50 protein-coding genes and 1 tRNA gene (2 of these 51 running past the window's edge) are annotated in these 56,998 nt (G+C 71.9%); 21 read left to right on the top strand and 30 right to left on the bottom strand.

Going from position 1 to position 56,998, the window contains the following annotated elements; genetic code table 11:
- The 3 genes from tilS to dacB all read right to left on the bottom strand — a co-directional run.
- Positions 1–99 carry the start of a tRNA lysidine(34) synthetase TilS gene (tilS, locus tag ACFYU0_RS14345; protein WP_351667307.1) on the bottom strand. The gene continues 948 nt to the left of window position 1, outside the view, so the window shows 99 of its 1,047 coding nt (coding positions 1–99); it begins with the start codon at positions 97–99; the stop codon falls past the left edge of the window.
- A 193-nt stretch (positions 100–292) separates the two neighbouring features.
- On the bottom strand, positions 293–1,426 hold the full coding sequence (locus ACFYU0_RS14340; protein WP_351667309.1) for a zinc-dependent metalloprotease: 1,134 nt from the start codon (positions 1,424–1,426) through the stop codon (positions 293–295).
- Positions 1,427–1,517: 91 nt separating this feature from the next.
- Entirely contained in the window at positions 1,518–3,119 is a 1,602-nt protein-coding gene (gene dacB, locus ACFYU0_RS14335; protein ID WP_351667311.1) for a D-alanyl-D-alanine carboxypeptidase/D-alanyl-D-alanine-endopeptidase, read from the bottom strand.
- Positions 3,120–3,198: 79 nt separating this feature from the next.
- Between dacB and ACFYU0_RS14330 the strand changes: the two genes are divergently transcribed.
- The gene (locus ACFYU0_RS14330) at positions 3,199–3,690 is read left to right on the top strand and encodes an inorganic diphosphatase (protein ID WP_010044289.1); all 492 of its coding nucleotides are present in this window, start codon (positions 3,199–3,201) and stop codon (positions 3,688–3,690) included.
- Positions 3,691–3,804: 114 nt separating this feature from the next.
- Positions 3,805–5,475, top strand: a complete 1,671-nt coding sequence (locus tag ACFYU0_RS14325; RefSeq protein ID WP_389300806.1) for a threonine/serine exporter ThrE family protein — start codon at positions 3,805–3,807, stop codon at positions 5,473–5,475.
- 5 nt (positions 5,476–5,480) lie between these two features.
- Here ACFYU0_RS14325 and ACFYU0_RS14320 read toward each other — a convergent pair whose 3' ends face one another.
- The gene (locus tag ACFYU0_RS14320; RefSeq protein WP_389300804.1) at positions 5,481–6,542 is read right to left on the bottom strand and encodes a VTT domain-containing protein; all 1,062 of its coding nucleotides are present in this window, start codon (positions 6,540–6,542) and stop codon (positions 5,481–5,483) included.
- A gap of 140 nt (positions 6,543–6,682) precedes the next feature.
- On the opposite strand from ACFYU0_RS14320, the gene ACFYU0_RS14315 reads away from it, so the two are divergent.
- A complete protein-coding gene (locus tag ACFYU0_RS14315) occupies positions 6,683–7,048 on the top strand; it encodes a YbjQ family protein (protein WP_073901121.1) in 366 nt (121 codons plus the stop codon).
- An 18-nt stretch (positions 7,049–7,066) separates the two neighbouring features.
- Here the strand turns inward: ACFYU0_RS14315 and ACFYU0_RS14310 are convergent, their stop codons facing one another.
- The gene (locus ACFYU0_RS14310) at positions 7,067–7,828 is read right to left on the bottom strand and encodes a MerR family transcriptional regulator (RefSeq protein ID WP_351667317.1); all 762 of its coding nucleotides are present in this window, start codon (positions 7,826–7,828) and stop codon (positions 7,067–7,069) included.
- 113 nt (positions 7,829–7,941) lie between these two features.
- Here ACFYU0_RS14310 and ACFYU0_RS14305 point away from each other — a divergent pair, with 113 nt between their 5' ends.
- Positions 7,942–9,228: an ion channel protein gene (locus ACFYU0_RS14305; RefSeq protein WP_389300801.1), complete on the top strand. Its 1,287-nt coding sequence runs from the start codon at positions 7,942–7,944 to the stop codon at positions 9,226–9,228.
- 27 nt (positions 9,229–9,255) lie between these two features.
- Complete coding sequence (locus ACFYU0_RS14300) at positions 9,256–10,659, top strand: glutamate decarboxylase (protein ID WP_389300798.1); 1,404 nt, start codon at positions 9,256–9,258, stop codon at positions 10,657–10,659.
- A gap of 25 nt (positions 10,660–10,684) precedes the next feature.
- Here ACFYU0_RS14300 and ACFYU0_RS14295 read toward each other — a convergent pair whose 3' ends face one another.
- The 4 genes from ACFYU0_RS14295 to ACFYU0_RS14280 form a co-directional block, all read right to left on the bottom strand.
- Positions 10,685–11,326 carry a PadR family transcriptional regulator gene (locus ACFYU0_RS14295; RefSeq protein WP_351667323.1) on the bottom strand — a complete coding sequence of 214 codons (642 nt, stop codon included), beginning with the start codon at positions 11,324–11,326 and terminating at the stop codon, positions 10,685–10,687.
- A gap of 23 nt (positions 11,327–11,349) precedes the next feature.
- Positions 11,350–11,889 carry a DinB family protein gene (locus ACFYU0_RS14290; protein WP_351667324.1) on the bottom strand — a complete coding sequence of 180 codons (540 nt, stop codon included), beginning with the start codon at positions 11,887–11,889 and terminating at the stop codon, positions 11,350–11,352.
- Between the two features lie 111 nt (positions 11,890–12,000).
- Positions 12,001–13,461 (bottom strand): aldehyde dehydrogenase family protein, encoded by a 1,461-nt coding sequence (locus ACFYU0_RS14285; RefSeq protein ID WP_351667325.1) that lies wholly within the window; start codon positions 13,459–13,461, stop codon positions 12,001–12,003.
- 70 nt (positions 13,462–13,531) lie between these two features.
- Positions 13,532–14,356 carry a helix-turn-helix transcriptional regulator gene (locus ACFYU0_RS14280; protein ID WP_351667491.1) on the bottom strand — a complete coding sequence of 275 codons (825 nt, stop codon included), beginning with the start codon at positions 14,354–14,356 and terminating at the stop codon, positions 13,532–13,534.
- A 333-nt stretch (positions 14,357–14,689) separates the two neighbouring features.
- Here ACFYU0_RS14280 and ACFYU0_RS14275 point away from each other — a divergent pair, with 333 nt between their 5' ends.
- On the top strand, positions 14,690–15,235 hold the full coding sequence (locus tag ACFYU0_RS14275; RefSeq protein WP_351667326.1) for an ATP-binding protein: 546 nt from the start codon (positions 14,690–14,692) through the stop codon (positions 15,233–15,235).
- A 79-nt stretch (positions 15,236–15,314) separates the two neighbouring features.
- Here ACFYU0_RS14275 and ACFYU0_RS14270 read toward each other — a convergent pair whose 3' ends face one another.
- From ACFYU0_RS14270 to ACFYU0_RS14255, 4 genes are all read right to left on the bottom strand, one after another.
- On the bottom strand, positions 15,315–15,533 hold the full coding sequence (locus ACFYU0_RS14270) for a DUF397 domain-containing protein (protein ID WP_351667492.1): 219 nt from the start codon (positions 15,531–15,533) through the stop codon (positions 15,315–15,317).
- A 200-nt stretch (positions 15,534–15,733) separates the two neighbouring features.
- On the bottom strand, positions 15,734–16,207 hold the full coding sequence (locus ACFYU0_RS14265) for an SRPBCC domain-containing protein (RefSeq protein WP_351667327.1): 474 nt from the start codon (positions 16,205–16,207) through the stop codon (positions 15,734–15,736).
- Positions 16,204–16,551 carry an ArsR/SmtB family transcription factor gene (locus ACFYU0_RS14260; protein WP_389300795.1) on the bottom strand — a complete coding sequence of 116 codons (348 nt, stop codon included), beginning with the start codon at positions 16,549–16,551 and terminating at the stop codon, positions 16,204–16,206. The genes ACFYU0_RS14265 and ACFYU0_RS14260 overlap by 4 nt, the downstream gene beginning before the upstream one ends.
- Positions 16,552–16,591: 40 nt before the next feature.
- Complete coding sequence (locus tag ACFYU0_RS14255; RefSeq protein WP_389300792.1) at positions 16,592–16,966, bottom strand: VOC family protein; 375 nt, start codon at positions 16,964–16,966, stop codon at positions 16,592–16,594.
- Between the two features lie 216 nt (positions 16,967–17,182).
- On the opposite strand from ACFYU0_RS14255, the gene ACFYU0_RS14250 reads away from it, so the two are divergent.
- Positions 17,183–17,665, top strand: coding sequence for a hypothetical protein (locus tag ACFYU0_RS14250; protein WP_389300790.1), 483 nt, complete (start codon positions 17,183–17,185; stop codon positions 17,663–17,665).
- Between the two features lie 81 nt (positions 17,666–17,746).
- The gene (locus ACFYU0_RS14245; RefSeq protein WP_389300788.1) at positions 17,747–18,262 is read left to right on the top strand and encodes a DUF4232 domain-containing protein; all 516 of its coding nucleotides are present in this window, start codon (positions 17,747–17,749) and stop codon (positions 18,260–18,262) included.
- Between the two features lie 35 nt (positions 18,263–18,297).
- Here the strand turns inward: ACFYU0_RS14245 and ACFYU0_RS14240 are convergent, their stop codons facing one another.
- Positions 18,298–19,404, bottom strand: coding sequence for a DUF2786 domain-containing protein (locus ACFYU0_RS14240; protein WP_389300786.1), 1,107 nt, complete (start codon positions 19,402–19,404; stop codon positions 18,298–18,300).
- Between the two features lie 133 nt (positions 19,405–19,537).
- On the opposite strand from ACFYU0_RS14240, the gene ACFYU0_RS14235 reads away from it, so the two are divergent.
- Together ACFYU0_RS14235 and ACFYU0_RS14230 are read left to right on the top strand one after the other, a co-directional pair.
- Complete coding sequence (locus ACFYU0_RS14235) at positions 19,538–20,296, top strand: Clp protease N-terminal domain-containing protein (protein WP_351667333.1); 759 nt, start codon at positions 19,538–19,540, stop codon at positions 20,294–20,296.
- Positions 20,297–20,494: 198 nt separating this feature from the next.
- A complete protein-coding gene (locus tag ACFYU0_RS14230) occupies positions 20,495–22,192 on the top strand; it encodes a bifunctional 3'-5' exonuclease/DNA polymerase (RefSeq protein ID WP_389300784.1) in 1,698 nt (565 codons plus the stop codon).
- A 7-nt stretch (positions 22,193–22,199) separates the two neighbouring features.
- On the opposite strand, the gene ACFYU0_RS14225 is transcribed toward ACFYU0_RS14230, so the two are convergent.
- Positions 22,200–25,508: a BTAD domain-containing putative transcriptional regulator gene (locus ACFYU0_RS14225; protein WP_389300781.1), complete on the bottom strand. Its 3,309-nt coding sequence runs from the start codon at positions 25,506–25,508 to the stop codon at positions 22,200–22,202.
- Positions 25,509–26,245: 737 nt separating this feature from the next.
- Between ACFYU0_RS14225 and ACFYU0_RS14220 the strand changes: the two genes are divergently transcribed.
- The 10 genes from ACFYU0_RS14220 to ACFYU0_RS14175 all read left to right on the top strand — a co-directional run bounded on the left by ACFYU0_RS14220 (position 26,246) and on the right by ACFYU0_RS14175 (position 35,675).
- Positions 26,246–26,536, top strand: coding sequence for a hypothetical protein (locus ACFYU0_RS14220; protein WP_351667336.1), 291 nt, complete (start codon positions 26,246–26,248; stop codon positions 26,534–26,536).
- 125 nt (positions 26,537–26,661) lie between these two features.
- Positions 26,662–28,080 carry a B12-binding domain-containing radical SAM protein gene (locus ACFYU0_RS14215; RefSeq protein WP_389300778.1) on the top strand — a complete coding sequence of 473 codons (1,419 nt, stop codon included), beginning with the start codon at positions 26,662–26,664 and terminating at the stop codon, positions 28,078–28,080.
- A gap of 41 nt (positions 28,081–28,121) precedes the next feature.
- Positions 28,122–28,922 carry a hypothetical protein gene (locus ACFYU0_RS14210; RefSeq protein WP_351667338.1) on the top strand — a complete coding sequence of 267 codons (801 nt, stop codon included), beginning with the start codon at positions 28,122–28,124 and terminating at the stop codon, positions 28,920–28,922.
- Positions 28,919–30,187, top strand: a complete 1,269-nt coding sequence (locus ACFYU0_RS14205; RefSeq protein WP_389300775.1) for a hypothetical protein — start codon at positions 28,919–28,921, stop codon at positions 30,185–30,187. The genes ACFYU0_RS14210 and ACFYU0_RS14205 overlap by 4 nt, the downstream gene beginning before the upstream one ends.
- Positions 30,171–31,199: a radical SAM protein gene (locus ACFYU0_RS14200; RefSeq protein WP_351667340.1), complete on the top strand. Its 1,029-nt coding sequence runs from the start codon at positions 30,171–30,173 to the stop codon at positions 31,197–31,199. Before ACFYU0_RS14205 ends, ACFYU0_RS14200 begins: the two co-directional genes overlap by 17 nt.
- Positions 31,200–31,210: 11 nt before the next feature.
- Positions 31,211–32,473 carry an MFS transporter gene (locus tag ACFYU0_RS14195; RefSeq protein WP_389300770.1) on the top strand — a complete coding sequence of 421 codons (1,263 nt, stop codon included), beginning with the start codon at positions 31,211–31,213 and terminating at the stop codon, positions 32,471–32,473.
- A complete protein-coding gene (locus tag ACFYU0_RS14190; RefSeq protein ID WP_389300767.1) occupies positions 32,473–33,789 on the top strand; it encodes a class I adenylate-forming enzyme family protein in 1,317 nt (438 codons plus the stop codon). The genes ACFYU0_RS14195 and ACFYU0_RS14190 overlap by 1 nt, the downstream gene beginning before the upstream one ends.
- The gene (locus ACFYU0_RS14185; protein ID WP_389300764.1) at positions 33,786–34,106 is read left to right on the top strand and encodes a phosphopantetheine-binding protein; all 321 of its coding nucleotides are present in this window, start codon (positions 33,786–33,788) and stop codon (positions 34,104–34,106) included. The genes ACFYU0_RS14190 and ACFYU0_RS14185 overlap by 4 nt, the downstream gene beginning before the upstream one ends.
- Positions 34,107–34,123: 17 nt before the next feature.
- Positions 34,124–34,840 (top strand): 2OG-Fe(II) oxygenase, encoded by a 717-nt coding sequence (locus tag ACFYU0_RS14180; protein ID WP_351667347.1) that lies wholly within the window; start codon positions 34,124–34,126, stop codon positions 34,838–34,840.
- A gap of 55 nt (positions 34,841–34,895) precedes the next feature.
- Positions 34,896–35,675, top strand: coding sequence for an aspartyl/asparaginyl beta-hydroxylase domain-containing protein (locus tag ACFYU0_RS14175; RefSeq protein ID WP_389300760.1), 780 nt, complete (start codon positions 34,896–34,898; stop codon positions 35,673–35,675).
- Between the two features lie 67 nt (positions 35,676–35,742).
- Here ACFYU0_RS14175 and ACFYU0_RS14170 read toward each other — a convergent pair.
- The 11 genes from ACFYU0_RS14170 to bldG all read right to left on the bottom strand — a co-directional run bounded on the left by ACFYU0_RS14170 (position 35,743) and on the right by bldG (position 52,435).
- Positions 35,743–35,816, bottom strand: a tRNA-Thr gene (locus ACFYU0_RS14170).
- A 108-nt stretch (positions 35,817–35,924) separates the two neighbouring features.
- Positions 35,925–37,556 carry an alpha/beta hydrolase gene (locus ACFYU0_RS14165; protein WP_389300758.1) on the bottom strand — a complete coding sequence of 544 codons (1,632 nt, stop codon included), beginning with the start codon at positions 37,554–37,556 and terminating at the stop codon, positions 35,925–35,927.
- A gap of 95 nt (positions 37,557–37,651) precedes the next feature.
- Entirely contained in the window at positions 37,652–38,857 is a 1,206-nt protein-coding gene (locus tag ACFYU0_RS14160) for a DNA polymerase III subunit delta' (RefSeq protein ID WP_389300756.1), read from the bottom strand.
- A 176-nt stretch (positions 38,858–39,033) separates the two neighbouring features.
- Positions 39,034–42,342, bottom strand: a complete 3,309-nt coding sequence (gene tmk / locus ACFYU0_RS14155) for a dTMP kinase (RefSeq protein WP_389300753.1) — start codon at positions 42,340–42,342, stop codon at positions 39,034–39,036.
- Between the two features lie 175 nt (positions 42,343–42,517).
- Entirely contained in the window at positions 42,518–45,376 is a 2,859-nt protein-coding gene (gene topA / locus ACFYU0_RS14150; RefSeq protein ID WP_351667357.1) for a type I DNA topoisomerase, read from the bottom strand.
- Between the two features lie 258 nt (positions 45,377–45,634).
- Complete coding sequence (locus ACFYU0_RS14145) at positions 45,635–45,832, bottom strand: hypothetical protein (protein ID WP_389300750.1); 198 nt, start codon at positions 45,830–45,832, stop codon at positions 45,635–45,637.
- Positions 45,833–46,142: 310 nt separating this feature from the next.
- Complete coding sequence (locus ACFYU0_RS14140) at positions 46,143–47,663, bottom strand: methyltransferase (protein ID WP_389300747.1); 1,521 nt, start codon at positions 47,661–47,663, stop codon at positions 46,143–46,145.
- A gap of 293 nt (positions 47,664–47,956) precedes the next feature.
- Positions 47,957–48,562 (bottom strand): small secreted protein, encoded by a 606-nt coding sequence (locus tag ACFYU0_RS14135; protein ID WP_351667363.1) that lies wholly within the window; start codon positions 48,560–48,562, stop codon positions 47,957–47,959.
- A 215-nt stretch (positions 48,563–48,777) separates the two neighbouring features.
- Positions 48,778–51,183, bottom strand: coding sequence for a sodium-translocating pyrophosphatase (locus ACFYU0_RS14130; RefSeq protein ID WP_351667365.1), 2,406 nt, complete (start codon positions 51,181–51,183; stop codon positions 48,778–48,780).
- A 318-nt stretch (positions 51,184–51,501) separates the two neighbouring features.
- The gene (locus ACFYU0_RS14125; protein WP_351667367.1) at positions 51,502–51,939 is read right to left on the bottom strand and encodes an ATP-binding protein; all 438 of its coding nucleotides are present in this window, start codon (positions 51,937–51,939) and stop codon (positions 51,502–51,504) included.
- Between the two features lie 154 nt (positions 51,940–52,093).
- Entirely contained in the window at positions 52,094–52,435 is a 342-nt protein-coding gene (gene bldG, locus ACFYU0_RS14120) for an anti-sigma factor antagonist BldG (protein ID WP_010986038.1), read from the bottom strand.
- An 81-nt stretch (positions 52,436–52,516) separates the two neighbouring features.
- Between bldG and ACFYU0_RS14115 the strand changes: the two genes are divergently transcribed.
- Positions 52,517–55,000, top strand: a complete 2,484-nt coding sequence (locus ACFYU0_RS14115; RefSeq protein ID WP_389300743.1) for a DEAD/DEAH box helicase — start codon at positions 52,517–52,519, stop codon at positions 54,998–55,000.
- 145 nt (positions 55,001–55,145) lie between these two features.
- On the opposite strand, the gene ACFYU0_RS14110 is transcribed toward ACFYU0_RS14115, so the two are convergent.
- The 4 genes from ACFYU0_RS14110 to ACFYU0_RS14095 all read right to left on the bottom strand — a co-directional run.
- Complete coding sequence (locus ACFYU0_RS14110) at positions 55,146–55,556, bottom strand: Rv3654c family TadE-like protein (protein ID WP_389300740.1); 411 nt, start codon at positions 55,554–55,556, stop codon at positions 55,146–55,148.
- Positions 55,553–56,050 (bottom strand): TadE family type IV pilus minor pilin, encoded by a 498-nt coding sequence (locus tag ACFYU0_RS14105; RefSeq protein ID WP_389300739.1) that lies wholly within the window; start codon positions 56,048–56,050, stop codon positions 55,553–55,555. Before ACFYU0_RS14105 ends, ACFYU0_RS14110 begins: the two co-directional genes overlap by 4 nt.
- A 22-nt stretch (positions 56,051–56,072) precedes the next feature.
- Positions 56,073–56,210: a DUF4244 domain-containing protein gene (locus ACFYU0_RS14100; protein WP_358933122.1), complete on the bottom strand. Its 138-nt coding sequence runs from the start codon at positions 56,208–56,210 to the stop codon at positions 56,073–56,075.
- A gap of 204 nt (positions 56,211–56,414) precedes the next feature.
- A protein-coding gene (locus ACFYU0_RS14095; protein WP_389300735.1) for a type II secretion system F family protein crosses the window boundary here: on the bottom strand, positions 56,415–56,998 show its 3' portion. The gene runs 202 nt beyond the window's last position; 584 of the gene's 786 nt are visible here — the last part of the coding sequence; its start codon lies beyond the right edge, outside the window; it ends in the stop codon at positions 56,415–56,417.

Genomic DNA, 56,998 nt, shown 5'->3' with positions numbered 1-56,998 from the left:
CCGGACCTGCCCGGTGCTGCTTGTGTGGTCGGTCAGGATGTCGTGGAGGACGCGGCGGACCGCCAGGCGTATCGCCGCGACCGATGGATGGGGACCCATGTCCGGTTCCCTTCATGAAGTTTTCGGGGGGTGAGCCCGAGGGTCGGTCACTCAGAGTGTGTCGATGGTGACAGAAGCGGGCCGTTCCCCGAGCATTGCACGCCTACCCATGGCTCACGGTCCCTCGGACGGGTGATTGGAGGGGCGTTCGCCTGCCGTCGGCCGGATTCGTCTCACGGCGTCGCGGCGTGGTTCACGACTCGGCCTTGCGGTGCACCCGTGCGACCCAGTCCGCCGGTTTGGCGATCTCCGCCTTGGTGGGCAGGGTGTTGGGCGAGGTCCAGACGCGGTTGAAGCCGTCCATGCCGACCTGGTCGACGACGGCGCGCACGAAGCGCTCGCCGTCGCGGTACTGCCTGAGCTTGGCGTCCAGGCCGAGCAGCTTGCGCAGGGCGAGGTCGAGCCGGGAGGCGCCCTTGGCGCGGCGCTGCTGGAACTTCTCGCGGATCTCGGCGACGCTCGGCACGACCTGGGGGCCCACCCCGTCCATCACGAAGTCGGCGTGCCCTTCGAGCAGGGACATGACGGCGGTGAGGCGGCCGAGGATCTCGCGCTGGGCCGGGGTCTGCACCAGTTCCACGAAGGAGCGCCCGCCGTCGTCCTCCTCGCCCTCGGGACGTCCGCCGGCGAGGGACTGGGCGGCCTCCCGGACGCGTTCCAGGACGGTCATCGGGTCGACGTCGGTCTCCGCCAAGAACGACTGGATCTCGCCCTCGAGATGGTCGCGGAGCCAGTGCACGGCGGTGAACTGGGTGCGGTGCGTCTCCTCGTGCAGGCACACCCAGAGCCGGAAGTCGTGGGGGTGGACGTCGAGTTCGCGTTCCACGTGGACGATGTTGGGCGCGACGAGGAGCAGCCGGCCGCCGCCGTTCTCCCCTGCGGGCAGGTCGCGGGAGGCGGGGGCGAAGGTCTCGTACTGGCCGAGGACGCGGGAGGCCAGGAAGGACAGCAGCATGCCGAGTTCGACGCCGGTGACCTTGCCGCCGACGGCGCCGAGGACGGCGCTGCCCGGGTTGCCGCCGCGCCGTTCCTGCATCTTGCCGAGGAGCGGCTTGAGGAGTTCCCGGAAGCCGGCGACGTTGGCCCGGACCCAGCCGGGGCGGTCGACGACGAGGACGGGGGTGTCGTGGGTCTCCTCGGTGGCCAGCCGGGTGAAGCCCCGGACGTGCTCCTCCGAGGCCTTGGCGTGCCGGCGCAGTTCCGCGACGACGTCCCTCGCCTCGTCGCGGCTGACTTCGGGGCCCGGTCGTACGAGCCGTGTCGCGGTCGCCACCGCGAGGTTCCAGTCGACCATCCCGGGAGATGCGGTGCCACCGAAGCTCGTCATGCGTCAACGGTACGTGAGCGGTCCCATTTCGGGCAGGCCGTGCGAGGCGTTCCGGGTCGCCCGCGGCAGGGGCCGCCCGGGCCGGTGGTGGCTATCCGCAGCCGCAGCCCGCGAGGGCGGTGGCCGTCCGGTCCAGGGCCGACTGGGCCTCCTGGGCGCTGGTGGTGCCGGAGGCCATGAAGGCGAAGGCGAGCAGGTGGCCGTCGCGGTCGACGGCCGTGCCGGCCAGGGTGTTGACGCCGGTGAGGGTGCCGGTCTTCGCCCGCACGACGCCGGCCGCGCCGTCGGTGTAGCGGTCGGTGAGGGTGCCGGTGAAGCCGGCGACGGGGAGGCCGGTGAGGACGGGCCGCAGGCCCGGGCGGGCGGGGTCGCCGGCCTTGACCAGGAGGGCGGTGAGGAGGTTCGCCGTCAGCCGGTCCTCGCGGTCGAGGCCGCTGCCGTCGTGGAAGGAGGCGCCGGCCAGCGGCAGGCCGAGCTTGCGCAGCTGGAGGGCGATGGCCTTGGCGCCGCCGGAGAAGCTGCCCGCCTGGCCGCTCGCGAGGGCGGTCTGGCGGGCCAGGGTCTCGGCGATGTCGTTGTCGCTGTTGGTGAGCATGCGCTCGACGAGGGTGGCGAGCGTGGGCGAGGAGACGGTGGCGAGGGTCTCGGCGCGGCCGGTGGCCTTGGAGGGGCCGGGGGGCGTGGTCTCGACGCCGGCATCGTGCAGGAAGCCCGCGAACTTGCGGGCGGCGTCCGCGGCCGGGTCGGCGACGCGGGCCGCGGGCCCGCTGGTGGAGGCGTCGGTGCGGCCCTCGTCGACGGTCAGGGCGCTCACCGGGGCGAGGTTGTCGTTGACGCCGATCGGGTGCAGGGCGGGGCCGGAGAAGAGCGTGGTGTCGTAGGAGAGCGTGATCTTGTGGATGCCGCGCTTGGCGAGGGTGGCGGCGGTGTCGGCGGCGAGGGTGCGCAGGCTCGCCCAGTCGCCGGCGTCGCGGTGCGCGGTGAGGGTGGGGTCGCCGCCGCCGGCCAGGACCAGTTCCCCGGTGTCGGGTTCGAGGGCGGCGCGGGTGGTGAAGCGGTGGTCGGAGCCGAGGGCGGACAGCGCGGCGACCGCGGTGGCGATCTTCGTGGTGGAGGCGGGGGTGAGGGCCTGGTCGGCCCCGGCGGCGTAGAGCCGCGTGCCGGTGGTGACGTCGACGACGGCCGCGCCGCGGCCGGAGCCGAGCGCCGGGGCGTCCAGCAGGGGCCCGAGGACGTCCGTGAGGGCCTGCCGGCCGGGCGGGGCCTTCTTGGTGCTGACGGTGCCGGTGGTGCCGCCCAGGCCCGCGAGGACGGCCGCGGCGCTCGGCGCGGCCTGGGGGGTCTGGGCGTTCGTGCCGGATCCGCCGTGATCTGCGCCACCTGATCGCTCCAGGGCGACCGCCCGGTCCCGCTCGGCCGTACGCTGACCGTTGGCGTCCCAGGGACCGGCGGCGGTCACCACCGCGGCGGCCAGTGCCAGCCCGGCGGTGGCGGCGCCCGCGGTGTACTGCCAGGTCCTGTCGGCCCGCCGGCGGGGGAGGTGCGCGAGTTTCGGGCGCACGGCCTTCGTCAGCCGCGCGATCCGCGGTTTCGCGGCCGTCGCGGCACGCGCCAGGCGCGGTCGTACGGCGTCCGCGATCCGCCGCACATGCGGTCCCGCGGCACGCCAAGGCCTCTGCTCTGGCACGACCACCAGCCCCTTTCGCGATCACACACCTGCGTGAGGGACACTTAATCACCAGAACTATGTGTTGATCATGGAGGAGCCACCGGTGGAGTTCGACGTCACGATCGAGATCCCGAAGGGTTCGCGCAACAAGTACGAGGTGGACCACGAGACCGGTCGGATCCGCCTGGACCGTCGTCTCTTCACCTCGACCGCCTACCCGACCGACTACGGCTTCGTCGAGAACACCCTCGGCGAGGACGGCGACCCGCTGGACGCGCTGGTCATTCTTGACGAGCCGACCTTCCCGGGCTGCCTGATCAAGTGCCGCGCCATCGGCATGTTCCGGATGACGGACGAGGCCGGCGGCGACGACAAGCTGCTGTGCGTCCCGGCCACCGACCCGCGTGTGGAGCACCTGCGCGACATCCACCACGTGTCGGAGTTCGACCGCCTGGAGATCCAGCACTTCTTCGAGGTCTACAAGGACCTGGAGCCCGGCAAGTCGGTCGAGGGCGCCAACTGGGTGGGCCGCACGGACGCCGAGATCGAGATCGAGCGGTCGTACAAGCGCTTCAAGGAGCAGGGCGGCCACTGACCGGCCGGTTTGCCCGACACGGGCCGCGGCACCCTGGTGGGGTGGCGCGGCCCGTCTGCGTGTGCGTGCGCATACTGGGGCCTGCGGAAGGTGTCGTTCAGGAAGCGGTGCGAGGTGACGGAGGCGGAGGACCGCAAGCCCCGGTCGGACGAGGCGCGGACCACGTACGACCCGGAGATCACGTCCGAGTTCGCCCTTCCCGAGGGACTGGCGGTCCCCAGGGGCGCGGGCGAGTCGGAGACCACGTCCGAGTTCGCGGTGCCCGAGGGGCTGCAGGCGCCGCAGCCGCCGAGCGCCGAGCCGGAGGGCTCGGCGTTCAGCCTGCCGCGCACCTACAGCGCCAAGGACGCGCTGGCGGCATTCACCCCGGCGACGGGGGTGCCCGCGGTCAGCCTGATCAAGGACGCGCCCTGGCAGGACCGGATGCGCACGATGCTGCGCATGCCGGTGACCGAGCGGCCGGCGCCCGAGCCCGTGCAGCGGACCGAGGACGAGGGCCCGGCGGTTCCGCGCGTGCTCGACCTGACCCTGCGTATCGGTGAGCTGCTGCTGGCCGGCGGCGAGGGCGCCGAGGACGTGGAGGCCGCGATGTTCGCGGTGTGCCGGTCCTACGGCCTGGACCGGTGCGAGCCGACCGTCACCTTCACGCTGCTGTCGATCTCCTACCAGCCCTCGCTGGTGGACGACCCGGTGACGGCCTCGCGCACGGTACGGCGGCGCGGCACCGACTACACCCGGCTGGCGGCCGTGTTCCACCTGGTGGACGACCTGACCGACCCGGAGACCCATGTCTCCCTCGAGGAGGCCTACCGCAGGCTGGCGGAGATCCGCCGCAACCGGCACCCGTACCCCGGCTGGGCGCTGACCCTGGCCAGCGGGCTGCTGGCCGGTGCGGCCTCGGTGCTGGTCGGCGGTGATGTGATCGTGTTCGTCGCCGCCGCGCTCGGCGCGATGCTCGGCGACCGGCTGGCCTGGTTGTGCGCGGGACGCGGGCTGCCGGAGTTCTACCAGTTCACGGTGGCGGCGATGCCGCCGGCCGCGATGGGGGTGGCGTTCTCGCTGACGCACATCGGCGTCAACGCGTCCGCGGTGGTCACCGGTGGGCTGTTCGCGCTGCTGCCCGGGCGGGCGCTGGTGGCGGGGGTGCAGGACGGTCTGACGGGCTTCTACATCACCGCGTCCGCGCGGCTGCTGGAGGTCATGTACTTCTTCGTCGGCATCGTCGTCGGGGTGCTGGTCGTCCTGTACTTCGGGGTGAAGGTGGGCGGCAAGCTGGATCCCGACGCGGCGCTGGGCGGCATCACCGAGCGGCCGCTGGTCCAGATCGCCGCCTCCATGGTGCTGTCGCTGACGTTCGCCGTGCTGCTGCAGCAGGAGCGGTCCACCGTGCTGGCGGTCACGCTCAACGGGGGCGTGGCCTGGTCGGTGTACGGCGCGATGCACTCACCGAACGCGGGCGGGATCTCACCGGTGGCCTCGACGGCGGTGGCGGCCGGGCTGGTGGGGCTGTTCGGGCAGTTGCTGTCCCGGTTCCGGTTCGCGTCGGCGCTGCCGTACACGACCGCGGCCATCGGGCCGCTGCTGCCGGGTTCGGCCACCTACTTCGGGCTGCTGAACATTGCGCAGAACGAGGTCGACAAGGGGCTGGTGTCGCTGGCCAAGGCGGCGTCCCTGGCCATGGCGATCGCCATCGGGGTCAACCTGGGGTCGGAGATCTCCCGGCTGACCCTGCGGGTCGGCTCCGCCGGCAAGCGGCGGGCGGCGAAGCGGACCCGCGGTTTCTGACGGTCTCAGCGGGAGCGGTGGTCGCCCTGGCCGCCGTAGGGGTACTGGTTCGGGTCGTACTGGTTCGGGTCGTACCCGTTCGGGTCGTGTCCGTTCTGGCCGTACCCGTTCTGGCCGTACTGGTTCTGGTCGTATCCGCCGCGGTGGTACCCGTCCTGGTCGTACCGGGGTCCGTTCTGGCCGTGCCCCTGACCCTGCGGGTGCTGGTCGTACCGCGGCTGCTGGTGCTGCCCCTGGCCGTGGTGACGGTCGCCGTCGTAGCCGCCCTGGTCCCAGTGCCGACGCTCCTGCTGGTGCTGCTGCCCGTAAGGCTGCTGGTAGGGCTCCTCCGGCTCGATGCGGCGCAGGCGGGTCGTCGCGTCGTCCATGGACGGCTGCCCGTGGAACTGGGGCACCGGGTGCTGCCGGGCGGGCCGGTCCTCGGCCGCCTCCCGCTGCGCGGCCTTCTTGTTCTTGCTGCGCGCGCGCAGGTACTCGATCGCGATCGGGATCACCGACACGAGGACGATCAGGATGAGGATCGCCTCGATGTTGTCCCTGACGACCGCGTGCTGTCCCAGCCAGGAGCCGAGCAGGGTGACGCCCGCGCCCCACAGGACGCCGCCGATGACGTTGAAGGTCAGGAACGAGCGGTACCGCATGCCGCTGACGCCGGCGACGATCGGCGTGAACGTGCGCACGATGGGCACGAAGCGGGCCAGGACCAGGGACTTCGGGCCGTACTTCTCGAAGAACTCGTGCGCCTTGGCGACGTTCTCCTGCTTGAACAGCCGTGAGTCCGGCCGGCTGAACAGGGAGGGCCCGACCTTCTTGCCGAACATGTAGCCCGCCTGGTCGCCGAGGATCGCGGCGAGGCAGATCAGGGCGATCGCGCCCCACAGCGGGAAGTCCAGCTTGTCCGAGGTGATCAGCAGACCGCAGGTGAACAGCAGCGAGTCACCCGGCAGGAAGAAGCCGATGAGCAGGCCGGACTCGGCGAACACGATGAGCAGCAGGCCCCAGATGCTGTAGGTGTCCAGCAGGTACTGGGGGTCCAGCCAGCTCGGGCCGAGGGCGAGTGTCGTCACGGGTCCGGGCTCCTGAGGGGGTGAGGCGGCTACGGCGTCAATGGGGGGCCGCACAAAGCTACCAACGTGGAGCGACCGCCCCGGGTTCCACCTGTGTCTCCAGGATGCACTGCGGTGCGACCGGGAGAAAGCTGTGGCTCATGGGACTCGATGACTACGGCGGCGGCCAGGGGCCGCAGCCCGACGTGCTGGTCGTGACCACGAACGACGTGCCCGGCTACCGGGTGCAGCAGGTGCTCGGCGAGGTCTTCGGGCTGACCGTGCGCTCGCGGCACCTCGGCAGCCAGATCGGCGCCGGGCTGAAGTCGATGATCGGCGGCGAGCTGAAGGGGCTCACGAAGACTCTCGTGCAGACCCGCAACCAGGCCATGGAGCGGCTGGTCGAGCAGGCACGCGCGCGTGGCGCCAACGGCGTGCTGATGTTCCGCTTCGACGTCACCGAGGCGGCGGACGTGGGCACGGAGGTGTGCGCCTACGGCACGGCCGTGGTGCTGGCCCGGGAGTAGGCGTCCCGGGCCGGCGGATCACGCCGTGTGGCGGTCGGCGTTGGCGGCGATCGCCTCGCTGAGGTGGTCGGCGAAGCCGGGCCGGGTGGAGTCGTAGTACGCCTTGAAGCGCTCGTCGGCGACGTACATCGCGCCCAGGCAGCGGTGCATGGCGTGCGGGCACTCGTAGTACCACCGGTCGATCTGCCGGCGGTGCTCCTCGGCGAGGTCCATGGCCGCCTCGTCGTCCGGCCGTCCGCCGGCGGCCATCAGGGCGACGTAGCGCGCGGTCCAGTCGTCGTTCTCGGCCCGCATGCGCTGCCAGTCGTCCTTGGTGTAGCGGGCGGCGCGGGCTTGCGACTCGGCGTAGGCCGCGGTGCCGCCCCAGCGCCGCTCGGTCTCCTCGGCGTACTGCTCGGGGTCGTTGTCCCCGAAGACCTCGAACCGCTCCTCGGGGCTGAGGTTGATGCCCATCGTGCGTGCCTCCATGGCGTGCTCCACGGCCGCGGCCATCTTCTGCAGCTTCTCGATCCGGGCGGTCAGCAGGTCGTGCTGGCGGCGCAGGTGCGCGCGCGGGTCCGCGTCCGGGTCGTCGAGCAGGGCCGCGACCTCGTCGAGCGGGAAGCCGAGTTCCCGGTGGAACAGGATCTGCTGGAGCCGGTCGAGGTCGGCGTCGTTGTAGCGCCGGTGGCCGGCGTGGGTGCGCTCGCTGGGCACGAGCAGGCCGATCTCGTCGTAGTGGTGCAGGGTGCGCACCGTGATTCCGGCGAACCCCGCGACCTGTCCCACGGAGTAGCTCACTTTCCGCTCCTTCGTCGTCGGTACGGCCACCACGCTGAGGCCTCACGTCACGTGAGGTGCAAGCCGGACGCGCTCCGGATGTTGGCGGCGTCGTGTCCGCCTATCGTGACGACGTGACCCAGGACACAGGGCAGCAGGCCCGCTCGACCCGGCCGGCGAGCCCGGCACGGGCGCTGCTGCCGCTGATCCTGCCCGCCGTGGCCGTCGGCGTGGCGGCGAGCCTCGTCTACGTCGGCCTGAGCCTCGGAGCGGAGCAGCTGCAGCGTGTGCTGTGGAGGCCGCTGCCGCACGCGCTCGGCGTGGGCCCCTACTCGGTGCTGTGGATGTTCGTCATGCTGGTGGCCACCGGGCTCGCCGTGGGGCTGGTGGTGTGGAAGGTGCCGGGCCACGCGGGTCCGGATCCGGCGACCACCGGTCTGGACGCACCGGTGCTGCCGCCGCCGGTGCTGCCGGGACTGGTGCTGGCGACCGGGCTGATGCTGGCGGGCGGCCCGAGCCTCGGCCCCGAGAACCCGATCATCGCCGTGAACGTCGGCCTGGCGGCCTGGCTCGGCGGGCGTCTGCTGTCCCGGATGCCGGGCGCGCTGTGGCCGATGCTGGCGGAGGCGGCGACGATCGGCGCGCTGTTCGGCACCCCGGTGGCGGCGGCCCTGGTCATCTCCGAGGCGCTGGCCGGGCGGCCGGTCCGCGGGCTGCTGTGGGACAACCTGTTCGCACCGCTGATCGCGGCCGCCGTCGGGGCGCTGACCACCTCGCTGCTGTACCGGCCGGCCTTCGACCTGGGGCTGCCGCCGCTGGGCCGCCCGCGCTGGACGGACCTGCTGGCGGTCCTGGTGCTCGCCTCGGTGGCCGCCCTGCTCGGCATGTGCGCCGTGCGCGCCTTCCCCTTCGTCCACGCGGCCTTCCAGCGGCTGCGGCACCCGATGCTGATGCTGCCGGCGGGCGGTGTCGTGCTCGGCGCCCTGGCCGCCGTGGGCGGTCACCTGACCCTGTTCAAAGGGCTGACGGAGGTCGGCGAGCTGGCGCACGACCCGACGGGCTGGTCCGCCGGGCAGTTCGCCGGCATGGCCGTGGTGAAGCTGGCGGCGCTGCTGGTCGCGGCCTCCTGCGGCTTCCGCGGCGGCCGGATCTTCCCCGCCGTCTTCGTCGGTTCCGCGCTCGGTCTGAGCGCCCACGCGCTGGTCCCGGCCGTGCCCGCCGCGGTGGGCGTGTCCGCGTGCGTGCTGGGCATGCTGCTGGCGATCACCCGGCAGGGCTGGGTGAGCCTGTTCACGGCCGCCGTCCTGGTGGCCTCCCCCGCCATCATCGCCCTGCTCTGCATCGCGTCGCTGCCGGCCTGGCTGCTGGTGACCGGGCGGCCGCAGATGCAGCTGCGCGGTGACGGCGGCTCCGTCCGCTGATCCCATCCCCCCGTCTGGAGGCACGTCATGGCCCTGCACAAAGGTTCGGAGAAGCACGAAGAACGCCTGATGTCGGTCAACCCGTTCTTCGGTGAGGCCAATCCGGTCGGCGGGATGACCGAGGCCCCGCCCACGCACCGGCTCCCGGACACCCCGCTGCCGCCGTCCACGGCGTACCAGCTGGTCCACGACGAGCTGATGCTGGACGGCAACTCGCGGCTGAACCTGGCCACCTTCGTCACCACCTGGATGGAGCCGCAGGCCGGGGTGCTGATGGGTGAGTGCCGGGACAAGAACATGATCGACAAGGACGAGTACCCGCGCACGGCCGAGCTGGAGCGGCGGTGCGTGGCGATGCTCGCCGACCTGTGGAACGCCCCGGACCCGTCGGCCGCCGTGGGCTGTTCGACCACGGGCTCCAGCGAGGCCTGCATGCTGGCCGGGATGGCGCTCAAGCGCCGCTGGGCGCAGCGCAACACCGACCGCTACCCGGGAGCCCGCCCGAACCTGGTCATGGGCGTCAACGTCCAGGTCTGCTGGGAGAAGTTCTGCAACTTCTGGGAGGTGGAGGCACGGCTGGTGCCCATGGAGGGCGACCGGTTCCACCTGGACCCGCAGGCGGCGGCCGAGCTGTGCGACGAGAACACCATCGGTGTCGTCGGCATCCTCGGCTCCACCTTCGACGGGTCGTACGAGCCGATCGCGGAGCTGTGCGCGGCCCTGGACGCCCTCAAGGAGCGCACCGGTCTTGACGTCCCGGTGCACGTGGACGGGGCCTCCGGGGCGATGATCGCGCCGTTCCTCGACGAGGACCTGGTGTGGGACTTCCGGCTGCCGCGGGTGGCGTCGATCAACACCTCCGGGCACAAGTACGGCCTGGTCTACCCGGGTGTCGGCTGGGCGCTGTGGCGGGACAAGGAGGCGCTGCCCGAGGAGCTGGTCTTCCGGGTGAACTACCTGGGCGGCGACATGCCGACGTTCGCCCTGAACTTCTCCCGCCCCGGCGCCCAGGTCGTCGCGCAGTACTACTCGTTCCTGCGGCTGGGCCGCGACGGCTACCGGGCGGTGCAGCAGACGACACGGGACGTGGCGCGGGCGCTCGCCGGGAAGATCGAGGCGCTCGGCGACTTCAGGCTGCTGACGCGCGGGGACGAGCTGCCGGTGTTCGCGTTCACCACCCAGGCCGGCCTGCCCTACGACGTCTTCGACGTCTCCCGGCGGATGCGCGAGCACGGCTGGCTGCTGCCCGCCTACACCTTCCCGCCCGACCGCGAGGACCTGGCGGTGCTGCGGGTGGTGTGCCGCAACGGCTTCTCCCACGACCTGGCGGACCTGTTCGTGGACGACCTGGCCCGCCTGCTGCCGGAGCTGCGCCGGCAGCCGCACCCCCTCACCAAGGACCGGGAGGCGGCCACCAGCTTCCACCACTAGGGGACCTCGTCCGGACCGGGCCGGGTCAGCGGTCGTCCCCCGGGTGCCGCTCCCCCGTGGCGTACGGGTTGTCCTGGCCCTCGGCGAGGACGCCCACGAACGGCTCGCCCTCCCCCGCGAAGGTGTACGCGCCGGCCTCCAGGCGGCCGATGAGCCCCTGGGTCCAGGCGGCGTCGGAGTCGGCCGTGTGCACCCAGAGGTTCATGATCTCGCCGATGTGGCCGAGCTGTCCGGGGCCGCCCTCGGGGAGGTAGTCACCGGTGACGGCGGACCGCCACCGGCCGATGCGCCGGATCCGCTCCCGGAGCAGGTCCAGCGCCTCGGCCCGCTCCAGTTCGACCAGGAAGCCGATGGCGGCGGACTGGACGTCCATCTTCTGGTCGTAGGAGACCAGGGAGTCGCGCAGCAGCCGGAAGAACTCCGCCTCGCCCTGGCCGGTGATCTCGTACTCGGTGCGCGGCGGACCGCCCGCGGTGGACGGCGCGACCTCGTGCGCCCGCAGCAGCCCCTGTTTCGCCATCTGCTTCAGGGCGTGGTAGATCGAGCCCGGCTTGGCGTTGGACCACTCGTGCGCGCCCCAGTACTCCAGGTCGCCGCGGACCTGGTAGCCGTGGGCCCGCCCGTGCTGACGGACCGCGCCCAGCACGAGAAGACGGATCGCTGACATGCCGTCCAGGTTATGGCCGCGGCTCAGCCCCGCTGTTCCAGGGCCACCAGCTCGAAGGCGGTCTTCCCGTCCAGGGACTCCCGGATGATGTCGGCGTGGCCGGCGTGCCGGGCGGTCTCGCGGATCAGGTGCAGGCACAGCCAGCGCAGGGAGACCCGGCCCTCCGGCGGGAACCAGGGGTCGGGCGGCAGCGGGAAGGTGTCGTCGAGGCTGGGCGCGGACCGGATGTACTTCTCCGTGTCGGCGGCGACCCCCTCCCAGTAGGCGAGCTGCCCCGCGACCGTCTCGTCGTCGGTGAGCCGGAAGCACTCGTGCCAGTTCGACTGGTCGCGCTGTACGGCCGGCGGCTCCTGCCGGGCCCGGGCCAGCCAACTCTGCTCGACCTCGGCGACATGCTTGAGCAGACCGCCGAGCGACAGCTCGCTGGCGGTCGGACGGGAGCGGGCCTGCTCCTCCGTCAGTCCCAGCAGCGCCCTGCGGATGCCGCCCCGCTGCTCCTCCAGGAACGCCAGCAGCGCCCCGCGCTCGTCGCCCTGCGTCTCCGCCGCCACGTGTGTGACCATGACCGCCGCCCTTCCATCGGGTCCTCTTGCCTGACACCGACGAAGCTACGGGCCCTTGCGGTCAGTTTCCGTCCGCAAGGGCCCGGCACGCGCGAAATGACGCCGGCGCCTCTAGAAGGGGAAGCCGCTGCGGCCGTGCTGCACCGAGATCCACTTGACGGTGGTGAAGGCCTCGACGGTCGTCTCGCCGTTCAGCCGGCCGAGGCCGGAGTGCTTCTCGCCGCCGAACGGCACCAGCGGCTCGTCGTGCACGGTGCCGTCGTTCACGTGGAACATGCCGGTGTCGATCCGCTTGGCGAACGCGACACCGCGCTCGATGTCGCCCGTGTGTACGGCGCCGCTGAGGCCGTAGGGGGTGTCGTTGACGATGCGGACCGCCTCCTCCTCGCCGTCGAAGGGGACGAGGAAGACGACCGGGCCGAAGATCTCCTGCTGGAGCAGTGCGGAGCCGGCGGGGACGTCGGTGAGCACGCTGGGCTCGACCAGGTTGCCGGTGGTGGTGCCGTGCACGAGGGCGGTGGCGCCCTCGGCGAGCGCCTGGTCCACGGTGCCCGAGACGGCGCTCGCCTGCTGGGAGTTGATCACCGGGCCGATGACGGTCTGCGGGTCGCGCGGATCGCCGACCTTCAGCGTCCGGACCTTGGCGACGAACTTCTCGGTGAACTCCTCGGCGACCGAGCGGTCCACGAGGACCCGGTTCGCCGCCATGCAGACCTGGCCCTGGTGCACGAAGCGGCTGAAGACGGCCGCGTCCACCGCGTAGTCGATGTCGGCGTCGTCCAAAACCACCAGCGCGCTGTTGCCGCCGAGTTCGAGCACCGCGCGCTTGAAGTGGGAGGCGCAGACGGTGGCGACGTGCCGGCCGACCTTGTCGGAGCCGGTGAAGGAGATGACCTTGGGGATCGGGTGCTCGATGAAGGCGTCGCCGATCTCGGCTATGTCGGTGACGACGACGTTGAGCAGGCCGCCCGGCAGCCCCGCCTCCTCGAAGATCTTCGCGACCAGGGTGCCGCCCGCGATCGGGGTGTTCTGGTGCGGCTTGAGCACCACGCCGTTGCCGAGCGCGAGGGCCGGGGCCACGGACTTGATCGACAGCAGGAACGGGAAGTTGAACGGGCTGATCACGCCCACGACGCCCACCGGCACGCGGTAGACGCGGTTCTCCTTGCCGTCGGCCGGGGAGGGGAGAATCCGCCCTTCGGGGCGCAGCGCCAGGTGGACCGCCTCGCGCAGGAACTCCTTGACCAGGTGCAGCTCGAAGCCGGCCTTCACACGAGTGCCGCCCAGCTCCGCGATGATCAGGTCGGCTATCTCCTGCTCGCGGTCCTCGATCAGCCGCAGCGCCCGCTCGAACACCGTGCGGCGGGCGTAGGGGTTCGTCGCGGCCCACTGCTTCTGCGCACGGGCGGCACTGCGGTAGGCCAGATCGACCTCGTCGACCGTCGCCACCGTGATCGAGGCCAGCTTCTCGTCGTCGTACGGGTTGAAGTCGATGACGTCCCAGGAACCGGTGCCCGGGCGCCACTCACCGTCGATGTACTGCTGGGCCAGGTCGCTGAAGTAGGACGGCATGTGATCCCTCAATCGGTAGCAGACACAGGAGCGACGTCACGGTCTGATCACACGTCATCGTACTTGTGTTTTAAGAGAGTTGAAGGAGTCCCCGGAGAAGATCCCGGCTCTCGTCCGGGCCCGGACTGTCCTGCTGGAGCTCCTTGAGCGCCTGCTCGTACTGGGCGACGTCCTCACGCTTGTCCAGGTACAGGGCGCTGGTGAGCTGCTCCAGGTAGACCACGTCGGACAGGTCCGTGTCGGGGAAGCTGAGGATAGTGAAGGCGCCGCTCTCGCCGGAGTGGCCGCCGAAGCCGAACGGCATCACCTGGAGCCGGACGTTGGGGCGCTGGGAGATGTCGATCAGGTGCTGGAGCTGGCCGCGCATCACGTCACGCCCGCCGTACGGACGGCGCAGGGCGGCCTCGTCCAGGACGATGTGGAACTCGGGGGCGTTGTCCGCGAGCAGGTGCTTCTGCCGTTCGAGGCGCAGCGCGACCCGCCGCTCCACGTCGGCGGGGCTCGCGCCCTTCATGCCGCGCCGGACCACCGCGCGGGCGTACTCCTCGGTCTGCAGCAGGCCGTGCACGAACTGCACCTCGTACACCCGGATCAGCGAGGCCGCGCCCTCCAGGCCCACGTAGGTGGGGAACCAGCTCGGCAGCACGTCGGTGTAACTGTGCCACCAGCCGGCCACGTTGGCCTCCCGGGCGAGGGAGAGCAGCGACTCCCGCTCCGCCTCGTCGCTGATGCCGTACAGCGTCAGCAGATCCTCGACGTCCCTGGTCTTGAAGCTCACCCGGCCCAACTCCATCCGGCTGATCTTCGACTCGGACGCGCGGATCGAGTAACCCGCCGCCTCGCGCGTGATCCCCCGTGCTTCACGCAGCCGCCTGAGTTGCGAGCCGAGCAGCATGCGCCGCACCACCGATCCGGGCTCTCCCGCGCTCACGTTCGCCAGCCTCCCCAACCGTCTTCAGGGGCCGCAGTCTGCCACTAAAACACTTCGAGCAGTACTCGTCCGGTTACGGAAACGGAAAGAGGTCAGCCGTTTTCCGCAGGCAGAGGTACGGACCTCTGACAGTCGCATGGTCCAATGTGGCAGAAAAAATGGCCAAGAAGCGGTACGGGCGGGATCATTTCGGTCACGTGCACGTGCATCTGCCCTTGCATCTGCCAGTCGCATCCGAAACCATGGTGCCGCGCCACCGCTGCATCGCTACGACCGCGAATTCCGGGAGTGCCTCGCATGGGGACGAATGGATCGACCATGCTCAAGCCGTTACGGCAGGGCCTTCCGCCGTTGGACCCAGCGGCCGTCTCCGATGCCGCCTCCTGCGCCCTGCCGGCCCGCTTCGAGGCCGTGGGCGAGGCCCGGCGCTTCACCCGCCGCACCCTGGACCAGTGGGACGTGGGCGACCGCTTCGACGACATATGCCTCGTCGTCTCCGAACTCGTCACCAACGCCCTGCGGCACGGCCTGCCCCTCCCGCACCAGCGCCCGTCCGGCGAGGCCCGGCGGTCCGCGGCGTCCGGCCCGGCGGACCCGGCCTGTCCCCCGCCGCCCGCCGTGCGCCTGCATCTGCTGCGCTGGACCGAGCGGCTGGTGTGCGCGGTGCGCGACCCCAGTGACGAGACACCGGCGCCGCGCGATTCGGACGACTTCTCGGCCGAGTCCGGGCGGGGGCTGTTCCTGGTCGACTCGTTCGCCGACGGCTGGGGCTGGCAACCGCTCGCGGGCGCGCTCGGCGGCAAGGTCGTCTGGGCGCTGTTCCGGCTCCGGCCGGCCGACTGACACCGGGCGGGGCCGAGTCACGCCCGGTGTCTACGCGCGTACACCGGGTCGCCGCGGGTCCGTGGGGCGCTGAGACGTTTCAGCCGGCCACGAGGTGATCGAACTCGCCGTCTTTGATGCCGAGGAGCATGGCCTCGATCTCCGCGCGCGTGTAGACGAGTGCGGGCCCGTCCGGGAAGCGCGAGTTGCGCACCGCCACGTCACCGCCGGGCAGGCGCGCGAACTCCACGCAGGAACCCTGCGAGTTGCTGTGCCTGCTCTTCTGCCAGGCCACTCCGTCCAGCTGTGTGGCTGCCATGCCGTTGTACACGTCGAACCCCCCGTACACGCCGTCAACGTCGCGGTTCACAGGTCGCTCCCCGGTGGTGCACTTGGCTGATGTGGCCATGGATGTGTCTTGGTCAACTGTCCCGGATCATAGCTGCGTTCATGTGCGGATGCATGAGCAGATGCACGTGCACGGGGTGTGTCGCCGTGATTACAGCTTTGACGTCCGCTTTACCGAAACCGTTCCAGCGTGCGTCCGAGAGACGGCAGCACATGCCCTCTCCAGCCCCCGTCCATGATCTTCCGCGCCATCAGCTGCGCCGGGTCGTCCGGATCGAATCCCTCGTGCACTAGGAACAGACGCGTGCCGCGCCCTTCCTGTTCCAGCGTCCACGTGATGGTCCAGTCGGCGGGACCGGCGGGGTCCGCGTCGGCCCACCGGAGGGACAGCATCCGCTCGGGGACGAAGGCGAGGACCCGCACCTCGACGACACCGGAGAAGCGGGCGCCCGGGCGCGGGACCGAGGTCATCCGGTACCGGTGGCCGACCTCGAGCCGGAAGTCCTCGGCGCCGGGCATCTGCCAGCGGGCCAGCAGGGCGGGCTCGGTCAGGGCCCGCCAGACCTTGGCGGGCGGATGCGGGAAGAACTGGTCGACGCGGACGGTGGTGAGGTCGTCGGCGTCACCGGGCGGTGCGGTGCTCATGGGTGGTCATCGTCGGGCATGCGGTCGAGCAGTTCGCCGAGGCCCTTCAGCCGGTCGCGCCAGAACCGCTCGTACGGATGGAGCCAGTCCTGCACCTCGGCGAGGGGGGCCGCCTCCAGGCGGTAGATGCGCTGCCGGCCGGAGCGCTGCTCGGAGACCAGGCCGGCGTCCCGGAGCACCTTGAGGTGCTCGGACAGGCTCGGGCGGCGCATGTCGAAGTGCTCGGCCAGGACCTGCACGGCCTGCGGACCGCGCTCGCGCAGCAGCCGCAGCACCTCGCGGCGGGTGGCGTTGGCGAGCGCGGCGAAGACGCGGTCCTCGGCGGCGGTGTCCGTCCCGGTCATGGGGCGGCCGGATTCATGGGGCGGTCCGGTTCATGGAGCGTCAGAAACCTTCCTTCTCCGTCAGCAGCATCAGACCGTTGCCGTCGGGGTCCGTGAAGGAGGCCATGCGCCCCCAGGGGAGTTCGTCCGGCCCCTGCACCGCGGTCCCGGCAGCGGCGAGCCGGGCGCAGTCGGCGTCGACGTCGGTCGTGACCAACATGATCCCCTGCGCGGAGCCGGGCGTGAAACCGCCCATCCCCGGCCCGGAGAGCGTGAGGACGGTCTGCGCCCCCGCGGGGGCCACCTGGAGCCAGCGGCCCTGGGGCAGCCGCCGGTCGGCGGTGACCTCCATGCCGAGGACGTCCCGGTAGAAGCGCAGGGCCCGGTCCTGGTCGGAGACGGGGAGGGTGACGAAGGAGGCGTGCGTGATGGTCATGACCCCAGAATAGGTAGGTGTTTCCCTACGCGTCAACCGTAGGGATTCTCCTACCCGTACCGGGCGGGCGGGAGTGCGGGGATTTCCGCACGGCGTCCGGAAGCGCTCGGCGTAACGGCTGGTAACTTGCTGCGGTCCCTCCGGTTCGGGGCGCCGTCCCGGGCGGGACGACGGCCCCGGGGCGGCCGGTTCGCTACAGCTTGGGAGCTTGACGTGATGACGGCGACTGCAAGGACGCGGACGGCGGCCGCGGCGGCGTTGCTGGTGAGCGCGCTGGCGCTGACCGCGTGCAGCGGGGGCGGCGACGACGAGTCCTCACCGGCCCCGGCGCCGACGGCCGGCTCGGAGTCCGGCAGCGGCCCGACGGGCAAGGTCACGGGCGCTTCCGATGAACTCCAGGGCAGCTGGGTCACCACCGCCAAGGGGACGATCGTGGCCCTGGTGATCACCGGCGAGAAGGCCGCGCTCTTCGCGACGGGCGGATCCACGTGCACCGGTACCGCCGGCACCGAGTCCGGCATGCGGATGATCCACCTGAACTGCGTCGACGGCAGCGAGGACTGGAGCAGCGGCATGGTCGACTCGGTGAGCAAGGACGCCCTGAAGGTGACCTGGTCCGGCAAGCTCGGCGAGGAAACGTACACCAAGGCCGAGGGCGGCAAGCTGCCCTCCGGGATGCCGACCAACCTGAAGCGGTGAATTCCGTGGGGTGCGTGAGCGGGCCCCCGCCGCAGCCGTCATGATGCGAGGAGACCGTCACGACCTCGATGGGACCTGCTCATGCGCGCCATTCCGCTCACCGTCACCGCCCTCGCCGCCGCCCTGCTGCTGACCGCCTGCGACGACGGCGGCGGTGGCAAGAACGGCAAGAGCGGCTCCGCCTGCGAGATCGGCGGGGTCTCGGTGCAGATCGGGTCGGCCAGCGTGGCCCCGGCCGCCGGGGACACCGGCGAGGTGCCCGTCAGCATCACCAACCAGAGCACCCCCTGCACCCTGGACCACTTCGCCGCCGCCGCGCTGAGCACCGGCGGCGGTGAGGTCGCCCTTCCCGTGCAGGAGGGGGCCAAGGCGCAGAAGCTGAAGCTCGCCAAGGGGGACTCGGCGACCTTCACCATCACCTACGTGCGCGGCGGGGCGGGCGGCAAGGCGGGCCTGGCGGCGAAGTCGGTGAAGATCGCCCTGCCCGGCACGAAGACCACGCGCAGCTTCCCGTGGTCCTACGGGCCCGTCGCGACCAAGGGCTCCGGCGGCACCCCGGACGCCTCCGTCAGCGCCTTCCAGCAGGTCGGGGACTGACACCCGGCCGGTGCGGAGCGCGCGGGCCCGACGGGTCAGCCGAGCCGGGGACGGGCTATGACCTGGGCCTCGTCCGCGGCCCGCGCGCCCTCCGTCCAGCCCGCCGCGTCGCTCACCCCGCGCAGCCGGGTCGTGGTGGTCTCGGGGAACATGCGCCCGAGCCGGTCGGTGACGGCCATCTCCCGGGTGGCCAGGACCGGCAGCAGGTCCTGGGTCACCTGGGTTCCGGCCACGGCCGCGAGGCGGTCGCCGACCCGGTGCGCGTAGGCCGCGAGGAAGGACTGCCGGAAGGTCTTGGTGCGCTTGCGGCCGCCGGCGCGCTGCGCGGCCTCGGCCCTGGTCATCGCATGAGTGGCCTGCACCAGCAGCGAGGTGTGCAGGAGTTCGACCGCCTCCAGGTCGGCCTCGAAACCGACGACCGTGGAGAAGCACAGCGCCTCGTTCCACACGGCGCGGCAGTGGTTGGCGGTGGCCACCGCGTCCAGCAGCACCGCCTTGGCCTGCTCGTACGGCGGCTCCACGCCGATGCGGCAGGCGCCGGGCGCGTCCGGCGCGGGGGCCTCGGCGGCGAGCAGCGCCTCGTCGACGCTGTGCCGGGCCATCAGCTCCTGCGCCTTGGCCGAGAGAGCCTCCGCCTCCTCCGGGTAGCCGGTGGCCTCGGCCTTGGCGAGCAGCGCCCGGATACGGGTGAGCGTGCGGGAGGCGCCGGGTCCCCGATCACGGCGGGGCTCCTCCAGGACCTCGAGCGTGGGCAGGCGCAGCAGCAAGCGGTAGAGCTCCAGTACCGCGGTGGCGTGCGAGAAGCGGTCGCCCGCTCGCGCGGCGGAATCCGGGAGTGCCTCGATCTGGGCGGCCCAGCGGCGCCCGCGGGGCCGGTCCTGCCCGGACTGCGCCCGGATCAGGCCCGACACGAGGGCCAGGTGGACCTCGTCCAGCTGGCGCCGCACGAGCCGCACGACGTCGGCGGGCTGCCAGCCGCGCCGCCAGGCGGCCGCCACGCACTCCTCGCCCCGGCGCACGAGTTCGGCGTCCGCCGCGGGGTCGGCGGCGAGCAGGGAGGCACCCGTGTCGAGTCCGGCGTCGGCGTCTTCGTACAGGGCGGCGCGGAAGGCCCGCTCGACGGTGCTGGCAGTGCTGGTCACTCGTCGATCGTGCCATGCACCGCCGACAGCGTGCGCGAATCCGTCCACACCCTGTGGACAACTTGGAGACTCGCCCTCGGGAAGGTGTCAACTATCGGTTGACACCCCTAGGAGCGCAACCTACGGTTGACACATGGCGACCAATCCGAACATCACGGCATCCGTACGCCTCGACGATCTCATCGCGGCGATCAAGAAGGTTCACCCCGAACCCCTCGACCAGCTCCAGGACGCGGTGATCGCCGCCGATCACCTCGGTGACGTGGCCGACCACCTGATCGGTCACTTCGTCGACCAGGCCCGGCGTTCGGGCGCGTCCTGGACCGACATCGGCAAGAGCATGGGCGTCACCCGGCAGGCGGCGCAGAAGCGGTTCGTGCCCAAGGAGTCGGCCGACCTCGACCTCAGCCAGGGCTTCAGCCGCTACACCCCCCGCGCGCGGAACGTGGTCATGTCCGCGCACAACGAGGCGGTGGCCGCCCACCACTCCGAGGGCCGCCCCGAGCACCTGGTCCTCGGCCTGCTGGCCGAACCGGAGGGCGTGGCCGCGAAGGCGATCACCGCCCAGGGCGTCCCGCTGGACACGGTGCGCCAGGCCGCGGCCGCGGCGCTGCCGCCGGCCGCCGAGAACGCCCCCGACCTCGTGCCCTACGGCCCCGAGGCCAAGAAGGTCCTGGAGCTCACCTTCCGCGAGGCCCTCAGGCTCGGCCACAACTACATCGGCACCGAGCACCTTCTGCTGGCCCTGCTGGAACACGAGAACGGCACGGGCGTCCTCAGCGGCCTCGGCGTCGCCAAGGCGGCGACCGAGGAGTTCGTCGGCCGGGTGCTGGCCACGCTGCTGGAGCACAAGAAGGCGGCGGCGGACGCGGAGGAGGCGGCGACGGACTGATCCCGGGCAGCACGCGGCTCCGTCGCACGCCCTGCCCTCGCCCCCCGCCCCTCGCCCCTCACGCTCACGCCTCACGCCTCACGCCTCACGCCTCACGCCTCACGCCTCACGCCTCACGCCGCTCGTGGCCCCTGCTCCTGAAACCGCACGAACCGGCAGGTCAAGGCCATTGTCAGTGCCCCCTGACAGACTCCTTCCATGTCCGGCCGGTGGGCTCTCGCGGCGGCCGAGGACGGTGGCGTGGACGTCGCCCCCCTCGGCCCCGACGGGCTGCCCGCCGGGCCGGTGCGGCGGGAGAGCGATCTCGCCGGGGCGGTGCGGAGCCGTCCGGAGGTGACGCGCTGGGTGTGGCGGTCGACCGCCGACGTCTACCCGCGTCTGCTCGCCACGGGGGTGCGAGTGGAGCGGTGCTACGACATCGAGGACGCCGAGACGCTCCTGCTGGGCCACGAGGGCAGATACGGCGAGCCGCGCTCGGCCGCCGCCGCCCTGGCCCGCCTCCGCGGCGGCCCCGTACCGCCCGACCCGCCGCAGCGGCAGGCCGAACCGGGGGCCCAGTCCCCGCTGTTCGAGCCGGCCGGCAACCGCCTGCCCCTCACCGACCTCCTCGCCGTCTACGCCGAGCAGCAGCGGCGGCACGAGCGGACCGCCCACCCCGACCGCATGCGGCTGCTGACCGCCGCCGAGTCGGCGGGGATGCTGGTGGCCGCCGAGATGAACCGCTCCGGTCTGCCCTGGAGCGCCGAGGTCCATCGCGACATGCTGCGCGACCTGCTCGGCGAGCGGTACGCGGGCGGCGGCGAGCCGAGGCGCCTGGCCGAACTGGCGGACGAGGTGTCGGCCGCCTTCGGCCGCCGCGTGCGGCCCGACCTGCCCGCCGACGTGGTCAAGGCCTTCGCCGGGGCCGGCATCAAGGTCCGCTCCACCCGCCGCCGGGAGATCGCCTCCGTCGACCACCCGGCGGTGAAGCCGCTGCTGGAGTACAAGAAGCTGTACCGCATCTGGGTGGCGCACGGCTGGTCCTGGCTGCAGGACTGGGTGCGCGACGGCCGCTTCCGGCCCGAGTTCCTGGCCGGCGGCACGGTCACCGGGCGCTGGGTGACCAACGGCGGGGGCGCGCTGCAGATCCCGAAGGTGATCCGGCGGGCCGTGGTCGCCGATCCCGGCTGGCGGCTCGTGGTGGCCGACGCCGACCAGATGGAGCCGCGCGTCCTCGCCGCCATCTCCCGCGATCCGGGCCTGATGGAGGTGGCCGGACGCGAGGACGACCTGTACCAGGCCGTCTCGGACCGCGCCTTCTCCGGCGACCGGAACCAGGCCAAGATCGCCGTGCTCGGCGCGGTCTACGGCCAGACGTCCGGTGACGGCCTGAAGAACCTCGCCGCCCTCAGACGCCGTTTCCCCAGGGCCGTCGCCTACGTCGACGAGGCCGCCCGGGCCGGTGAGGAGGGCCGGCTCGTCCGCACCTGGCTGGGCCGCACCTGCCCGCCCGTGGCCGGCCCGGGCGAGGACGCGGCCGAGGAGGCGGGCATCCCGGTCGGCGACGACGACACCGGGGACCGGGCGGCCGGCCCGGGCTGGGGTCCGGGGCACGCCTCCGGCGACTCCCGTGCGCGCGGCCGCTTCGCCCGGAACTTCGTCGTGCAGGGCAGCGCCGCCGACTGGGCGCTGCTGCTGCTCGCCGGGCTGCGCCGGGCCTGCGCGGACCTGGCGGCCGAGCTGGTCTTCTTCCAGCACGACGAGGTGATCGTGCACTGTCCCGCCGACGAGGCCGGCGCGGTCGTCGAGGCGATCCAGGAGGCCTCGCGCCTCGCGGGACGGCTCACCTTCGGCGAGACACCGGTGCGCTTCCCGTTCACGACCGCGGTCGTGGAGTGCTACGCCGACGCCAAGTGAGGGCCGGTCAGCACACCGGGGTGGCGGCCACCAGCTCGCGCAGCTCCTCCAGGACCGTCTGCTCGTCGGTGCCGTCCAGCGCCGCGAGGGCCGCGTGCCAGACCTCGCGCGCCTGCGCCGGCCGTCCCTGCTCGCGCAGCAGCAGCCCGTGCTGGTGGCGGGCCAGACCGCCCATGTAGCGGTCGGCGCGGGCGTCGGCCCGGCGCAGCAGCTCAGCGCACTCCCGGGCGGCCCGCCCGGTCTCCCCGAGCCGCCGCAGCGCGCGGACCAGACCGAGCCGGGTCTGCGACTCGCCGGGCCAGTCCCCGTGTCCGCCGAGGATGCGCAGGCTCTCCTCGAAGTGCCGTGCGGCCGCCGCCGGTTCGCCGAGGGCGAGGTGGGCGTACCCGATGTTGCAGTGGGCCGAGTGCCGCACGATGACCGCGCCGATCGCGTCCCCGATCGCCAGCGAGCGCCGGTGCCGTTCGATCGCCGCGCGCGGGTCGGTGTGCTCGTACAGGTTGCCGAGGTGGCTGTGGGTGATGGCCTCTCCGTAGGGGTCGTCGAGCCGGCGGGAGTACGCGAGGCTCTGCCGCAGCGCGTCCTCGGACTCCGCGAACCGGCCGAGCCCTTCCAGCAGCAGCCCGCGGTTGTTCAGGCTGCGCCGGATCCAGGAGACCGGGCCGATCCGGCGCCAGATCGCGAGGGCCTCGTCGGTGAGGGCGAGGGCGTCGTTCTGCCGGCCGGTCAGGAAGTGCAGCCCGGCGAGGTCGCCCAGCGCGTACGCCTCCGCCGGCGCGTCCCCGAGGCCGCGCGCCGCGTCGAGCGCGGCCCGCCCCAGCACCTCCATCTCGGCGACCCGGCCGCGCCGCAGCACATAGGGGAAGAACAGCCGGACCAGCGCGCAGAGGCCTGCGGCCCGGCGGACGTCGGCCGTGCCGGCGTTGCGCTCCACCAGCGCGACGACGTTCTCCAGTTCCATGTCGCCCCAGGCGAAGGCCTGGTCGGCGGACTCGAAGGCCGGCAGGGCCGCCACGTCCGCCGCGTGGCCCGGCGGCTGCGTCGGGGTGGGCCGGCGGCGGTCGTCCTGGTCGAGGCCGGGCTCCACGACGGCGGTCAGCACACGCTCGGCGGCCGCCGCGTACCAGTTCAGAGCGGTGAGGTCGGGCTCGGCGCCGGCGGCCGGCCCGCCACTCGCACCGGCCAGTTCGCGGGCGAAATCGCGGACCAGGTCGTGCGGGGCGTAGCGGCCGTACTCCGTCTCCTCCAGCAGGGCCACGTCGACCAGCCGGTCCAGGGCGGCCTCGGCGCGGCGCCCGTCGGTGCCGGTGAGGCGGGCGACGAGCAGGGCGCCGTAGGTCGGCAGGTCGAGTTCCCCGATGCGGCGCAGCACGAGGGCCGCGTCCCGGTCGGCCTCGCGGTCGGCGGCGGCGAGCGCGTCGTGGGCGACGGCGAGGGACCGGCGGACGCTCAGGTCGTCGTACTCCAGGTGGGACAGCCTGCTGCCCGAGGCGGCGAGCTGACCGGCCAGTACATCCGGGGTGAGGGCACCGCGGGCGGCCAGCCGGGCGGCGACCACCCGCAGCGCGAGCGGCAGCCTCCCGGTCAGCTCGATCAGGGGGTGCCCCGCGTCGAGTTCCGCGCGCCCGCTCACGGCCCGCAGCAGCGCGGCGCTGTCCTCGCCGGTCAGCGGGCCGAGCGGGAAGCGCCGGGCGCCGTCGAGGGCGGTCAGCGGCGACCGGCTGGTGACGATCACCGCGCAGCCGGGCCCGGCCGGCAGCAAGGGCCGCACCTGGGCGGCGCTCGCCGCGTCGTCCAGCATCAGCAGCACGCGGGCGGGGGCGAGCAGGGAGCGGAACAACGCGGCCGCGGCGTCCGGCTGTTCGGGGATGTTCCGCGACTCGGCACCGAGGTCGCGCAGCAGGGCGGCGAGCGCCTGGGCCGGGGTGAGCGGGGTCATGCCGGGCGTGGCGCCGTGCAGGTTGACGTGGAGCTGACCGTCGGGGAAACGATCCCGCAGCTCGTGGGCCACGTGCAGCGCGAGCGCGCTCTTGCCGACGCCGGCCATGCCGCTGATCACGGCCAGTCTGCTGCCCCGCGCGGCAAGCGCCCGCCGCAGGCCGTGGCGCTCGGCCAGCCGGCCGGTGAAGTGGGGCGGCGAGGGCGGGAGCTGCGCCGGGACGGGGCGCTGGGCCGAGGGGTACCCCGGATCCCCGGACGGAGACAGGACCGCACCGCCACCCTCGGCGTCCGGCACGTCGGAGCTGCCGGTGTCGCCCTGACCGACGCGCACCCCCTGCGGGGCAGAGGCACCGAGGGCGAGTACCGGTGTGCCGCGGAGGGCACGGACAGCCGCCTCCTCTCCGGACGGGACGCGAGCGTCACGGCCGCCCGGCCCGCCGTCGACCGGGACGCAGGCGCGCCCGTTCGGAGAGGAGCCTTCCGGTTGGCCCCTCTCACCCCACGTCGGCGCCGGAACCTCCCGAAGGACCTCGATATGGGCCTCGCGGACCGCCGGGCCGGGTTCGACACCGAGTTCCTCGATCAGGCGGGCGCGCAGGTCGCGGTGGACGGCGAGGGCCTCGGCCTGCCGGCCGGTGCGGTGCAGGGCGAGCATGAGCCGGCGGTGGTAGGCCTCGCGCAGCGGATACTCGGCGACGAGGGCCGTCAGCTCCGGCACGATGTCGGCCAACCGCGCGCCGCCGAGGGCGAGTTCGGCGTCGTAGCGCCACTCCAGCAGCAGCAGCCGGGCCTCCTCCAGACGCTGCACGAGGGCGTGGCCGCCGAGGTCGGCGGAGAGCCCGCCGAGCGGAGTCCCGCGCCAGAGCGCGAGCGCGGAGGCGGCGGCGCGCAGGACGTCCGGCCAGTCCCCTCGGGCGTGGGCGGCACGCGCCGCGGTGACGCCTGCGTCGAAGACGTGTACGTCCAGCTCGCCCTGGTCGACGCGCAGCAGGTATCCGGGAGCCACGCTTCTGAGCCGCCCGGGATCGTCAAGGAGCCGGCGCAGCCGGGTGACGTGGTTGTGCAGCGAGGCCCGCGCGGAGACGGGGGGCGCCCCGCCCCACAGGGCGTCCTTCAGCGACTCGGTCGAGACCACCCGGCCGGGCTCCAGCAGCAGCGCGGCGAGCAGGGCGCGCATCTTGGGGCTGCCGATGGCACGGGGCCGGGTGTCGGATCCGCCGTCCGGGGCAGTGTCGAGGGAGCCGGGACCACCGTGCGGTTCGCCGTGCGGGCCGGCGGAGGGCTCGTACGAAATCCCGTACGGCTGTCGGTCGTACAGGGCGGGTGGCCCCAGCAGTCCGAACCGCAGCTCGTACCGCCGCTCCACGCTGCCCACTGCCTTCCCCCGGTCCTGCTTCCGGCCGGCCTGTCGGCGGCTTGCGGACGAACCGTTGGCCATATGTTAGCGATCCGTTGGCGAGCCCTGATCTGATCACTCCATCGGATCCGGCCCGACGGCGCGCGCGTCGCACGCGTAACTCGGGGGAGTGTCGCCGCAGGCCTGGTCCGGGGACGCAGAAGGACCCCGGTCGGCAGAGGTGAACGACCGGGGTCCCGTCCCGTCCTCTGCCGCGGTCACACAGACAACTCGACTCCCCGTCTATCAATCAACGGCAAAGATTCCGATTCGATCTGGTTTCGGATTTGGACGTAGAGGTTGATCGAGGGTTATTCATACGTACGCGGTAAACCGGCGGAAAAGGGCGTCCACACAAAGCGCCCCGAGGCTGGAAAGCGATGGGATCACGCCATCAGTTGGCTGCTGCACGCATCCATAGGTCGCCCATAGCGTCCGGTCGTCCTGCTCCCTGCCTGCAACAGCCCGTCACCCGCGACTTCAAACATTGCCGTGTCACTCGGGCCTTTTGAGCCAAACACGTGGGGCGTCGATGACATTCGTCACCCGATCAACAAGGATCTACAGGGTCGCAAGCTGAGCTCGATCACGGGTGGTCAGCCAATGAACGTAAACGGTTCGGCTCGCGGCGTTCGATCACCCGAGGCCGGCTCTCATGCGACTCGCTTTCCGCCGTTGCTGCCTGTCCCCCGGTGCACGGGGGAAGAGGAGGACAAATGTCACAGCAAGTAGTCGAGTACTCCGCCGAGCAGATCTCGGACGCCAACAAGGCGGCCCTCACGATGGAGGCGCTCATCGGGCGCCTCAGCCACGACGAGGACTTCGCGGCGAAACTGGCCAACAACCCCCGCGAAACCCTCGAAGCGTCGAACATGCTGATGGAGAAGGAGGCCGTCCAGGTCCTCATGGCGATCGAGCCGGAGCGTTTCGACAAGCTCTGCGAGGCGCTTTTCGACCTCGTCGACTCCGACTTCCTGCACGCGATGTCGTCGCCCTCCTGCGCCTGATCCGAGCCACGACGCGCAGGAGGCAGCACGTCGCATAGCGGCGTCCACTCTCCTGCGCGCCGGGTCAGCAATCCACGGACAGAGGGGACAGGTCGCCTTTCCCGGGGCCTGCCCCCGCTGTTCGCGTGTTCGTCGCAGTGCAGCGCCTTCCAGAGAGGACCGAGATGGCCCGTGTCGCATTGGTCAATCTGGCCAGTCTCCCCATGCCCGGCAACGAACCGATCTTTCCGATCGGTCTGCGGTGCGTCCAGGACGCTCTCGACCTGTCAGGCCACCAGACCCGCCTGATCGATTTCGTCGAGGATCCCGGAGCCGTGGACGACCTGGCCTGGGCCACCGAATCCTGGGACGTCATCGGATTCACCATTCGCAACATCGACCCGATCGACATCTCCTGCGACGGCCATGTCGAGCACTACATCCGATTCGTCGACAGAGTGCGCGCGGCTCTGGAAGAGGCCGGCGGCCGTCGCCCCCTCCTGGTCGGCGGGGGCCCGGGATACACCCTGTTCGCCGATCAGCTACGGGCCCTGCTCGGCTTCGACGTAGGTGTCATCGGTCCCGGCGAACAGGCCATGCTCGACATCCTGGCCGCACCCGAGGATCACCGCGGGCTGGGCAAGAACATCACCGGCCGCCGCTACGAGGGCTTCCTGACGGAGGTGCTGCGGCACCCGAAGTCGCTCATGGAGGTCTACACCAGGTTCGAGGGCGCGATGATCGGGGTGGAGACGCGCCGGAAGACCTGTTATCAGGGGTGCGTCTACTGCCCGTACGCGTATCTCAACGGCGACAACAGTGGTGACCTGAAGCCCCTGGACCTCATCGCGTCGGAACTACGGGCGATACACGCCGCGGGAATTCGCCGAGTCTTCTTCACCGATGGCATCTTCAACAGTGAACTCCGCTATGCCAAGGAAGTCGTCAAGCTCATCGCGGAGCTGGCTCTGCCCGGCCTGACCTGGTCGGCGTATTTCACTCCGAAGCCCTTCGACGACGAATTTGCCGCACTCCTTGCGGGGAGCGGGGTCGAATTCGTGGTGATCTCCCCCGACAGTCTCGACAACCGGGTGATGAAGCTCCTCGGGAAGACGTTCGACACGCGGCATGTGGACCGCTGTCTCGAACGGTGCAGGAAACACGGGATACCCGCCCGAGTGAATGTCGTCTTCGGCGGGCCCGGAGACAACGAGGAGAGCGTGCGCAACAGTATCCAGTACATCAATTCCATGCTGGAGGACGGTGAACTGGTCATGCATGTCGGCTACCGCGTCCTGCCCCAGACGGGCATGGCCAGGCAGCTTGGAATGGCCGACGAGGATTTGCTCGCTCCGACGTTCTACCCGTTCCACTCCGACACTTTCTCGTGGATCATCCGAGATCTCGAGAAACGTTTCATGCCTTCCAGCGTCCTTTTCAACTTCATGGCGGCGCGGAGCTCAAGCAAGCGCATGGCCAAGGTGCCGCTCCCGGCGGACTCGCGAGAGCCCGCGCCCACGGAATTCCCGTACCTGGCACTGAGTCGAGAGCTGCCGCTCGCATGACTGCCCCCGAGGGCACGCGGCGGCCCACGACGACCGGCCGGGTGCGCCGGCTGACACCGGAGGACGTCGACGGCGTGCTGCGGATCGTAGAGCTCGAAGAGCTGGACGCTCCGACCCTGACAAGGGAACTCATGAGTGGCGACGACTACCTCTGGCTGGGGCTCGATTCGCCGGACGGTGGCCTGGGAGCCGTTCACCGCAGCATGAAGTGGGGGAACCGCCTCCTACTCAAGGGCGTGTTCGTGAGCGGGCCCCTGCGCGGGAGCGGCGCCGCGCTGCAGCTGGCGTTCGCGCTGCGCGACGCCGCTCGGGACGACGGGTACGCCGGACTGGCCGCTTGGGTCGAACCGCACAAGCCCGAGGCCGCGCTGGCCCGCATGCTGCGGCTGCGATCGACCGGTCCGCTGGTGCACCGGTTCGAGGTGCGGGTACCGGACGACGCGCCGTACGGCGAAGCCTCCGTCACCGGCTGCGGTCGGCTCACAGTGGACCTGCCGGAGCAGTCGGCGTGGGATCCGCTGGTGGCCGATCTGCTCACCGATGACTCCCCCGACGCCGTGCACTGGGTTCACGACCGTCACCGCCTGGTACTGAGCGGTTTTCCGGCGCACTCGGTCTCGGACGTCGGCCTCGTGCTCTCGGCAGCCGCTCCCGTGGCCCGGTCCAAGGGCGCGCGTTACCTGGAGTTCCCGGTCCCCGCCGCGGATCTGTCGGCAGCGTTCTTCCTGGCCTCGGTGAAGGCGCGCCGCCTCAGCCGGACGCCCGTCCGGCTCGGGCGCCTGGATTTCGCGGCCGCTCACCAGAACGCGGTCCGCGACGGGAAGAGGCCGGTCCGCGCATGATGCCGAGTGAAGCACGGGCCCTGTCCCTGCACCCCGACTTGGAGAAGGCACACGCCGAACTCAGCCGTCACGGCGTCGACGCGGCGCAGTTGCGCAAGCTGCTCGGCCACTGCGACGGTCGGCAATGGCGTGAATGGTCGGGCACGGTGGAGCTGTCGGACGAGCACGGCCGACGCACCGACATGGCGGTGCACGTACCGCCATACCGGTCGGGTCGGCGGCTCGGAGCTCTGATCGTCCTGCACGGGGCGGGCGGCAGCGGGGAGCAGGTGCTGCCCTACTTCACCGCCCTCGGGGACAGGCTGTCGATGGCTGTCCTCGCCCCGACGGCGCAGCAGCCCGCGGAGACGTCGAACAACCTCGACCTGGCCGGCATCTTCGGCAGCCGGTTCAGCATGCCCCGCTGGGACCTGGCCGGCCGCGACTTCCCGCTCGCCGCCCTCCGTTGGGCCCGGACCGCGCTGGACGCCGACCCGGACCGCTGTGTCCTCACCGGCGTCTCCATGGGCGGACTGGCCACCTGGAACCTCGGCATGCGGTTCTGGCCCTCCTTCGCCGCCGCCGTCCCGCTCAACGGAGCCCTCTCCATCTGGGAGTCGTTCGGGCCGGACGCACGGACGAGGGCTCTGCTGCCCAACACTCTTCCGCTACCGCTCTTCGTCGTGCACGGCGGCCAGGACACCCGTATTCCGGCGGAGTTCGACCGTGAGTCCGTCCGCATCCTGCAGGATCTCGGACATCGAGACGTGCGGTACGTCGAGGTCCCGGACGGGGCGCACGGCCTGGACACACTCGGACTCACGCCGGACACTCCGCTGTTCAGCAGGATCGAGCAGTGGCTGGGTGGGGCGCGGCGCGGGTCCCAGCCTCTTGAGATCCGCCACCGGGCCGACGAGGACGCCCATGGCCGGGCCCACTGGGTGGCCCTCGGCGGCATCGGGCCGCAACGGCAGGGCGACATCCACGCCCGGTGGACCGTCCCGGACCGGATCGAGATAGCGGCGAGCGGCGCTCAGCGAGTCACGCTCCATCTGTGCGGCGACCGGATCTCTCCCGGTCGAACGATCACCGTGACCGTCAACGGCCAGGTGTCGACCATCGTCTTCGAACCGGACCTGGCGACCGTCCACCGCACCTTCCGGGAGACCGCGGACTCCGGACTCGCCGCCGAACAGGTGGTCCACCTCGACGTGCCGCAACTCCCCGTCAACGAGCCGTCCGAACTGAACGATCGAACGAGGTATCGCGATGCTGACTCGAAGTGAAATACGGTCGTACCTCACTGCTACGGGTCCGGCTCAGGAGGAGCTCTTCGCCGAGGCCCGGCGGCTCAGAGAGGAGTACTACGGGCCGACCGTGATCCTGCGCGGCGTCATCGAGATCACCAATGTGTGCCGGGTGAACTGCGACTACTGTCCGATGCGCAGGGACAACACGCCGGAGAACGACCGCTACTTCATGAGCAGCGACGACATCGTGAAGCGCGCCCGCGACATCCGGGACGCCGGGATCGACATCGTCCTCCTCCAGGGCGGCGAGACGCCTCGCAACCTGGCCACCATGGAGGACGCCATCCCGCGCATCCGCGAGCTGTTCGACGGCCGGGTCGAGATCCTCCTGAATCTCGGCAACCTGCGCCGGAGCCAGTACGAGCGCCTGCGCGACCTGGGGGCCACGAGCTACATCCTCAAGCACGAGACGAGCGACCCCGACCTGCACCAGGCGATCCGCCACGAGTCACTGGACGAGCGCCTGCGCTGCTTCAGGGATCTGATGGACCTCGGCTTCCGGGTGGGGACCGGCCTGATCTCCAGTCTGCCGGGGCAGACCTTGGAGAGCATCGTCGACGACGTCGAGTTGGCCGAGTCGCTCGGGGCGCACATGTGCAGTGTGGCTCCCTTCGTACCGGCGCCCAACACGCCCCTCCAGCTGGAGCCCGCCGGCTCCAACGAGCTCGCGCTCAACACGATCGCCGTCCTGCGGCTCCACCGGCCCCAGATGCTGATCCCGTCCGTGAGCGCTCTGGAGAAGACTTCCGCCGGCGGGCAGTCCAGGGGCCTGGAAGCCGGCGCCAACGTCATGACGGTGAACTTCACCGGCGACAGTAACCAGCATCGCTACCTGATCTACGGCAAGGACCGCTACGTGGTGAGGAAACGACACGTCGAGGATCTGACCAGTGCCTCGGGCCTGCGCCTGCGCGGCTCGGTCTTCCTGGACCCCGACGCGAGCACCGACGTCCCCGTGGGAGCGGGCGGCCGAAAGCGAGTGTCGTGAGCACCTACTCCGTGGCATCCACGAACTTCAGACGCTTCTGGGCCGGTCAGACGCTCTCGCAGTTCGGCACCCGGATCGGCACCCTCGGCCTGTCCGTGACCGCCGTCGAACTCCTCGACGCCAACACCCGGCAGGTCGGAGTACTCGCGGCGGCGTCCACGGTCTGCTACCTCCTCATCGGCCTTCCCGCGGGTGCATGGGTGGACCGGCTGCTCAAGCGCAAGACGATGATGTGGGCCGCGCTCACACGCTGCGTCACCATCCTCGCGGTCCCGCTGCTCTGGCTGACGGGTCACCTGCGGATAGAGGTGCTCTACGTCGTCGCCGTCCTCGTGGGCGTGGTGAGCGTCTTCTTCGACGTCGCCTACCAGTCGTACGTGCCGGTCCTGGTACCCGAGGAGGACATCGGCGCCGCCAACGCACGACTCGAGGCGACGGCCCAGGTGTCGACCCTCGGTGGGCCGGCCCTGGCCGGCCTGCTCATGCGGGTCGTCAGCGCGCCCGTCGTCATGCTCGTGGACGCCTTCACCTATCTCGTCAGCTTCCTCTCCCTGAGCGTGACCAAAGACGCCGAGCAGCGGCCGGCGCCGGCCGCCGGGTCCGAGCGCCGCCTGCTGACCGACGTCGGGGAGGGCCTGCGGTTCGTCCGGGACCAGCCCGTCATCCGGCGGCTGGCGGTCTCCATGGGGGTGTCGAACTTCTTCGCCACCGTGGTCTCCACGCTGGTACCCGTCCTCGTCATGCGCACCATCGGCTTCGACTCGTTCATGCTGGGACTCGTCATGACCTGCGGTGCCGCGGGCGGCGTGCTGGGGGCGCTGCTCGCCCCCAAGGCCCGGCAACGCTTCAGCGCCGGGGCGGTGATGTCCTGTGGTCTGCTCACGGCGGCGTTCTTCACGGTCGCCAACCCCGTGGCGGCCGTCGTCGCCCCGCACGGCAAGATCCTCGCGGGAGCGGTCCTGCTGCTCGGCGAGTTCGGCATGACCGTCGGCGCGCTGCTCTTCAACGTGACCCAGGTCAGCCTCCGGCAGACGCTCTGCCCCAAGAATCTCCTGGGCCGTATGAACGCCTCGATCCGCTTCGTCGTCTGGGGCAGCATGCCGCTGGCGGCGCTGGTAGCAGGCTGGCTCGGCTCGGCGATCGGTGTCACCGCGACGCTGTGGGTCGGCGTGGTCGGCAGCGTGGCGACGGTCCTGCCCATCCTCACCATCGACCGGGTGATGACCTCCGGCCTCGGCCCGGCGGAGGCGCGGAAGCCGAAGGCGGTACGGTGATGTCGCAGGGGCGTCAGGATCTGGTGACGCGCGTTCTGGCGCACGGAGCCCATGTCGACGGCGAACGCATCAACGCCGGCGGGTCCACCTTCCACCTGCTCTGCGACCGCTTGGAGCAGGCCGGCGTGCAGCCCGGCAACATCGTGGTGCTGAAGCACTTGCAGGGCCGCGATCTGGTGATGGCCGCCATGGCGGCCTGGCAGCTGGACGCGGTGCCCCTGCCCTTACCGTTCCAGGAATCCCTTCAGGGCGGCGAGGCCGTCCAGACCTGTCTCGACGCCTGCCAGATCACGGAGACCCTGTCCGTGCTCCCCGCCGCCCCGGAGCACAGGGCCATCCGGCTGGACACCACAGCGGTGCTCCACCTGAGTTCGGGCAGCACCGGCCATCCCAAGATCGCCCGCCGCGGTGTGGCCAGCGTGCTGCAGGACGCGGAGGGCTACCGGGCGGGTCTGGGACTGGTCCCCGGCGACCGTGTGGCGATCCCGGTGCCGCTCGGGCACTCCTTCGGCTGGGGCGTCACCATGAGCGCGCTCCTCAGCGGATGCGACGTCGACGTGACACCCTTCGTCCGGGCGAGCACCCTGGCTCGAAAGGCCGACTCCGGAACCGTGACGGTGCTGGCCGTCACCCCGCCTCTGGCCCGCTTGCTGGCCGAGACCCGACAGCACGGCGAGTCCGGCCCGCGTGCCGCGATGGCGGGCGCCGGCCCGGTGCCGGACGACCTCGACGAGGCGTTCAGGAAGCGGTTCGGCGTACCGCTGCTGCGCGGGTACGGCTCCACCGAGACCGGGGGCACCTTCTTCGGAGACCGGGGAATGGGCCGCCCGGTACCGGGAGTCGACATCGTCGCGCCGCCACCGGGCGAGCGCGGAGAGCTGATCCTGCGGTCGTCCGCACCGGTGGAGGGTTACTTCGGCGACGAACGCGCCCCTCTGACGCAATGGGCCACCGGCGACGTCGTCCGGCACGACGCCGACGGCTGCGTGCACTTCGAGGAGCGGGCCCGCGGACCGCTGCGGCTGAACGGCAGGTTCATCCGTGCCGACGTGACGGAGCACATCCTGCGCTCAGTGCCGGGAGTGACGGACGTGTGCCTGCTGGTCCTGCCCCGCGGCGACAGCCCCGAGACCGAGGACTTCCACGCCGTGGTGGAGGGGGACGCGTCCGCAGAGGATCTGCTCGCGTCCCTGGCCCGCTCCCCGGCCGACGTACCGGTGCCGCGGGTGGTCGTCTGTGAGCGGTTCCCGCTGACCGCGTTGGGCAAGTGGGACCGGGGCGCGTTGATCGAGACGATACGGAAGGCGGGCGGATGACGGACGCGGCGCAGCTGCGAGCTTGTGAACTGCTGGTCGCGAGGCTGGTCGTGGAGGTCATGGCCGATCGGGGGATCGCTGCCCCGGAGGCGGAGGAGTTGGCCGAAGACGCCGAACTGCGAACGCGTGACCTCTCGCTGCTCGGCCTGGGCTCTCTCGACTGGATCGCCCTCGCGACCCGGCTTGAGGACATGATCGGCGCGGAGCTCCCCGACCAGGTGCTGCTCGCTCCTGAGCGGCGGTGCGTTGCGGGCTGGGGAGAAGCGGTCCTGGCGGCCCGGACGGCTCGGTACGGGGCCCAGTACCAGACCCATTGATCGCGGAGGTGGGGAACGTGCACGAAACACAGCGGGGACGCCGCTACATCGTCATCGACGACTTCCTGAGCCCACCGGACTTCGCCGCGGCTCAGGACCTCATGGAAAGCGCGGCGTTCACCCTGCGGGAGAGCGTCATCTCGGCCGAGGACGGGTCGGCATTCCGCTCCCGAGGCAGCCGCTTCGGTCCGGATCTGGGGACACCGGGCGCCCTGGGACAGCCCCGGGTGTACGAGGAACTGGCCCGGGTGGTGCGTGCGTACGCCCACTTCTACGGTGCGGCAGGCACCGATTGGGACCGGATCATGTTCGCCTTCTGGAAGTACCCGGCGGGCAGCCGACTCGGCTGGCACAACGATGCCGGGCTGGGCCGGCAGGGCGAGTTCATCCTCTTTCTTCACGACCGGTGGCGTCCCTCCTGGGGTGGTGAGCTGAAGCTGATCGATGAAGATCCTCAGCCGGTGACCGAGGACGAGACCGCCGAGAACGACCTGGTGCTGCGGATGGAGGCACGGATCGAGCGCAGCACGTCCAGCCCCGTCGCGATCGTGCCGAAGCCGAACCGGCTGGTGATGGTCAAGTCGGACACCGTCCACACCATCGGCCGGGTGGACCACACCGCAGGCGACACACTGCGCCGCACGCTCACGGGTTTCGTGTCGAAGAGCCCGGCGCGTGAACGGACGCGAGCGAGCGCGTTGGAGAGCCTCAGCGCGATGCTCACCGGCAACTGATCTCGTCCGCCGGCCTTCCGGCCGCATCCACGACCGACGACGCCTGGAGGAACGCATGCAACCGTGGCTTGCCGAGAGCCCGGCCTACCTGGAGCGATGGATCGAGGAGCAGGAAGTCGACCGCGCCTCACTGGAACGGGTCCTCACCGGCCTGGACATCGTGCTCCAGGGCAAGGTGAGCGAGCACATGAGCGGCGGTCAGGAACCGAACCTGTTCGTCCCCGGCCTGTCCGAGGTCGCCTGGTGGGACGACGACCTCTTCCCGTGGCTGTCGCAGGTGGAAGCGGCCACGGAGGACATCACACGGGAGTTCGAGAGCTTGGGCGGCCTGGCGGGCAAACGGGTCGTCGCCAATCCGACCGAACTCGCCGACGAAGGTCGGTGGTCTGCGCACTATCTCTACCACTCGGCCAAGTCCTACCCCAGGAACATCGACGCCTGCCCGAAAACCGTGAAGGTGCTCGAACCGATCCCGGGCGCCTTGGGCTGCGGCATGACGTACTTCTCGGTCCTGGACCCCGGCACGCACATCGCGGCGCACACCGGCTTCACCAACGCTCACCTTCGCTGCCACCTCGGCCTGGTCACCCCGCAGGGCGCCCGGTTCCGAGTCGGCAGCGAGACGAGGGAGTGGGAGACCGGCAAGGCGTTCGTCTTCGACGACTCCTTCGAGCACGAGGTGTGGAACGACAGTGCCGAAGGCCGCGCGGTGCTGCTGTTCGACATATGGCACCCCGAACTCACCGAGATCGAGGTCCGCGCCATCACCTACCTGATGGAGGTCTCGCGCAAGCTGATCTACCGGACCTTCTGGGCTAAGGAGTTCGTGGCCTGACCCCAGGACTCAACTGGCGTGTAACAGAAAACCCCAGGTCAGCAACATGCGACCTGGGGTTTCTCGGAGCCGCTTTCGGGATTCGAACCCGAGACCTACGCATTACGAGTGCGTTGCTCTGGCCATCTGAGCTAAAGCGGCGCGTTGCCCGCACCATGGTGCGATCAGCAACGTCGGTAAGTCTACACAGTTTCGTGGGGTGCTTCGTACCCGCCCCGGAGCAGGGGGGCCGCGGGGCGGGTACGGGTGCTACGAGCAGCGTTTTCCGGGGGGTGGCGGGGTGCCGTTGAGGAGGTAGGCGTTGATCGCCGAGTCGATGCAGGAGCTGCCGCGGCCGTAGGCGGTGTGGCCGTCGCCGACGTAGGTGAGGAGGCGGGCCGAGGAGAGCTGGGCGGCCAGGGACTGAGCCCAGCGGTAGGGGGTCGCCGGGTCGCGGGTGGTGCCGACGACCACGATGGGGGCGGCGCCCTTCGCCTCGATCCGGTGCGGCTCGCCGACGGCCCTCACCGGCCAGTACGCGCAGTTCAGCGAGGCCCAGGCCAGGCCCTCGCCGAAGACCGGGGACGCCTTCTCGAACGCGGGCAGCGCCTTCTCCACCTGCGCGGGGCCGGTGAAGGCGGGCGGCAGGTCGAGGCAGTTCACGGCGGCGTTGGCCATCATCAGGTTGCTGTACTGGCCCTTCGCGTCCCGCTCGTAGTAGCTGTCGGAGAGGGCGAGCAGGCCCGCGCCGTCGTTCTTCCGCATCGCCGAGGACAACGCCGCGCGGAGCTGCCCCCAGGCCGCCTGGTCGTACATCGCGGCGATCACACCGGTGGTGGCCAGGGACTCGCCGAGTCTGCGGCCGCTCGCGTCGCCCGCCGGGACGGGGTGGGCGTCCAGCTTCTGGAAGAAGGCCTTGAGATGGTCGCCGACCTGCGCGGGGGTCGTGCCCTTGCCGCCGAGCGGGCAGTCGGACCGGTGCACGCAGTTCTTCGCGAACGCCTGGAACGCCGTCTCGAAGCCGGCCGTCTGGTCCAGGTTGACCCGGCGGGAGTCGAGCGAGGGGTCGATCGCGCCGTCCAGGACCAGCCGGCCCACCCGGTTCGGAAACAGACCGGCGTACGTCGCGCCGAGGAAGGTGCCGTACGACGCCCCGACGTAGTTCAGCTTGGAATCGCCCAGCACCGCCCGCAGGATGTCCATGTCCCGCGCCGCGTCGACGGTGGACACGTGCCGCAGCAGCCGCGCCGAGCGCGCCCCGCAGCTCTCCGCGAACTTGCGGTACTGCGCGACCAGCGTGTTCGTCTCCTGCTGGTCGTCGGGGGTCACATCGGTCTGGGTGAAGGCGTCCATCTGGCGCCCGTCGAGGCACTCGACCGGCTCGCTGCGCGCGACGCCCCGCGGATCCATCGCGACCATGTCGTAGAGCGCGCGGACCTCGGCCGGGTAGCCGATCCCGGCGTACTGCTCCAGGTAGTTGATGGCGGAGCCGCCCGGGCCGCCCGGGTTGACCAGCAGCGAGCCGAGTCTGTCCTTGCCGGTGGCGCCCTTGCGCGCGACGGCCAGCTTGATGTCGCCCGCGCCGGGGTCGGCGTAGTCGAGCGGCGCCTTCATCGTGGCGCACTGGAAGCCGGCGACTCCGCAGGCCCGCCAGCGCAGGTGCTGGTCGTAGTACGGGGCCAGTGCCGGGGGCGTGGTCCGCGGCAGCGCGGCCAGCGCCGCCTCCGCCGCGCCGGTGGACGTCGTCGTACTGCCGGCGGAGCAGGCGGACACGAGCAGCGCGGCGGCCGCGACCAGGGCGCCCGCGACCCGGGCCGTCACCCGGGATCGGGACCGGGGGCGCGTTCCGGTGCTGGTCCGGCCGGTCCGTAGGGGCCGGCGGAGGGAGGGCCAGGTGTGCATCAGCCGATCGTAACGCTGAGCGACGCGATGAGTACGCGGCGTACGGGACGTGGCCTCGTACGGAGGACGAAGCCGTCAACCACCGTACGCCCGGCTCACCCCGCCCGCAGCGCCATCGTCATCGCCTCCACCGCGAGCAGCGGGGCCACATTGCGGTCCAGGGCGTCCCGGCAGGCGGCGATCGCCTCGATGCGGCGCAGCGTGGCCTCCGGACTGCTGCCGCGGGCCAGCCGGTCCAGGGCGTCCTCGGCGTCGCCGTTGGCGATGGCGACGCGGGAGCCGAGCTGGAGGGCGAGAACGTCGCGGTAGAAGCCGGTGAGATCGCCGAGCGCGACGTCGAGGCTGTCGCGCTGGGTGCGGGTTCTGCGGCGCTTCTGCATCTCCTCGAGATCCTTCACCGCCCCCGCCGTGCCGCGCGGCAGCCGACCGCCCTGGGCCGCGCCCAGCGCCGCCTTCAGGTCCTCGGTCTCCTTGCCGTCCATCTCCTCGGCGAGCTGCTTGGCGTCCTCCGCCGCCGCGTCGACCAGCTCCTGCGCCGCCCTGAGGCAGGCCCCGATCTCGTCCAGCCGCAGCGGGAGCCGGAGCACGGCGGCCCGGCGCTCGCGGGCGGCGGGGTCGGTGGCCAGGCGGCGGGCCCGGTCGACATGGCCCTGGGTGGCGCGTGCGGCGGCCATGGCTGCCGCGGGTTCGACGCCGTCGCGGCGTACGAGCATGTCGGCGACGGCCTCGACCGAGGGCGTGCGCAGGTTCAAGTGGCGGCAGCGGGAGCGGATCGTGGGCAGGACGTCCTCGACCGAGGGGGCGCACAGCAGCCACACCGTGCGGGGCGCGGGCTCCTCCACGGCCTTCAGGACGGCGTTCGCCGACTTCTCGTTCAGCCGCTCGGCGTCCTCGACCAGGATGATCTGCCAGCGGCCGTTGGCCGGCGCGGTGTACGACTTGCGGACCGTGTCCCGCATGTCCTTCACCAGGATCTCGGCGCCCACGGCGGCGACCGTGCTGACATCGGCGTGGGTGCCCAGCAGCGCGGTGTGGCAGCCGTCGCAGAACCCGCAGCCGGGGGTGCCGCCGAGGGCGCGGTCCGGGCTCACGCACTGCAGGGCCGCGGCGAAGGCCCGCGCCGCCTGGTTGCGGCCGGCTCCGGGCGGGCCGGTGAACAGCCACGCGTGCGTCATCCTCGACGCCTCCGGCGCCGGCCGGCTCTCAACGGCGGCCGTGACGAGGGCGTCGGCGTCCCGCGCGGCGCCGTCGAGCACCGCGCTCACCTTGTCCTGTCCGACGAGGTCGTCCCACACGGTCATGGGTCGCGCCGTCCTTTCGTCACACTCCGCGTTCCGCCCTCCATTGTGCGGGCGGGCACTGACAACGACGGTGGCGCCCGCCGGTACCCCGTGGGGTCCGGCGGGCGCCACCCGGTGTTCCTCACCCGGCCTGCCCGTTCGGCAGGCCTTCTCCGGTGTGCCCTCGGCGTCGGCGCTCAGCCGCGCCGGCCGCGGCCACGCCGCCGGCGGGGCTCGTCGTCGCCGGACTCGTCGTGCTCCGGCTCACGGTCGCCGTAGGACCCGAGCAGTTCGTCCGCCAGGGAGGGCAGGTCGTCCAGCGGGGTCTCCTCGGCCCAGTCGGACCGGGGGCGGCGCCGGGGCGTGCCGTCGGCGCCGATCTGGGGCATCTCCCGCGTGCGGTCCTCGCCGCCGTCGGGACGGGCGGCGCTCCGGCCGTCCGCGGAGTCCTCCCGGAAGTAGCCGGGCGGCACCCGGTGCGCGGGGTCGTCGTCCCGTACCGGCGGCAGCACGGCGGTCTCGTCGGCGGCGCCGGAAGGCACCGGCGGCAGTACGGCCGTCTCGTCGGCCGACACGGGCGGCAGCACGGCGGTCTCGTCCGCTGCGCCCGAAGGGGCCGGCGGCTGCGGCAGCTCGGCCGTCACCTCGGAGTCGGGGACGCGGCCGGCCGTGCGCGCGTCCTCGGCGCGCTCCTCGCGCACCGGCCGCAGCACCGCCGTCTCGTCGTCGCCCGGCGAGACGACGGGCGTGGGCACCGTCTCCGCCGTGCCCGGCGAGACCACCGGCGTCGCCACGGTCGCCGCGTCGGGCGTCATGCCCGGGACCTTCGGCTGCTGCGCGCCGGGACGGCGGGCCGCGGTGTCGGCCGCGGCGGCCGCGGCGGCCGCCTGCCGGCGGGCCTCCTCGGCGCGCAGCAGCGCCTCCTCGGCCTTCCGCTGCTTGTCCAGGCGCCGTGCCTCTTCCTCGGCGCGCAGGCGGGCCTGCCGTGCTTCCTCGTCGGCGCGCAGCCGGGCCTCCTCCTCGGCCTGCCGGCGCCGCCGCTCCTCCTCGGCCCGGCGGCGGGCCTCCTCCTCGGCGCGGGCCTTCTCCTCGGCGAGCAGCCGCTGCCGCTCCTCCTCGGCTCGGCGGGCGGCCTCCTCGGCCCGCTGCCGGGCCTCCTCCGCCTGCCGCTCGGCCTCGCGGCGCTGCGCCTCCTCCAGCTCACGGCGCTTGCGCTCCTCCTCCTCGGCGCGCAGCTTGGCGAGCTGCTCCTGCCGCTCACGCTCCAGGCGCTCCTCCTCGGCCTTGCGCGCCGCCTCCTCCTCGGCCTTGCGGCGGGCTTCCTCCTCGGCCTTCTTCCGCGCCTCCTCCTGGGCCTTGATCTCGGCCTCGGACAGCGGCAGCACCGTGTCGAGCCGGTGCCGGATCACGGTGGTGACGGCCTCGGGCTCCTGCCCGCCGTCCACGACCAGGTAGCGACCGGGGTCGGAGGCGGCGAGGGTGAGGAAACCGGCCCGTACGCGCGCGTGGAACTCGGCCGGCTCCGACTCGAGCCGGTCGGGGGCCTCGGTGAACCGCTCGCGGGCGGCCTCCGGCGCGACGTCCAGCAGGACGGTGAGGTGCGGGACGAGTCCGTCGGTGGCCCACCGGTTGATGCGGGCGACCTCGGTCGGGGACAGGTCGCGGCCCGCGCCCTGGTAGGCGACGGACGAGTCGATGTACCGGTCCGAGATGACGACGGCGCCGCGCTCCAGGGCGGGACGTACGACCGTGTCGACGTGCTCGGCGCGGTCGGCCGCGTACAGCAGCGCCTCCGCGCGGTGGGACAGCCCTGCCGAGGACACGTCCAGCAGGATCGAGCGCAGCCGCTTGCCGACCGGCGTGGCGCCCGGCTCGCGGGTCAGCACGACCTCGTGGCCCTTGGCCCGGATCCACTCCGCGAGTGCCTCGGCCTGGGTGGACTTGCCGGCGCCGTCGCCGCCCTCGAGGGCGATGAAGAAACCGCCCGCCGTCTGCGTGGTGACCGGGTCGTCACCGCCCAGCAGCGCGTCCTTGAGGTCGTGCCGCAGCGGGACGCCGGAACGGTCGTCGGCCTTGGCGAGGACGATCACGGCCACCGGCAGCAGCAGCGCGCCGACCAGCATGAGCGTGAACGAGGCGCCGCCGTGCGCGAAGACGAACTTTCCGTTCTCCAGCCGGTGCGGGCCGATGAGCCCCGCGACGACGGGCGCGATCAGGGCGCCGAGCGCTATGAAGATGCGCACGACCGCGTGCAGGTGCTCGGTGGTGCGCGCCCTGCGGTACTCCTCGGTCTCCTGGTCCAGCAGGGCGTGCCCGGTGTTGGCGGCGATGCCCGCGCCGATGCCGGCCAGCGTGACGATCAGCAGCACGGTGGTGACGTCCGGTACCAGCCCGGCGGCCAGCAGGGCGATGCCGGTGAAAGCGATGGCGAGCGCGAGGAGCCGGCGGCGCGAGAGCGACGGCAGCACCGAGGGAGCGGTGCGGATGCCGACGGCGACTCCGCCGGTCAGGCCGAGGACCAGCAGGCCGTAGAGGACCGGGCCGCCGCCCAGGTCCCTGGCGTGCAGCACGCACACCGCGACGGCGGCGGCGATGGCTCCGGCGACGGCCGCGCAGGCGGGCACGAGCAGCGGGATGGCGCCGGTGCGGCCCTTGTCGACACCGGTGCCGGTGCGCGGGCGGCGCAGCCCCTCCAGCGGGGACCGCGCGCGCGGGGTGCGCGTGTCCGGCAGCTCCAGGGAGGTCAGCACGGACAGGGACGCGGCGAACAGGCCGGCCGCGACATAGGAGCCGAGGGCCGCCTGGTGCTGGTCGAACCAGGCCACGCCGGTGCCGAGCAGGTTGTTCAGCAGGGCGGCCACGACCAGGACGGCGGCGGCCAGCGGGACGGCCAGGAAGGCGGTGCGCAGCGCGAGCCGGCGCAGGGCGTCCAGGTGGTCCGGCAGCGGCCGTACCGTCGCTCCCTCCGGGGGCGGGGCGGGCAGCAGGGCGGGGGCCGCGCTCTCCCGGCACACCGTCCACAGCCGCTCCGCGACGCCCGTGACGAAGACGGTCACCAGCAGGACGGCGAGCGCGTTGTCAGGGATCCAGTCGATCCACAGGGGCGCGACGATCAGCAGCGCGACCCGCAGGCCGTCGGCGCCGACCATCGTCCAGCGGCGGTCGAGCGGACCGTCCTGGGCGGTGAGCGCGGTCAGCGGGCCGAGGAGGACGGCGCCGAACAGCAGAGTGGCGAGGATGCGTGCCGCGAAGACGGTCGCCACTGCGAACGCCGCGCCCCGGTACCCCCCGCCGAAGGAGCCCTCGGACACGGCCGCCTGGAGGACCAGGACGATCAGTACGAGGAGGGCGAGACAGTCACCGACACCGCTCACGAGCTGCGCGCTCCACAGGCGCTTCACCTGGGGTCGGCGCAGCAGTGAGCGGACGGCGCGCTCGCGGGAGTCCGCGACCAGGGCGTCGTCCGGTGCTGGCGTGGGGGCCGTTGGCTGCTCGGCTCGCGTCATGCGTTCAGCCTATCCGCAGGCGCCGACACCACACCCATCACTCCTGACGTGTGCACGCCCCGACATCAAAGTGATGCCGGGGCGTTCGTTTCGCGAAGCCGGAGCCGCGGGGCCGGCGCCGGACCGGAGGCGGGGCCGGCCGGAGTGACGGTCCGGCCGGCGACCCGGCGGGGTGTCAGTCCTCCGTGCCCGCGGCCGTCGCCTTCGAGGCCGTCGCCTTCTTCGCGGTCGTCTTCGTGGCCGTGGTCTTCTTCGCGGTGGTCTTCTTCGCGGCCGCCGCCGTCTTCTTCGCCGCCGTCTTCTTGGCCGCGGTCTTCTTCGCGGGAGCGGCCTTCTTCGCGGTGGCCTTCTTCGCCGTCTTCTTCGCGGGGCCCTTCGCCCGCTTCTCGGCGAGCAGTTCGAAGCCGCGCTCCGGGGTGATCGTCTCGACGCTGTCGCCGGAGCGCAGGGTCGCGTTGGTCTCCCCGTCGGTGACGTACGGCCCGAAGCGGCCGTCCTTGACCACGACCGGCTTGGCGGACACCGGGTCCTCGCCCAGCTCCTTCAGCGGGGGCTTGGCGGCGGCCCGGCCACGCTGCTTCGGCTGCGCGTAGATAGCCAGCGCCTCTTCCAGCGTGATGGTGAAGAGCTGCTCCTCGGCCTGCAGCGAGCGCGAGTCGGTGCCCTTCTTCAGGTAGGGGCCGTAGCGGCCGTTCTGCGCGGTGATCTCCACGCCCTCGGCGTCCGCGCCGACGACACGCGGCAGCGACATCAGCCGCAGCGCGTCGTCGAGGGTCACCGTGTCCAGCGACATCGACTTGAAGAGGGAGGCCGTCCGCGGCTTCACCGCGTTCTTGCCGGTCTTCGGGGTGCCCTCGGGCAGCACCTCGGTGACGTAGGGGCCGTAACGGCCGTCCTTGGCGACGATCTGGTGGCCGCTCACCGGGTCGGTGCCCAGCTCGAAGTCGCCGCTCGGCTTGGCCAGCAGTTCCTCGGCCAGGTCGACGGTCAGCTCGTCGGGCGCCAGGTCGGCCGGGATGTCGGCGCGCTGGTGCTGCTCGGTGTCCTTCTCGCCGCGCTCGATGTAGGGGCCGTAGCGGCCCACCCGCAGCACGATGTCGTTGCCCACCGGGAAGGAGGACACCTCGCGCGCGTCGATCGCGCCCAGGTCGGTCACCAGCTCCTTGAGACCGCCGAGGTGGTCCCCGTCGCCGTTGCCGGCGTCCGCCGCGCCCGCGGCGAAGCCGCTGTCCGGCGCCGTCTCGCCGAAGTAGAACCGCTTCAGCCACGGCACGGCACGCGCCTCGCCGCGGGCGATGCGGTCGAGGTCGTCCTCCATGCGCGCGGTGAAGTCGTAGTCGACCAGCCGGCCGAAGTGCTTCTCCAGCAGGTTGACCACGGCGAAGGACAGGAAGGACGGCACCAGGGCCGTGCCCTTCTTGAAGACGTAGCCGCGGTCGAGGATGGTGCCGATGATCGACGCGTACGTCGACGGGCGGCCGATCTCCCGCTCCTCGAGCTCCTTGACCAGGCTGGCCTCGGTGTAGCGGGCCGGAGGCTTGGTGGCGTGGCCGTCGACCGTGATCTCCTCGGCGGACAGCGCGTCGCCCTCGGCGACCTGCGGCAGCCGGCGCTCGCGGTCGTCCAGCTCGGCGTTCGGGTCGTCGGCGCCCTCGACGTAGGCCTTGAGGAAGCCGTGGAAGGTGATCGTCTTGCCGGACGCGCTGAACTCGACGTCCCGGCCGTCGGCCGCGGTGCCGCCGATCTTCACGGTCACGCTGTTCCCGGTCGCGTCCTTCATCTGGGAGGCGACGGTCCGCTTCCAGATCAGCTCGTAGAGCTTGAACTGGTCGCCGGTCAGGCCGGTCTCGGCCGGGGTGCGGAAACGATCACCCGAGGGCCGGATCGCCTCGTGCGCCTCCTGCGCGTTCTTGACCTTCCCGGCGTACGTACGCGGCCGGTCCGGCAGGTAGTCGGCGCCGTAGAGCTGGGTGACCTGGGCGCGGGCCGCCGCGACCGCAGTCTCGCTCAGCGTCGTGGAGTCCGTACGCATGTACGTGATGTAGCCGTTCTCGTACAGCTTCTGGGCGACCTGCATCGTCGCCTTCGCGCCGAAGCCGAGCTTGCGGCTCGCCTCCTGCTGCAGCGTCGTCGTACGGAACGGGGCGTACGGCGAGCGGCGGTAGGGCTTGGACTCGACGGAGCGCACGGAGAAGCGGGTGTTCTCCAGCGCGGCGGCCAGGGCACGGGCGTTCGCCTCGTCGAGGTGCAGGGTGTTCGCGCCCTTGAGCTGACCCAGGGAGTCGAAGTCGCGGCCCTGCGCGACCCGCCTGCCGTCGACGGTCTGCAGACGCGCGACCAGCGACGAGGGGTCCGAGGGGTCACCGGCGCGGCCGGTGGCGAAGGTGCCCGTCAGATCCCAGTACTCGGCGGAGCGGAAGGCGATGCGCTCGCGTTCGCGCTCGACGACGAGCCGGGTAGCGACGGACTGGACGCGGCCGGCCGACAGCCGCGGCATGACCTTCTTCCACAGGACCGGCGAGACCTCGTAGCCGTAGAGGCGGTCGAGGATGCGGCGGGTCTCCTGTGCGTCGACCATGCGCTGGTTGAGGTCGCGGGGGTTGGCGACGGCCTCGCGGATCGCGTCCTTGGTGATCTCGTGGAAGACCATCCGCTTGACCGGGACCTTGGGCTTCAGGACCTCGAGGAGGTGCCACGCGATGGCCTCGCCCTCGCGGTCCTCATCGGTGGCGAGGAAGAGCTCGTCGGAGTCCTTCAGCAGGTCCTTGAGCTTCCGGACCTGTGCCTTCTTGTCCGCGTTGACGACATAGATCGGCTCGAAGTCGTGCTCGACGTCCACACCGAGCCGGCGTACCTCGCCGGTGTACTTCTCGGGTACCTCCGCGGCACCGTTCGGAAGGTCGCGGATGTGCCCGACGCTCGCTTCGACTACGTAGCCGGGGCCCAGGTAGCCCTTGATCGTCTTCGCCTTGGCAGGCGACTCGACGATGACGAGTCGGCGGCCGCCCTGTGCGGTCTCGCTGGTCGGGGACAACTTCGCTCTTCTCTCCGGTCGACGCCGGCCGCTCCCCCCGGTCTTCGCTTCGGGGTCGCGCCGTGCTTCTGGCTCTTGTGACGCTGCGGAGTGTGACGGTACATCCCGCCCCCGTGTCAAACGGGAAAAGCCCACAACGGCCACTCGAACGGTAACCCGACTACCGGCATTCCTGCCGCCCGGACTCCACGGCTGTCCCCGCCGTCCTGTCCGGAGCGTGACGCTCCCATTACCGGTGCGGCACCACGGCCGCCGACGTCAGAGGCGGGTCAGGCAGTACGCGGCGAGGCCCAGTGCGACGACCCCGGCGGTGCCCGCGAGGGTGGCCGATGCGACCGGGCTCACACCGTGGGCGACCGGCTCGCGGTGCCGCACCCGTACGCCGGTCCACACCAGCAGGGCGCCCCCGAACAGGGCGAACACCACTCCCGCGAAGATCGCCGGTCCGCTTTCCATGACCCCGCCCGTCCCTCCCGCGCCGAGTGCCGTACCCGGCGCGGGGAGGGTGGCACGCACGGGAGACGGGCGGGCGACATCGGGGTGAACGGAAGGCCGCCGGGTCACCGAGCACGCGTGCGGACAGCCCCCGGCACGAGCGCGCCCGTATTTTTCCGGCCGTTTTACCGGCACCGGCGCGTTCCGGCCTGTGCCGGCGGCATACGACGGCGGTCCGGACGCGGCTACGGCGGCTCGGGGACCGGTGGTACGGCGGCGGGACGCGTGGGCGTGACCGGGCCCCGGCACGGCGTCCCGGGGCCCGGACCGGCTAGCGCTCCGGTTCCAGGAAGCCCTGCTCGACCAGCAGCCGGATCTGCTCGGGGGTGCGGTCGCGCAGCCGGACCGGGTCCTCGCCGACGAGCTGGGCGATCGCGTCGAGGATGCGGCCGGCGCTCAGACTGCCGTCGCACACGCCCGCGAAGCCCGCGCCGATCGTGTCCACCTTCGTGGCGCGGCGCATTCCGCGGTGCTGGCGCAGCACCACGTGCTCGGGGTCCTCCGCGCCGGGCAGCCCGACCTGCTCCTGGACCACCTCGGCGGTCAGCCTGAAGTGGCCTTCGAGCAGCGCGGCGTCGTCGTGGTCCCGGAGGTAGTCGAGGCGGTCGAAGTGCGCCCGGATCGCCTCCCCGAGCGGCTGCTCGATCGAGTGCGGCCACTCCTCCACCGTGATCGACGGCTCCGTCGCCCCGGTCCTGCGCAGGGTGATCCAGCCGAAGCCGACCGCCTTGACCTTGCGCGCCTCGAACTCGTCGAGCCAGGCGTCGTAGCGCGCCTGGTACTCCGCCGGGTCGCCGCGGTGGTCGCCGGCGTCCCTGAGCCACAGCTCGGCGTACTGCGTGACGTCCTGCACCTCGCGCTGCACGATCCAGGCATCGCACCCGCGCGGCACCCACGACCTGAGCCTGTCCTGCCAGTCCTCCCCCGCGACGTGCTGCCAGTTGGCGAGGAACTGCGCGAACCCGCCCTCGGTCAGCCGTTCCCCCGCCTGCTGAACGAGCGAGCGACACAGATCGTCCCCGCCCATGCCGCCGTCGCGGTACGTCAGCCGTGCGCCGGGCGAGATCACGAAGGGCGGGTTGGAAACGATCAGGTCGAACGTCTCGTCGTCCCGGACCGGCTCGAACAGCGAGCCCTCGCGCAGGTCGGCGGCGGGCGCGCCGGAGAGCGCCAGAGTGAGCGCGGTGATGTGGAGCGCGCGCGGGTTGACGTCGGTGGCCGTCACGCGCGTGGCGTGCGAGGAGGCGTGCAGGGCCTGGATGCCGGAACCGGTGCCGAGGTCGAGCGCGGAGGCGACGGGCGTGCGCACGGTGATGCCGGCCAGGGTCATGGAGGCGCCGCCGACGCCCAGGACCACGCCCTCGTCCCGCCGGCCGATGCCGCCCGCCCCGCCGACCGCGCAGCCCAGGTCGGACACGATGAACCAGTCCTCGCCGTCCGGGCCGCCGTAGGGACGCACGTCGACGGTCGCGGCGACCTCGTCACCGGCCACGGACGCGAGCCAGCCGCCCTCCAGCGCCTCCGCGACCGGCAGCACGGCCGCCACGCGCGCGTGGGGCACCGGCTGCTGGAGCAGGAAGAGGCGTACGAGCGTCTCCAGCGGCGTGTCGCCGCGGGTGGCCCGGAGAGCGGGCACGGTCTCACTGCGGGCCAGCGCCGCGTAGGCGGGAGCGCCGAGCAGATCGAGCAGCCCGTCGGCGGTGAAGGAGGCGGCCAGCAGGGCGTCGCGCAGGCGTGCGGCGACGTCGGGCCGGTCGTTGGCGGGCAGGGGGGCGAGGCCGGAGTCAGTCACGTCACCATTGTGGCCCGGCACGGCCGGCCGGTGCCGCCGCGGCGCGGGCGGGCGGCCCGTGTCCGCCGGCCCGAGGTGCCCGCCCGGGCGAGGGCCCGTGGGCTACCGGCGGTCGAGCCGGTGCCGACCTCGGCGGCTGCGACGAAGCGGCGGTACCCGGGGCGGCGGCTCCGGCGCTGGCGGCTCGGCCCGCGATGCCCGTGAGGCACCGGAGCCGGCCGGCCTCGGACGCCGGCCGCCCGCCCGTGTCCGCGTGTCCGCGTGTCCGTCGGGAGGCTCGCCCGGCGGGCGGGTCAGCCGGTGGTGGCCGACGTGGTGGCGGAGCCGGAGGCGGCGACCTTGCAGCTCGGCTGCTCGGCGATCGCCTGCTTCACCTCGCCCTGCTCAAGCCGCTTCAGGGCCTCCGTGCCGCTGTTGCTCTGCTCGCCGATCTGCTTCGTCTGGTCGGCGACCTCGTGCAGGCCCTTGGCGAACTTGCCCTGGTCCTTGGTGTCGAGTCCGTCGACCTTCTTCTTCAGGTCGCCGTAGGCCGTGGCGAGGCCGGCGAGGTTCTTGGCGGCGTCCTTCTGGCGCTTGGCGCCGTCTTCGACCCCGGGGGGCGCACCGGCGCTGTTGATGGCGGCGGCCAGCCCCTTGTAGCCGTCGGCCATGTCCTGGAAGGCCGACGAGTACGTGCTCTTGGCGGTCTTGGGCGGCAGGTTGCTGTCCGTGGCTATCTTGGCGATCGAGGCGTTCGCCTCCCTGATCTTGGCGTCCTGCCCGGGCACCGCGTCGCACACCGTCTTGGCCCAGGCGACCAGCTTGGGGTCGGGCCCGCTGTCCTTGCTGCCGCTGCATCCCGACAACGCCATTACCAGTACCGCACCGCCGGACAGTGCGGCCGTGAGCTTCTTGTTCACCGGATCGGTCCCTTCCATGGCTCTCGGCCCCCGGAATCTACACGGCATACCGACAGCCCCCACATGCCGAAAGCCCCGGAAGTCTGCTTTTGTGATTCTTTGCACCATGGGAGAGAAGGCTCACGGCCTGGGCGGCGGCGCACACACGCAGCGGGCGGGCGGCACGTCAGTACGTGCCGCCCGCCCGCCGGTTGCGCAGGCCCGTTGGATGCGGGCTACGAAACCACCGCCGCGTCGGGTGAGTTGGATACCCGCTCGGCGCTCTCGTCGTCGCCCACGGCGATCCCGCGCCGCTTGGACACGTACACCGAGACGACGATGACCAGCAGCGCGAGGATCGCGATCCCGATCCGCACGCCGAGGTTCCTGTCGTCGCCGTAGGAGAACTTGATCACCGCGGGCGCGATGAGCAGCGAGACCAGGTTCATGACCTTCAGCAACGGGTTGATCGCCGGCCCCGCGGTGTCCTTGAAGGGGTCGCCGACCGTGTCGCCGATCACCGTGGCGGCGTGGGCCTCGCTGCCCTTGCCGCCGTGGTGGCCGTCCTCCACCAGCTTCTTGGCGTTGTCCCAGGCGCCGCCGGAGTTGGCGAGGAACACCGCCATGAGCGTGCCCGCGCCGATCGCGCCCGCGAGGTAGGAGCCGAGCGCGCCGACGCCGAGCGTGAAGCCGATGAAGATCGGCGCCATCACGGCGAGCAGACCGGGCGTGGCCAGCTCACGCAGGGCGTCCTTGGTGCAGATGTCGACGACCTTGCCGTACTCGGGCTTCTCGGTGAAGTCCATGATTCCGGGCTTCTCCCGGAACTGCCGCCGCACCTCGAACACCACCGAACCGGCCGAACGCGACACGGCGTTGATGGCGAGTCCGGAGAAGAGGAAGACGACCGCGGCGCCCGCGATGAGGCCGACGAGGTTGTTGGGCTGCGAGATGTCCAGCGACAGGCTCATCGGTGAGCCGGGGCCCGTGAGCTTGGCGCCGACGTCCTGCACGTTGGTGGTGATGGCGTCCCGGTAGGAGCCGAAGAGCGCCGACGCCGCGAGGACGGCGGTGGCGATGGCGATGCCCTTGGTGATGGCCTTGGTGGTGTTGCCGACCGCGTCCAGGTTGGTGAGCACCTGGGCGCCCGCCCCCTCGACGTCACCGGACATCTCGGCGATGCCCTGCGCGTTGTCCGAGACCGGCCCGAAGGTGTCCATGGCGACGATCACGCCGACCGTGGTGAGCAGGCCGGTGCCGGCCAGGGCCACCGCGAACAGCGCCAGCATGATCGAGGTGCCGCCGAGCAGGAACGCGCCGTACACGCCGAGCCCGATGAGCAGGGCGGTGTAGACGGCCGATTCCAGACCCACCGAGATGCCGGAGAGCACGACGGTGGCCGGGCCCGTGAGAGAGGTCTTGCCGATGTCCCTGACCGGGCGCCGGGTGGTCTCGGTGAAGTAGCCGGTGAGCTGCTGGATCACGGCGGCGAGCAGGATGCCGATCGCCACGGCCACCAGGGCGAGGATCCGGGGATCGCCGTCCTTCGCGCGGATCGCCGCGTCGCTGACGCCGCTCAGGCCGGAGTACTTCGCGGGCAGGTAGAGGAAGACCGCCACCGCGACCAGCACGAGCGAGATCACCGCCGAGATGAAGAATCCCCGGTTGATCGCGGTCATGCCGCTGCGGTCGGCCCGGCGCGGCGCGACCGCGAAGATGCCGATCATGGCGGTGATCACACCGATGGCGGGCACCAGCAGCGGGAAGGCGAGCCCCGAGTCGCCGAAGGCGGCCTTGCCGAGGATCAGCGCGGCCACCAGGGTGACGGCGTACGACTCGAACAGGTCGGCCGCCATGCCCGCGCAGTCGCCGACGTTGTCGCCCACGTTGTCGGCGATGGTCGCGGCGTTGCGCGGGTCGTCCTCGGGAATGCCCTGCTCGACCTTGCCGACCAGGTCGGCGCCGACGTCGGCGGCCTTGGTGAAGATGCCGCCGCCGACTCGCATGAACATGGCGATCAGGGCGGCGCCGAGGCCGAAGCCCTCTAGCACCTTCGGCGCGTCGGCCGCGTACACCAGCACCACGCACGAGGCGCCCAGCAGGCCGAGACCCACCGTGAACATGCCGACGACGCCGCCTGTGCGAAATGCGATCTTCATCGCGGTGTGCGAGACGGTGGTGAGATCCTTTTCGGGTTCGCCTTCGCCCGGGGTCGCTTCCCGGGCCGCGGCGGCGACGCGCACATTGCTGCGCACGGCGAGCCACATGCCGATATAGCCGGTGGTCGCTGAGAACACCGCGCCGATCAGGAAGAACACCGATCGTCCGGCACGCTGATTCCAGTCGTCCGCGGGCAGCAGCAGGAGCAGGAAGAACACGACGACGGCGAATACGCCGAGCGTGCGCAACTGTCGGGCGAGATACGCCTTGGCACCTTCCTGGACCGCTCCGGCGATCTCCTTCATGCTGTCGGTGCCCTCGCCCGCCGCCAGCACCTGGCGCACCAGGACGCCTGCGACGGCGAGCGCGGCCAGGGCGACGGCCGCGATCACCGCCACGATGATCCGGTTGTCGTCCGTGAGTACCGCGGCCGCGAGGGTTGTGGGGTGGCCAAACTGATGAGGGGTAGAAAGCCCCGCCATTCGTCCTCCTTGACGCTTGGGCTGAGCTCAAGATGTGGACGGATTGTAGGTACCCCAGAGTGATCTAAACAGGGGACGGTAAACGGAATTCGCCTTCTGGCGCTCTTCAGCAAATGATCGAGTTCCCGCCATCGAACCCGAAAGAGGTAATGCCTCAAAGGCATTGACGGCCACATTGATGCTTGATCAAATTATCAGCTATTGATCGTGAATTCTTTCACGAATTACCGGGCACGCTTGGAGACAGCACGAAGGGCCCTGCTCAGCAGGGCCCTTCGATGCGCTGTGCGCGGGTGTCCGAACGCGCGGGGCGCCGGATCAGACGAGCGTGACGGCCGACGGGGCGGTGGGCCAGCTCATGCGGATCAGCCCGCCGTCGCGGCCCGTCGTGACCTCCACGTCGTCGACGAGGCCGCTGATGACCGCGAGGCCCATCTCGTCCTCCTCGGCCTCCACGTCCGCGTCCGCGGCGGCTCCGCCGGCCACCCGCTCCGCGGGAGCGGCGTGCGGGGCCTCGTCGCCGACCTCGATGGAGAACTGCTTCTCGTCCTCGATCAGCGCCACCTTCACGGGCGCCGTGATGGCGTTGCTCTGATGGAGTCCGACGGCACGGGAGCAGGCCTCGCCCACGGCGAGGCGCACCTCGTCGAGTACGGCCTCGTCCACTCCGGCCCTGCGCGCCACCGCTGCCGCCACCAGCCGGGCGGTCCTGACGTGCTCGGGCAGCGCGCTGAAGCGGAGTTCGACGGTGGCCATGCATCCCCCTCGCGACTACGGGCGTGCGGTCCGGGGCGGGGCCGCCGAGAGCCCGCACCCCCTGCTGAACTAGTGGCCCCGGACCCACCGGCCCGGGGCGGGGCCGACCGATGTCCCGACCGGCGAGCGGCCTGGACCGGGTGGCCGGCCGGGGTCAGTCGGTGGCCGCCACCGCTTCCTCGACCGAGGTGTGGATCGGGAACACCTTGGTGAGGCCGGTGATGCGGAAGATCTTCAGAATGCGCTCCTGGTTGCAGACCAGGCGCAGCGAGCCCTCGTGGGCACGCACCCGCTTCAGGCCGCCGACCAGCACGCCGAGTCCGGTGGAGTCGAGGAAGTCCACGCCCTCCATGTCGACGACGAGGTGGAAATTGCCGTCGTTCACCAGCTCGACCAACTGCTCGCGCAGCTTGGGCGCGGTGTATACATCGATTTCGCCACCGACCTCGACGACCGTACGATCGCCGACGGTACGGGTCGACAGGGACAGGTCCACGGATCCTCCAGCACCTTGCTATCGAGCGGTCGCCCCTCGGGAACATCGGCTTGCGGCCCCCGGGGCGCACCGCCAGCCGCGATGGCATTCAATCACTTACCGGCATGTGTGCACGACGCCTTGGCTCCATTGTCCGTCACGCCGGTGACACACTCGGTGCCGATGGCCAAGAATCACCGATCCGATCGACCCATGGCGGACCCGGCGTCCCGCCCGTCTCCGGGCACCGTTCTGGACCGGCTCGCCTCCGGGCCGAGCCGATCCGCGCGCATCACTCATACGGAGCACTTGCCCCCGCGTGCGGGTCGGCATGCCGTCTGGCCTGACCGGATTCGCTCCGAGGTGATCGCCGCCGTGCAGGCGTGCGGCATCGAGCACCCGTGGGCCCACCAGGCGCTGGCCGCCGAGCACGCGCTGGACGGCGACTCGGTGGTGGTCGCCACCGGCACCGCCTCCGGCAAGTCCCTCGCCTACCTGGTGCCGGTCATGTCCACCCTGCTGGACGGCTCCGAGGCCCCGAACGGCCGCGGGGCGACCGCCCTGTACCTGGCGCCCACCAAGGCGCTCGCGGCGGACCAGTGCCGCTCGGTGAAGGAACTTTCACAACCTTTGGCCGGCGCCGTACGCCCGGCCGTGTACGACGGCGACACCCCGTTCGAGGAACGGGAGTGGGTCCGCCAGTACGCGAACTACGTCCTCACCAACCCCGACATGCTGCACCGCGGGATACTGCCCTCCCACCCCCGCTGGTCCTCCTTCCTGAAGGCGCTCAAGTACGTCGTCATCGACGAGTGCCACACCTACCGGGGCGTGTTCGGCTCGCACGTCGCCCAGGTGCTGCGCCGGCTGCGCCGCCTGTGCGCGCGCTACGGCTCCTCGCCGGTGTTCCTGCTGGCCTCCGCGACCGCCGCCGAGCCCGCCGTGGCCGCCGGCCGGCTCACCGGCCTGCCGGTCGTGGAGGTCGCCGACGACGCCTCCCCGCGCGGGGAGCTGGTCTTCGCCCTGTGGGAGCCCCCGCTCACCGAGCTGCACGGCGAGAAGGGCGCACCCGTCCGGCGTACCGCCACCGCCGAGACCGCCGACCTGTTGACCGATCTCACCGTGCAGGGCGTGCGCTCGGTCGCCTTCGTGCGCTCCCGGCGCGGCGCCGAGCTGATCTCGGTGATCACCCAGGAGCGTCTGGCCGAGGTCGACCGCTCCCTCGCCCGGCGTGTCGCGGCCTACCGGGGCGGCTACCTCCCCGAGGAGCGCCGGGCCCTGGAACGCGCCCTGCACTCCGGCGAACTCCTCGGACTCGCCGCCACGACGGCCCTGGAGCTGGGCGTGGACGTCTCGGGGCTGGACGCCGTCCTGATCGCCGGATACCCCGGCACGCGCGCCTCCCTGTGGCAGCAGGCGGGCCGCGCGGGCCGCTCCGGACAGGGCGCCCTGGCGGTGCTGGTGGCCCGCGACGACCCGCTGGACACCTTCCTCGTCCATCATCCCGAGGCCCTGTTCGACCAACCGGTGGAATCGACCGTCCTCGACCCCGACAACCCGTACGTCCTCGCCCCGCATCTGTGCGCCGCGGCGGCGGAGATACCGCTGACCGAGGAGGACCTCGACCTGTTCGGTCCCGCCTGCGCGGAGCTGCTGCCCCAGCTGGAGGCCGCGAAGCTGCTGCGCCGCCGCACCCGCGCCTGGCACTGGACACGCCGGGAGCGGGCCGCCGACCTGACCGACATCCGCGGCGCGGGCGGGCGGCCGGTGCAGATCGTGGAGGAGGGCACGGGCCGCCTGCTCGGCACGGTCGACGCGGGCGCCGCGCACTCCGCGGTGCACGAGGGCGCGGTGCACCTGCACCAGGGCCGCACCTACCTGGTGCGCTCGCTCGACCTGGAGGACTCGGTCGCGCTGGTCGAGCAGGCCGACCCGCCGTACTCGACGGTCGCCCGGGACACCACGTCGATCTCCGTCCTGGAGACGGACGTCGAGATCCCCTGGGGCTCCGGCCGGCTCTGCTACGGCTCGGTCGAGGTCACCAACCAGGTGGTCTCCTTCCTGCGCCGACGGCTCATCACGGGTGAGGTGCTCGGTGAGACGAAGCTCGACCTCCCTCCTCGTACGCTGCGCACGCGCGCGGTGTGGTGGACGGTCACCGAGGACCAGCTGGACGAGGCACGGATCACCCCGGAGATCCTGGGCGGCTCCCTGCACGCCGCCGAGCACGCGTCCATCGGCATGCTCCCCCTGTTCGCCACCTGCGACCGCTGGGACATCGGCGGGGTGTCCGTCCCGCTGCACCCGGACACCCTCCTGCCGACGGTGTTCGTCTACGACGGCCATCCGGGTGGCGCGGGCTTCGCGGAGCGCGCCTTCCACACCGCCCGCGCCTGGCTCGCCGCGACCCGGGAGGCCATCGCCTCCTGCGAGTGCGAGGCGGGCTGCCCCTCCTGCATCCAGTCCCCCAAGTGCGGCAACGGCAACGATCCGCTGCACAAACGGGGGGCGGTTCGGCTCCTCACGGTGCTGCTGCGCGAGGCCCCGGAGGACAAGGCTCAGGAGGACTCGGTGACGCAGGGCTGAGATCCGGGGCTTCGCGGCACCGGGCTCTGAGCTTCTGAGGCTTTGCGGCACCTGGGTGCCGGGACACCGGGAGGGCCGGCAGCACCGGGAGCACCGGGGCACCAGGGCACCAGGGCCTCTCTCGGCTTTGTGGGCGCCTTTCGGATCAAGCAGGCGGTCTAGGAGCGGCTGTGCCCGGCGCCGCGGGCAGGGGCCCGGGCGGCCCGGCTCTGGCCCTGACCTCCGCCGTGAAGGGTCCGCGCCCCGAGGCCGCTGTGACGTCCGAGGTGTCGCCCGCGATCACGCACCGAACCAGCCTGACCCTCTGGGCCGCCGCCACCCGTTGAGCCCGGGCGCAGGCGCCGGCGGTGCCCTCGGCCCAGTGGTCCGCCGCGGCGAGCGCCGCCAGGTCAGCAGCGCCGGCTGCCCGGTGCCTCACCGCGACCGCCTGCCCGAGGGCGAGCACGGCGCCGAACACCACACACAGCACGGTGATCACCCCGACGCTCCAGACGGTGGCGGAGCCCCGGTCCGAGCAGCGGGCTTCGCTGCCATGTTCGACTCGCCGGCGCCTCATGACCCGGGCTCCGCGGCGACTCCGGCTACCGCACCGGCACCGATGCCGGCACCCACGGCGGCACCGGTGGCCGTCCCCGTGTCGGCGCCTCTGCTCTCGCCTGCTCCAGCAGCGGATCCCGCACCGGCGCCCGTGCCGGGGCCTGTACCGGTGTCGGTGCCCGGCTGCGCGCCCGCGCCGACGGTCTCCTCCGCCGCTGCCACCGCCTCCTCCCGTACCTCGAACGGCAGTCCGGACAGCACCGGCGGTCTGGCCACCACCGTCACCCGGACCTGGTCACCCGCCCGGCCGACCGTCACCCGTGCCCCGCGCGGTGCCGCCTGCCGGGCCACCTCCACCACCGCGTCGGCCGGGTCCTGCCGGGCGGCGGCCCGGGCGCCGGCGCGGGCGGCGTCCACGCACTGGATCTGGGCGGCCACCACGAGCAGCCCCCAGACCAGCGCCATGGTGAACGCCACCAGCACCGACAGCACCACGGCCGACTCCGCGGTCACGAACCCGCGGTCCGACCCCCGCTCACATCCGCGCACTGAGGGCCCGTTTCACGATGGCCTGCAGTTCCGCCTTGACCTGGCCGCTGGTGACTACCTCGTAGAGCAGCAACGCGAACCCGACCGCGGCCACGATGCCCATCGCGTATTCCGAGGTCACCATCCCCCCGTCCGCGCGCCACCGCTCCCGCACCGGCACCCACAGCCTTCCGGCCTTCCGGCGCAAGCCGAACCTGCGCCTGTCGAACCTACGCATCTCGAACTCCCCTCGTTCCAGCGTTCTCGTCCGTTTCCGGGACCGCGCCATCCGCGTCCCGTGCCGTCACCGTCACCGCGTCGCCCGCGGCCGCTTCCCTCGCGCCTGCCGTCAGCCGCCACCTCCTCCCATCACGCCGCCCGCCAGCCCGATCACCACGGGCAGCACGCCGATCGCGATGAAGGCGGGCAGGAAGCACAGCCCGACCGGCGCGGAGACCAGGACGCCCGCCCGGCGCGCCCGCGCCGTGGCCGCTCTGGCCCATTCGGCCCGCGCGTCGGAGGCGAGGCGGGCCACGGGACCGGCGGCGGGCAAGCCCGACTCGTCGGCCCGCTCCAGCAGCCGGGCCAGTGCCCCGGCGCCGGGCAGACCGGCCAACCGGCGCCAGGCGTCGCACGGTTCGCCGCCGAGCCGCACCTCCGCCGCGCCCCGGTCCAGCGCGTCCCCGACGGGTCCGCCGAGGGCCTCGCCCACCGCCTGTGCGGCGATCACCGGCCCGGCCCCGGCCGCGATGCAGGCGGCCAGCAGATCCGCGGCGAGCGGGAGCTGGCGGGCCGCGAGCGCTCTGTCGACCTCCTCCGCGGGGCCCGCCTCCGATCGCCGGAGCCGCCACCGCCACAGCCCCGCGCCCACGGCGAGCGCCACGACCGCGCCGGCCGCGCCGCCGGCCAGCACCCACGCCCCGCACATCGCCC

The organism is Streptomyces sp. NPDC003720 (genome assembly GCF_042875075.1).
Taxonomy (GTDB): Bacteria; Actinomycetota; Actinomycetes; order Streptomycetales; family Streptomycetaceae; genus Streptomyces.
This window is presented reverse-complemented; position numbering and strand designations above follow the sequence as displayed.

Excerpts from the sequence above, each read along its gene's own strand:
- ACFYU0_RS14340 (WP_351667309.1), bottom strand. The coding sequence starts at position 1,426 with ATGACGAGCTTCGGTGGCACCGCATCTCCCGGGATGGTCGACTGGAAC.
- ACFYU0_RS14315 (WP_073901121.1), top strand. The coding sequence starts at position 6,683 with ATGGGACTCGATGACTACGGCGGCGGCCAGGGGCCGCAGCCCGACGTG.
- ACFYU0_RS14300 (WP_389300798.1), top strand. The coding sequence starts at position 9,256 with ATGGCCCTGCACAAAGGTTCGGAGAAGCACGAAGAACGCCTGATGTCG.
- ACFYU0_RS14295 (WP_351667323.1), bottom strand. The coding sequence starts at position 11,326 with ATGTCAGCGATCCGTCTTCTCGTGCTGGGCGCGGTCCGTCAGCACGGG.
- ACFYU0_RS14290 (WP_351667324.1), bottom strand. The coding sequence starts at position 11,889 with ATGGTCACACACGTGGCGGCGGAGACGCAGGGCGACGAGCGCGGGGCG.
- ACFYU0_RS14285 (WP_351667325.1), bottom strand. The coding sequence starts at position 13,461 with ATGCCGTCCTACTTCAGCGACCTGGCCCAGCAGTACATCGACGGTGAG.
- ACFYU0_RS14280 (WP_351667491.1), bottom strand. The coding sequence starts at position 14,356 with ATGCTGCTCGGCTCGCAACTCAGGCGGCTGCGTGAAGCACGGGGGATC.
- ACFYU0_RS14275 (WP_351667326.1), top strand. The coding sequence starts at position 14,690 with ATGGGGACGAATGGATCGACCATGCTCAAGCCGTTACGGCAGGGCCTT.
- ACFYU0_RS14270 (WP_351667492.1), bottom strand. The coding sequence starts at position 15,533 with ATGGCAGCCACACAGCTGGACGGAGTGGCCTGGCAGAAGAGCAGGCAC.
- ACFYU0_RS14265 (WP_351667327.1), bottom strand. The coding sequence starts at position 16,207 with ATGAGCACCGCACCGCCCGGTGACGCCGACGACCTCACCACCGTCCGC.
- ACFYU0_RS14260 (WP_389300795.1), bottom strand. The coding sequence starts at position 16,551 with ATGACCGGGACGGACACCGCCGCCGAGGACCGCGTCTTCGCCGCGCTC.
- ACFYU0_RS14255 (WP_389300792.1), bottom strand. The coding sequence starts at position 16,966 with ATGACCATCACGCACGCCTCCTTCGTCACCCTCCCCGTCTCCGACCAG.
- ACFYU0_RS14250 (WP_389300790.1), top strand. The coding sequence starts at position 17,183 with ATGACGGCGACTGCAAGGACGCGGACGGCGGCCGCGGCGGCGTTGCTG.
- ACFYU0_RS14245 (WP_389300788.1), top strand. The coding sequence starts at position 17,747 with ATGCGCGCCATTCCGCTCACCGTCACCGCCCTCGCCGCCGCCCTGCTG.
- ACFYU0_RS14235 (WP_351667333.1), top strand. The coding sequence starts at position 19,538 with ATGGCGACCAATCCGAACATCACGGCATCCGTACGCCTCGACGATCTC.
- ACFYU0_RS14230 (WP_389300784.1), top strand. The coding sequence starts at position 20,495 with ATGTCCGGCCGGTGGGCTCTCGCGGCGGCCGAGGACGGTGGCGTGGAC.
- ACFYU0_RS14220 (WP_351667336.1), top strand. The coding sequence starts at position 26,246 with ATGTCACAGCAAGTAGTCGAGTACTCCGCCGAGCAGATCTCGGACGCC.
- ACFYU0_RS14205 (WP_389300775.1), top strand. The coding sequence starts at position 28,919 with ATGATGCCGAGTGAAGCACGGGCCCTGTCCCTGCACCCCGACTTGGAG.
- ACFYU0_RS14200 (WP_351667340.1), top strand. The coding sequence starts at position 30,171 with ATGCTGACTCGAAGTGAAATACGGTCGTACCTCACTGCTACGGGTCCG.
- ACFYU0_RS14190 (WP_389300767.1), top strand. The coding sequence starts at position 32,473 with ATGTCGCAGGGGCGTCAGGATCTGGTGACGCGCGTTCTGGCGCACGGA.
- ACFYU0_RS14185 (WP_389300764.1), top strand. The coding sequence starts at position 33,786 with ATGACGGACGCGGCGCAGCTGCGAGCTTGTGAACTGCTGGTCGCGAGG.
- ACFYU0_RS14175 (WP_389300760.1), top strand. The coding sequence starts at position 34,896 with ATGCAACCGTGGCTTGCCGAGAGCCCGGCCTACCTGGAGCGATGGATC.
- ACFYU0_RS14165 (WP_389300758.1), bottom strand. The coding sequence starts at position 37,556 with ATGCACACCTGGCCCTCCCTCCGCCGGCCCCTACGGACCGGCCGGACC.
- ACFYU0_RS14160 (WP_389300756.1), bottom strand. The coding sequence starts at position 38,857 with ATGACCGTGTGGGACGACCTCGTCGGACAGGACAAGGTGAGCGCGGTG.
- tmk (WP_389300753.1), bottom strand. The coding sequence starts at position 42,342 with ATGACGCGAGCCGAGCAGCCAACGGCCCCCACGCCAGCACCGGACGAC.
- ACFYU0_RS14145 (WP_389300750.1), bottom strand. The coding sequence starts at position 45,832 with ATGGAAAGCGGACCGGCGATCTTCGCGGGAGTGGTGTTCGCCCTGTTC.
- ACFYU0_RS14130 (WP_351667365.1), bottom strand. The coding sequence starts at position 51,183 with ATGGCGGGGCTTTCTACCCCTCATCAGTTTGGCCACCCCACAACCCTC.
- ACFYU0_RS14125 (WP_351667367.1), bottom strand. The coding sequence starts at position 51,939 with ATGGCCACCGTCGAACTCCGCTTCAGCGCGCTGCCCGAGCACGTCAGG.
- ACFYU0_RS14115 (WP_389300743.1), top strand. The coding sequence starts at position 52,517 with ATGGCATTCAATCACTTACCGGCATGTGTGCACGACGCCTTGGCTCCA.
- ACFYU0_RS14110 (WP_389300740.1), bottom strand. The coding sequence starts at position 55,556 with ATGAGGCGCCGGCGAGTCGAACATGGCAGCGAAGCCCGCTGCTCGGAC.
- ACFYU0_RS14100 (WP_358933122.1), bottom strand. The coding sequence starts at position 56,210 with ATGGTGACCTCGGAATACGCGATGGGCATCGTGGCCGCGGTCGGGTTC.